Source organism: Sphingobium sp. (assembly GCF_032153725.1).
Taxonomy (GTDB): domain Bacteria; phylum Pseudomonadota; class Alphaproteobacteria; order Sphingomonadales; family Sphingomonadaceae; genus Sphingobium.
Window position 1 is genome coordinate 1 of the sequence record NZ_JALDYQ010000018.1, and the last position, 57,671, is coordinate 57,671.

A 57,671-nucleotide genomic window follows, 5' to 3' on the forward strand; every position below is an offset into this window, starting at 1 on the left:
CTCGGCGGTATCGAACATTGCCCTGTTATCGGCTTCGCTGGCGATGTCGGCTTTCACCGCGATCGCCTGGCCGCCCCGGATCGCGATCAGTTCGACAGTGCGTTCGGCCGCTGTCGGATCAATGTCGGCAACGATGACATGGGCCCCTTCCATGGCCAGACGCTAGCTCGCCGCCCGGCCGATTCCCGATCCGCCGCCCGTCACCAGAACGGCCTTTCCGTCAAATGGAACGCGACTCATTGCGCAGCCGCCTTCCACGCCGCATGCAGCGATGACGCTTTCATCGCCCTCTCCTCTTCCTTGATTTCGATACCGCGATCATCAAGGGGGAGGCGGATAATGCATCATCCATTTGGATTACGGACCGGACAAATCCAGTCGATCCGATCTCCATCGGGCAGGGTCACGCATCAAGCCAGAAAGGGATCATGGAATGATCCCAAATCTCAGTTCGCGTCCCGCCCGCTCGCGGGCCGGGAAGAGAGGGCGTCAGCCTTCCCCAAGACGCGGTCGCCGTCATGCGGCGAAACAGATGCAGGGCGAAATAACCTCGAGAGGAGAGTGAAATGACGGACAGCCGATCCGCTACAGCACGGGGATCGATGGCACGGGCGCGGCCGGCTACGCCGCCGATGTGCGCATAAACGGAGAGCGGATCACCGAAATCGGCGCGCCACTGCCGTTGTCGCTATAGCCGAAGCGTGTCCAGCCCTTCGCCCATCGATCTCTCCCTATTTTCGACCTGGGCTAATCGCCCGAAAGGACATCATCCCCGGACAGCAGGATCGCGTCGGCGCGTGCCAATGCCACCAAGGGAAGCCCCGCACCGGACGCCCTTTCGACCGCCAGCCGTGTCGGCGCGGAAATCGTCACCAGCAGGGGACAGTCCGCCAATACGGCCTTTTCCACCAATTCATAAGAGCAACGCGAAGACAAGAGCGCAAAACCCCCATCCCATTCCAGCCCCTGTCGCCGCATCGCGCCGATCAGCTTGTCGAAGGCATTATGCCGCCCGACATCCTCCCGCGCCAGGCGGATCGTCCCGTCCGCTCCCGCCAACGCCGCCACATGCGCCGCGCCGGTGCGTGCATTGAGCGGCTGATGGCGCCCCAACCCGCCCAGTGCGCGAAAGATCGCCCCCTTATCGGCGCGCGACAGGTTCGTGACAACCGGAAGGGGGCGGATAGCCTGTTCCAGATTCTCCACGCCGCAAATCCCGCAGGAGGATTCCGAAGCCCGATGCCGCACCCGGCTCAACAAGGCCTCCGTCCGTTCCGCCGGCAGGGTCGCCCTGGCAATGACCCCCTGCTCCGTCGCATGCACGTCGACGTCAAAGGGCGCATCCTCCGGTCCGATCAGGCGCTCCGCCAGCGCGAAGCCCAGCACGAGTTCCGCCACGTCCGCTGGCGTCGCCATCAATACTGCATAACCGATGCCGTTATACTCGATCGCGATCGGCACTTCTTCGGCCAGCTCGCGCGTCACCGCCGTCACGCGCCCTTCCGGCGTCAGCTGCGTGAAGACATGTTCGCCTTCCGGTACATCGCTCAAGGGGTGACAATCCGCTTGATGGCGGCAGCGGCGATGGGAGAGAGTGCCTCTGGCCGTGCCGCCGCCAGCGCGCCGATGCGTTTCTTCATCGCCGGGTCCCAGAAATCGCGGATATGCTCCGCCGTCAGCGCCACGGCCTCATCCTCGCCCAGCGCCGCGACATTGCGGGCGATCTGGTTCGCCATGTAGATCAGGCGGTCCTGGGTCGACATGACCTCATTTTCATCACTCATGTACCCGATCCTATTCGGCAGCTTCCAAAGGCGCAATCCGCCTGCTGTGCTGCGCTTGCGTCGCATAGTCCCGCTGCCAGTCGCTCGGTCCGTTGGAGGGCATGACCTGCACCGCCGTCACCTTATATTCGGGGCAGTTGGTGGCCCAGTCCGAATAGTCCGTGGTGATGACATTGGCCTGCGTATCGGGGTGGTGGAAGGTGGTGTAGACCACGCCGGGCGCGACCCGCTCCGTGATCAGCGCGCGCAGGCTTGTTTCACCGGCCCGGCTCTTGAGCGACACCCAGTCGCCGTCATTGATCCCCCGGTTTTCCGCGTCGGCCGGATGGATTTCCAGCCGATCCTCGGCATGCCAGGCCTCATTCGCTGTCCGCCGCGTCTGCGCGCCGACATTATATTGGCTGAGGATGCGCCCGGTCGTCAGTAACAGCGGGAAGCGCGGCCCCGTCTTCTCGTCGGTCGGCACATAGTCGGTGACGACGAACTTGCCCTTGCCCCGCACGAAGCCGCCGATGTGCATGGTGGGCGTCCCGTCCGGCGCGGCGTCATTGGCGGGCCATTGCAACGATCCTTCCGCCTCCAGCCGGTCATAATGCACGCCCGCGAAGGTCGGGGTCAGCGCGGCGATCTCATCCATGATCTCGGATGGATGACCATAGGACCAACCCAGCCCCATGGCCTGCGCGACCAGCTGGACAATCTCCCAATCGGCATAGCCGTTGAGCGGCGCCATCACCTTGCGCACACGCTGGATGCGCCGCTCGGCATTGGTGAAGGTCCCGTCCTTCTCCAGGAAGGTCGATCCCGGCAGGAAGACATGGGCGTAATTGGCGGTTTCGTTGAGGAACAGGTCCTGCACGACGACGCATTCCATCGCGGCAAGGCCCGCCGCGACATGATGGGTATTTGGATCGGACTGGAGGATATCCTCACCCTGGATGAAGATGCCCTTGAACGTACCGTCCGTCGCGGCGTCGAGCATGTTGGGGATGCGCAGGCCCGGCTCCGCATCCAGCGTCACGCCCCATGCCTGTTCGAACTGACTGCGCACCGCATCGTCCGACACATGGCGATAGCCCGAAAATTCATGGGGGAAGCTGCCCATGTCACAGGCGCCCTGCACATTATTCTGCCCGCGCAACGGGTTCACGCCGACGCCCTCGCGTCCGATATTGCCGGTCGCCATGGCGAGATTGGCGATCGCCATGACGGTCGAGCTGCCCTGGCTATGCTCGGTCACGCCCAGGCCATAATAAATCGCGCCGTTACCACCGGTCGCATAGAGCCGCGCCGCCGCACGCACTTCCTCCGCCTTCACGCCGGTCAGCGGCTCGACGGCTTCGGGCGAACGCTGTGGTTCGGAAACGAACGCTGCCCAGTCCTCAAATTCTTGCCCATCACAGCGGTCGCGAATGAAGGCCTCATCATAGAGCTTCTCCATCACGATCACATGCGCCAGCGCCGTCAGCATAGCCACATTGGTGCCGGGCCGCAGCGGCAGATGATGCGTTGCCTCGACATGAGGCGACTTCACCAGATCGATCCGGCGCGGATCGATCACGATCAGCTTCGCGCCCTGCCGCAACCGCTTCTTCATCCGGCTGGCAAAGACCGGATGTCCGTCGGTCGGATTGGCGCCGATCACCAGGATCACATCGGCCTGCATCACGCTGTCGAAATCCTGTGTCCCCGCGGAGGTGCCGAAGGTCGTCTTCAACCCATAACCGGTTGGTGAATGGCAAACCCGCGCGCAGGTATCGACATTATTATTGCCGAAGCCCTGCCGGATCAGTTTCTGGACGAGGAACGTCTCCTCATTGGTGCAACGGCTGGATGTGATCCCGCCAATGCTCCGCGTCCCATATTTCGCCTGAATCCGCCGGAACTCGCTGGCGGTGTGGGTAATCGCCTCCTCCCACGACACTTCGCGCCACGGATCTTCCACCGAAGCACGGATCATCGGGTTCAATATGCGGTCGCGATGCTGGGCATAGCCCCAGGCGAAGCGGCCCTTGACGCAGCTATGCCCGCGATTGGCCTTGCCGTCCTTCCACGGCACCATGCGCACCAGTTCCTCGCCCCGCATTTCCGCGCGGAAAGTACAGCCAACCCCGCAATAGGCGCAGGTGGTGATGATCGACCGGTCCGGGGTGCCGATCTCCACCACCTTCTTCTCGGTCAGCGTCGCGGTCGGACAGGCCTGCACGCAGGCACCGCAGGACACGCATTCGGACGACAGGAAATCCTGACCCTGCGATGGCGAAACCCTGGAGTCGAACCCCCGCCCCTCGATGGTCAGCGCGAACGTCCCCTGCACCTCATCGCAAGCGCGCACACAACGCGAACAGACGATGCACTTGCTGGGATCGAAGTCGAAATAGGGGTTCGACTGGTCCTTCGCCTGCCCCATATTGGTCGCGCCGTCATAGCCATAGCGCACCTCGCGCAAGCCCACAGCGCCCGCCTGCTCCTGCAATTCGCAATCGCCATTGGCCGGGCAGGTCAGGCAGTCCAGTGGATGGTCGGAGATATACAGCTCCATCACCCCGCGCCGCAGCTGTTTCAATCGCTCGCTCTGCGTCCGCACCACCATGCCCTCGGCAATCGGCGTGGTGCAGGAGGCGGGATAGCCGCCCCGCCCCTCCACCTCGACCAGACAGAGACGGCAGGAACCGAAACTCTCGACATTATCGGTCGCGCACAGCTTCGGGATCGAACAGCCGGTCAGCGACGCCGCCCGCATGATCGACGTGCCCTCCGGCATCGTCACCGTCTCGCCATCGATGCTGAGGGTCACGCTCTTGCCGGTGACGATAGCCGGCGGCGTCCCATGATCGCTTTCGCGCGTGTAAGTCATTCCGCAGCTTCCTTCACCGACGCGGCTGCGCCGAAATCCTCGGGAAAATGATCGAGCGCGCTCAACACCGGATAAGGCGTGAAGCCGCCCAGCGCGCAGAGCGATCCATATTTCATCGTGTCGCACAGATCGCGCAGCAGCTCCGTCTGAGCCTTCAGCCCGTTGTCTATCCGCTCGGGTGACCGCGAATACAGCGCTTTGCCCAGATGACCGCCGACAGCCGCTTCCACCGCCACCGGATCGGCATCCCGAGCCGCGATGATCCGATCCATCACCTCGACGCCCCGTGTCGACCCGATCCGGCAAGGCGTGCATTTCCCGCAGCTCTCTACGGAACAGAACTCCATTGCGAAGCGCGCCATATGCGCCATGTCGACGCTATCGTCGAACACGGTGATCCCGGCATGGCCGATCAACCCGCCCGCCTGCGCGAAGGCCTCATAGTCAAAGGGCAGGTCGAACATGGAGGGCGGGAAATAGGCCCCCAAAGGCCCACCAACCTGCACCGCCCGCACCGGTCGTCCGCTGGCCGTGCCACCGCCAATGTCATTCACCAGCTCGCCCAGCGTAATGCCGAAACCGATCTCATACAGCCCGCCATGCTTCACATTGCCCGCCAGCTGTACCGGCATGGTCCCGCGCGACCGCCCGAAACCGACCGCGGCATAAGCCTCCGCCCCTTCCGCCAATATGAAGGGAACGGCCGCCAGACTCAGCACATTGTTGATCACGGTCGGCTGTCCGAACAAGCCGTAGAGCGCCGGCAAAGGCGGTTTCGCCCGCACCTGCCCCCGCTTCCCTTCGATGCTGTCGAGCAGCGCCGTTTCCTCGCCGCAGACATAGGCGCCCGCGCCGACCCGCACCTCCAGCGTGAAGGGAGCGATCCGCTCGACCGAAAGCGCGATCGCCTCCTGCATGGCTGCGATGGCGAAGGGATATTCGCTGCGAATATAGACATAGCCATGGCTCGCCCCCACGGCATGACCGGCGATCGCCATCCCCTCGATCAAACAGAAGGGATCGCCCTCCATCAGCATCCGGTCGGCGAAGGTTCCGCTGTCGCCCTCATCTGCATTGCAGACGATGAACTTCGCTTCGGATGAGGCATCCAGCACCGTCTGCCACTTGATCCCGGTTGGAAAGCCCGCCCCGCCACGTCCGCGCAGGCCTGAAACCTTGACCGCATCCACCACCGCCTGCGGCGCCATGGCCCGCGCCGCATCCAGCCCGCGCCAGCCGCCATGCGTGGCATAATCCTCCAGACTGAGCGGATCGATCTCCCCGCAGCGCGCAAAGGTGAAGCGCTGCTGCCCCGCAAAGAAGGGTAGCGCCGTCACATCCCCCAGCCGCGCCGCATGGCTCCCATCCAACACCGCCGCGACATCGCCCGGCCCTATCGGCCCGAAACCGATCCGCGCGCCGTCACGCTCCACCTCGACCAGAGGCTCGATCGAAAACAGCCCCCGGCTCCCGGTCCGCACCACTTCGCACCCCGTCAGCTCGAAAGCCCGCGCCACCTCATCGGCGCCCAGAGCAACTGAAGCCATGTCGCGGCTGACATGAACCCGGGTCATGCCGAAACCTCCTGCGCGATCCGCTCCAGCGCGGCGGCATCGATCCGCGCCACGGGCCGCCCATCGACCAGCGCATTCGGTCCCACGGCACACAGTCCCAGGCAGTAAACCGGCTCCAGCGTTATCTGCCCGTCGCGTCGGGTTTCCCCCATGGCAACGCCCAGCCGTGCCGCCGCGGCCGTTTCGATCGCAGCGCCGCCGCGTGCCTGACAGCTTTCCGCCCGGCACAGCTTCACCACATGCCGTCCTGCCTGCACCCGTCGGAAATCATGGTAGAAGGTCACGACCCCATGCACGTCGGCACGGCTCAAATTCAACGCCTTGGCGATTTCCGGAATCGCAGCGTCATCGACAGAGCCTATCTCCTCCTGGAGCATGTGCAAAAGGGGCAGCAGCCGATCCCGTGACCGGCCATGCGCGCTCGTCCAATCCTCGATCAACCGTGCCGTATCGCTGACGGCGTCACCCTTTTGCATCTGCTTCATTCTTCCGAGGCTCTGTTCCGCGTCATGCTGCGCTTCGCAAAGGCCTTCGTCAAATCGAAGCCCCGCATGTTTAATAGAAACTCTCTATCAAGATTGTGCGCAGCCTCCGGGCTGGCCAGGACGCGAGCCTGCCGATCAAGCTTTGGGGTCGACGATTATGAATGCAAATCGATCTCGTAATTCACTCGGCCCACCCCGCCAGGGAAATTGAAGTGATAAGATCAGCAAAAATATTCTATATTTGATTTTTCTTCAATATTTTGCTCATTATCTGAAATTTTCTTATATTTATTGATAATTATCTCACATTGTTTTCTTGAAATGTAATATTCATTATATTCATCAAAAAATATAGGGTTCGATTTTGATTTATTAGGCGTTAACCATGGCCTGAAGGAAGGCAAGGCATCATTGCGAGATGAATCCCTCAGATCTGTCCATTTTTTCCTGACAATCCCATGCTCCAATGAAGAGCCGGGAGTATCAAATTTTGTCATTATCAATCCGATACAAATGGAATGACGGCAGACTGAAATTCAGATCATCCTGTTATTTACCTAAACCCAAGGTCGGACATGACCTCGATTACTTCAGAGAAATTCTTTACTCCGAACTTCTTCTTGATGTGAGCACGGTGCATCTCGACAGTTCGTATGAAGGGCGTCCGCCACATCACGATTGGTGGATCGGGCAGAAAGCGCCCGCAAGATGTCCAATTCCCTTTTCGTGAGGCTGTCCAGATGAATTTTGGCTCTCTCCCTTTGCCGCTGGATTTCCACGCTTCGCTCCATCAGCGGCCGGGCGTTGGCCAGCATGTCGAAAAGCTGCCCATCGGAAAAGGGCTTCTCCAGAAAATCCAACGCGCCTCGTTTGATGACATGCACCGCCGTTGAAATGTCGCCTGATGCCGTCATCACGATCAGGGGCACGTCCAATCGCCGGGCGAGGAGTTCTTCCTGAACGGCCATGCCGCCAATACCCGCAAGACGCAGTTCCAGCAGGGCAATACCTGGCGTCAGAAAATCGAGCGCTTCGATGAAATCGCTTCCGGAAGCAAAGGGGGTTGGCTCAAATCCATGTTCGCGCAGAAGCCGCACCAGATATTGGCGCGTTTTGCGGTCATCGTCGACGATATAAACCGGACATCCAGAATTCATGACCAACTGCCCAAGCCGCCACCTTTCTTCGCCCAACGCCCCGGGCGCTCAATGGTTTCGCACCCGATCTTTTTCTTCCCGCCAATGTCATACCATCGTGATGCGGCGAGGCTCGAAAAAGACCCCTATCATTCCGCCGCTTGACCATTGTACCCGACCCATCCGTACATCTACACCGCGGGTCTTCACAAGCAGGCGGGTGCCTTCGCTCATGCCGCCCGCCACCTCGATCATCATCCCTTCGAGCGACATGTTGCGGATCGTGCCGATGATCACGGGTGTCGATGTGACCAACGTCGCGGAGAAGTTCACGTCCAATCGCTGGCTGCGCGGTTCATATCCACGGGACCTGATGGTCGCGTCGGGCTCTGCGCCGGGGACCCAGGGCAATGATTCCTCCAGAAGAAGGCCGCATCTGGAACCATTGACCCATCGGACCTCGGCCGTGCGGAAGCTGGTTTCATCGAAACTCACATGAACCTGCTGATGCAACCCCAGCGACAGGGCGCAGCGACCGCTCAGTCCAGTGTGCGAAACATTCTCGACGGACAGGGTCGCCTCTTCAACGGCTGCATAGAGAAGCGCGGACTTGAATACGGTTTGCCGCGGATGACGGCGCTTGTTCACGATCCCGCCATCGGTGTCCGGGCGCTCGTTTACTTGGTCGGTCATACAAATTTTCCCGTGGATACATGAATCCCATAAAAGCCGTTTCTTACCCAGAGGTTATCCATGAATATAGTAGCACTACGGTATCCGGATGAATGACGATGTTAACCCTGATTCCGTTAAATTGCTGGTAACCGAACCTCCCCCGAGGTCGGTTGTGATCGTGGCGAGGCGCAGTACAGTCCCCACTCATGCGCCTCGCCTTTACTTTATTCCTGGCAACCGGCATCATGCCCCTATGCTTGCGCGATGGGCTTATATCAGCACGAACCGTCTGAAGGCCGCCGATATAGAGGAGCGTATCCAGCAAATCGTCAATGTGTCGGTTCCCCGCAATCGTGCGCTGAACGTTACGGGCGCCCTGTTGTTTACCGGTCGCCGTTTCGCGCAATATCTGGAAGGCGAACCGTCGGCGATCGATGAACTCAGGGCGAGCATCCTGCGGGACCCGCGGCACGAAGATGTCAGGACGATCGCATCGGGCGCATATTCCCACCGCTTCTTCGTCACCTGGTCACTTGCCTATACCGGACCATCCCAATTCGTCGCGGAAATCGTGGATCGGTCTTTGAACGACACCCTGGAAAAGGGTGACGTAAGCATCCACGCGCTTGTGCAGATATTGTCGGAATTTTCGATCGGCGGTCGCGGCTGATGGCCCGATCCAGACTTTTCCATAAAATTGGCATTTTATCAATGACATGTGGAACAAATCCTCCTTTGGGTAGCTGACATGCAGCGGAGCGGCAACGGCTGCTCCGCCTGACAGGCCGGCGACCCTGATCTGTTGTCGGTAAAGGAGGTCACACACGGCGGCAGAGCAGCCGCTCAATAACAGGGGTCGGACCATGCATATTTTTCGTCTGCGCTCGCTTGCGAGCGCCCTGTTGCTTTGCGCGCTCATATTCGGCCTGAGTGAGTGGGGCTTTTCCTCCACGGCTGAGATCGAGCGCAACATCGTCCCGTCGACGACAGCGGCAAAGGGCGGGGGGGAAAGTCCCACCATCGCGACGACCGGCTTTTTCAACAGCGTGGCGAACCCATCTTCCGGCAGCTCATACGCCAGGCCACTGCCAGACCTGTGGACCACTCCTGGCAGCAGCAATCCCGCCACCTTCCTCCCCGCCAATGGAGGCGCCGGCAGTTCAGCCAATCGTTCATCGACGGAAGCAGGCACGCTGACGCAGATGGCGACTACAGCCTCCGCGCTTGCCTATGCCGCCTCACCGCCGACCACATTTGCGAGTTTCGACTTCGCGGGCGGCACGCGATATCCCGAACAGGCCACCGCATCGATTGGACCAGCCTTTTATCGTCCCGGTTCGACGATCGCCTATGTTCCGATATCGCTCGACCGGCCCACGCCCAACACCCTGATCGCGCGGGTCACGACAGAAGATGGTCCCGGTCTTGTCAGAGGGGTTGCGGGCATAAACTATCAGAGCATCTACAAGTCGGTTGTCTTCCGTCCGGGCGATCCGCTCACGAAAACGGTTTCCGTACCGATCATTCTGGGCATTCCGCAGGCCGACTTCATCGTTCGTTTTGTCGAGGCGCCATGGGGCGGCAAAATGGGAACGGATCGCGCGATGGTGCAGTGCGACTTTCTTCAGCCCCCCACGACGGAACAGATCGAAGGGCGCGAGCCACGGACGTTCGAACCTTCCGGCAGGCTCCAGTGGAATATGAGCCGGGACACGATGAAATGGTCCGATGCAGGCCATGACAAAGCCTGGTCCACCAAACTCCCCAATGGCCGCTCACAACCGGGCAATCAGGAAACCGGCATTTATCTCGACGGCTGGGTTTATCGCGACCAGGGCATAGAAGCGCCGCTGCGCTACACTGACGAAGGACTCGTCATGCACACGCAGAAGCTGAAGGAGCCCATCTATTGGGACGGCGTCGGCTATGATTACGGATCGGTCGTGCTGAGCGGACATAACACCAGGCCTTTGCAAATCGGCTATGGTCAATATGAGTTCACTGCCAGAATGCCGAACCGCCGGGGCTCCTGGCCGGCTTTCTGGCTGATCTCGACGTCCGGCTGGCCACCCGAGATCGACATTTATGAGGGGTTCGGTTTCGAAAGCTGGTGGGATTTCGACCGCTATACCGCCAATACGCTGCACGGCGGCGCCAATATCACCCGCACCTTTCAGCAAGGCATCTTCATGAATACCGACGAAATCTATGGCATTGGCGGCTTCACCTCAGGATTTCACCGCTTTGCGATCGACATACAGCCAGACTATATCACCTGGTTCATCGATGGGAAGGAAACCTATCAGGCCGTCAATCCCTTCGCCGGCTTCCGCTGGTATCCGATCATGGACGTGGCGGTTAAAACCACCGGCGAATATGCCGATGGCTCGGGTGACATGATCGTGAAGGACATCAAGGTTTACTCCAACTGAGAACTGAGATCGGCATTTCAAAATGCCGTGCCCAGAATAAGGCGGAATCGAGCGCCCCGCTCCGACGGAAGCAGCTGAAGCTCGCCGCGGTAAGCAGCGAGCAGCGAACGGGCTATGGCCAGGCCAAGGCCGGTGCCACCCTGTTCCCGCCTGCTGGTGAAGAAGAGATCGAAGATGCGGTCCCTGTCCCCCTGCGGAATGCCCGGCCCATTATCGAGAAGATCGACCCATAGGACGCCATCGTGCGTCGTGACGACGATGTCGAGCCGTGACGCCCGCGCCTGCCGCGCATTTTCGGCGATCGTGGTCAGCACGGCCTCCAGCGCTCCGGCATCCATTGCCAGCGGGGGGAGTGCTTCAGGCACATGCAGGTCGACGACGAAGCCCTCACCCGACAAAGCGTCCGCCAGCGATGCCAACACCGGCCCGGCTTCGGCGCGCGCGTCGCTTCCACCCACCATCACGTCAGCCCGGGCCAGTTCCATCAGCCGTCGCACCAGCCGGGACAGTCGCTCGGCATCCGCCGCCATATTGTCCAGGAACCGCGCCCGGTCGGCGGGCGCCATGTCGGCGCCATGGTCCTGCAACAGCTCGATCGCGCCGGAAATCCCGGCCAGCGGCGTCTTGAACTCATGGCTGACCGAGGAGGCGAAATCGCGCAGATAGCGGGAACGCTTCTGGATGCTGTCGGCCATCTGTTCGAAATCCTGGTAGAGCGCCCGGATCTCCACCACCTGGAGGGAGGGAAAGCGCGGCGCGATCAGGCGCCCCGACGCCAGTTCCCGCGTCGCGCGGCTCAGCCCCTCGATCGGCCGGACGATGGCGCGGGACAGCACGGCCGACAGGAGCACCAGTAACAGGAAGATCGCCACCACGCCCAGCGCGATCTTGCCCCTGTCCTCATAAAGGCCCAGGAATAGCGCGCGGGGCGAGCGCGACACCAGCAGCACGCCGACCACTTTCCCGTCGACGCGGATCGGCCGTGCATGATGCAGCCGGATACTCGCCGCCCGGCTCAGCCATTCGAACGAATAGTGGACAACATAGCCCTGATTTTCCCGCAGAACGGTCACCGCCCGGCCACGCAGCGCCGCCTTGATCTCCGGCAAGGCGGCCAGGCTTCGCCCCGCTTCCCGGCCATTCAGCGTGATGCCATGCCGGTCGAGCATCAGGATGGAGGACAAGGTGGTCAGCCTGGTTTCGGCAAAGGCAGGCATCATTTGCCGGGCGATGGCGATCGCGGCGTCATCGGGCCGGTCGCGCGTCAACGCGGCGGGCGGACGTGGCGGCAGGATCGGGGAGGAGCGCAGGTCCACCTCCGTCATCCGGTCATGATAGCGAACCGCGCCAGTCGGCCCGACCAGCGCCACGAAAGGCCCCTTCCAGATCACCGCCGTGCTTGCGGCCAGCGCCGCCCCCTGCGCGACCAGTTCCGCCTCGGTCCGCCGCACCAGCGCATTTTCATAGACGCGCAGGAAGATCGCGCCGAACCCCGGCAGCGCCGCCACGAACAGCAGCGTCCCGAACAGGATCGTACGCAGCCGCAGGACCGGCCAATACCGGGCTATCCGCGCCTTCAGAACCGGGATCATGCGGGTAAAATTCACGGGAGCAAAATTTTCATGGGGTCTGGGCCATGCCGCTGCACGCGCCTAGCCGATAACCGATCCCGGCCCGCGTTTCGATGATGTCGATGCCGCCCGCCTCGGCGAATTTGCGGCGGAGGTTGCGGATATGGCTGTCCACCGTACGATCGGTCAACGCAAATCCCGGCCCCCGGAAGCGGTCGATGATCTGATCCCGCGAAAAGATGCGGGATGGCATGGCGAGCAGCGTCCGCAATATCGTGAACTCCGTCACCGTCAGGCCGATCTCCTGCGTCCCCCAATGCGCCGACCAGCTTTCGGTGTCGAGGCTGAGCAGGCCATGGCGCATCATGCCGACATTCTCCACTATGGGCGGCCGGGCGGCAGTGCGGCGCAGGATGGCCATCGATCGCGCCACCACCTCGCGCGGGGAAAAGGGCTTCACCACATAATCGTCGCCGCCCAGTTCAATGCCCAGCACCCGATCGATCTCATCATCGCGGGAGGACAGGAAGAAGATCGGCACATCATTATGGGCGCGCAGCCTGCGGCAAACTTCCAGCCCATCCATGCGCGGCATGTTGATGTCCAGGATGACGAGGTCGGGCGCATGACGCTCGACCTGCGCCAATGCCTGTTCGCCGTCGGCCGCCTCGATCGTGTCCAGTCCTGCCTTGCCGAAGGCAAAGACAAGCAACTGGCGGATATGGGGATCATCGTCCACGATCAGGATGGTGCTGGGCATGGGGCATAGGATCATTTTCCGATCTCCCCTGTCAACGCGCGGACAGCCTTGGGATCGACGGATTTTATCGGTGGCGGCGCCGCGGACACTGGCGGCGGCGGTCGCAAGGCGCCATCGCACCCCCTTGCGCCGGACGCCAGCGCCACGGGCTTGCGTCCCGCCAGATCAAGTCGCTTCTGTCCCAACAAGGTCCAGCCATGTTGCTGATCCTGTTGCAGCGCGCGGTGAAGCCGCGACCTGACTGCCCGTACCCGCTCGCGAAATTCCGGGCGAAGGTCAGCGCGCCGTTCCAGATCGATCAGCGGCAGCAGGGCCGAATCCCCCAATGCATTCAGATAGCAAAGGTCGAGCGCCACCCCCTGTCCGCCAACCTCGCGCGCATGGCGCACATTCCACTGCGCGGCGACCGCGCCCAGATCGACGAAACAGGCAATCGTCAGCACCAGCCCCGTCGCCGCCAGATTGACGTTGATCAGCCAGGCCGCGCTTCGCTCGCGCAACAACCGCCAGCAGATCGCCGCCAGCCCGAAAGCCACCAGCAGCATCCAGACCAGAGCCGCGATCCGCAGGCGGGTGAGCGAATAGGCCTGGATATAATCGACCGTCCGCAGCATGGACGAGGCGACAAGGAAGATATTCTGCCCGATCCACAGCATCACCAGTCTGCGGATGGTCCCCGTCCGCGCCGTCAGCGATCCGGGTCGCAAGGTCACCAGTACGAACAGCGCCGCCAGTAATGCCGTGGCGATCAGCGGATAGGCCCCGCGATGGGCATAATCCGCCATCGACATGCCCTTCGGCATCGGCACCAGTCCCCACAGCCAGGCAATGTCCATCAGATTTTGCAGAACGAAGATCAGATTGAAGACCAACAGCGACAGCGTAACCGAAGCGACCGACACGCCGGGAAGGCGAAGCTCGCCTCGCCCGTCGAAAGTCGGCAGCAGGCGACGTGCCGGGCACGGCCGCAGCAGGCTCCACGCCATGAGGAACAGCAGGCTCCAGAGGAACGCGCGTCCGATCAGTTCCGGCGACAATAACGGCGGCAGCAGCGATGAGAGGAAAAGTTCGAACAGCGGATTGGCGGCCGAAAACAAGGCCAGGATCACCGCGCTCCCGATCAGGGGCAGCGCCAGCACCGCCACCGCCGCATTCAGGCTCCAGCGTCCGGACCGCCCGGCCGCGCGAACCTTCAGGAAGCGTCGCAGGTCAATCAAGGGACCAAATGGCGACCATATGCTTTGCCAGGCCAGTCGCTGGAACCATCGCCAGCCATCATCGAAACGCGCGGTCGCGGGCATCAGCGCCGCCATGCTCACGGCTATCCAGAACAGCCCCCAGGCAAGCAGGCTCGCATCATGGATCAGCGCCAGCGCGAACAGCCCCGCCGCCACCAGTGCCGCCCAGGCCCGCCGGTCGTGACGCACCGCCGGGCGCCCGGCGAGCAGCGCGGCCAGCAAACCCAGCGCGAACAACCCTATGAAGCCGCCATAAAGATGCCGTTGATAGAAAAACCAATCGCCCATGCCGACGACGAATGAAGCAGGCGCCAGCTTCCATCGGAACCGGCCCGCCAAGGGGAAGGAATGCATCGGTCTGTCTCCCTGAATGAGGGGGCAGGATGCCTCCGTCCCAAGCAGGAAAGCGACTATTGCCGATCAATTGTCCGCGCGGATGCCGTGCAGAAACCGTGCAGGCTGGATGACGGCACGGCACTCGCCAAAGCCGATCGGCACATAGCCGTCCGCTCGCGCGACCGCCTTCAGCGCCAGTTCGTCGCCATCTTCCAGAAATGCCCTTTCCTCGCCCGTCGGCAAGCTGATCCGGCGCTTGCCCCCTTCGGTCAACTCCATCAAACTGCCATAGCCGTCGCGCTTGGGCGCCGATAGCGTGCCCGTTCCCAGCAGATCGCCCGGATTGAGGTTGCAGCCATTGGACGCATGGTGGGCGACGATCTGCTGCGCGGTCCAGTACATGGACGAAGCCGGCCCGCGTGACAGCCGCAGCGGCTCCAATCCCTCGGCGCGCATCCGTGCGCTCGACAGATGGACCTCCAGGTCGATCGCCAGCGCCCCCTTCGCCTGATCCCCTTCGTCCCACAAATAGGGCAAGGGCCGTGGATCGCCCTCCGGACGCCCGGGCTGAGCGATGCGGAACGGCGCCATCGCCTCGGCGGTCACTATCCAGGGGGAAATGGTCGTCTGGAAATTCTTGGCGAGAAACGGGCCCAGCGGCACATATTCCCACGCCTGAAAGTCCCGTGCCGACCAGTCGTTGAGCAAACAGAAGCCCGCAATATGCTCCGCAGCCCTGCCGATCGGCACGGGCTCGCCCAGGGCGTTGCCCGCGCCGATCCAGATTCCCAGCTCCAGTTCATAATCCAGCCGCTGGCTCGGCCCGACCTCCGGCATATCCGCATCGGGGGCCTTGCGCTGACCCTGGGGTCGCAAGACCGGCACGCCGGAAGGCCGGATCGACGAAGCCCGCCCATGATAGCCGATCGGCACATATTTATAATTGGGCAGCAACGGGTTATCAGGCCGGAACAGCTTACCGATATTGGTGGCATGATGAATGCCGACGTAGAAATCGGTATAATCGCCGATCGCAGCCGGCAGGTGCGGCACGCAATCCGCCGCCCGATGCAGCAAGGGTTCGACCGCGCCTCGCCACCTCGCATCGCTGAACAGTTCGCTCAGCCGGCGTCGCAGTGCCACCCGGTCTGCCGAAGGCAGCGCCATCAGGGGGTTCAACACCGTTCCGTCCAGCACGGCGGCTGCAGGAGCAGGCAGCAATCCCGCCTCCGCCGCGGCCCTGAGGTCGAAGATCATGGTCCCGATCGCCACGCCCGCGCGGGGCGCCCCGCCCTGCGGCGAGAAAATCCCGTAAGGCAGGTTCTGCACCGGAAAGTCTGAATGACCATCGGCGCGTTCGACCCAGCTCGACCGCGCCGGATCATGGGTTTCGTCAATCTGCGGAAAGTTCATGCCCCATCCCCTTGCGGTAATTGCGCCTTCGTGAAATCCGACCAGCAATCGTCGTAATCCAGCTGGCAAAGCGGCGTTTCCATCGCGAACCGGGTCGGATGAAAGGCGAAACGGCTCTCGAACATAAAGGCCATGGTGTCCGAAATCCGATGAGGCTTCAACTCGGCCGCCACCGCGCCCTCGTAACTGGCCCTGTCCGGCCCATGCCCCGCCATGCAGTTGTGCAACGACGCCCCGCCCGGCGCGAAACCACCCGCCTTGGCATCATAGGCCCCGTGAACAAGGCCCATGAACTCGCTCATCACATTGCGGTGGAACCAGGGGGGGCGGAACGTATCCTCCGCCACCATCCAGCGAGGCGGAAAGATCACGAAGTCGCAATTGGCCGTCCCTGCCCGTTCGCTGGGAGAGGTCAGCACGGTGAAGATCGACGGATCGGGATGATCGTAACTGACCGTGTTGATCGTGTTGAACCGTCGCAGATCGTAGCGACAGGGCGCCAGATTGCCATGCCATGCCACCACGTCGAAGGGCGAATGGTCCTGATGCGTCACCCACAGGCATCCAGCGAATTTCTGGATGATCTCATGGGCCGAATCGTCATCCTCGAACCAGGCCACAGGCGTTTCGAAATCGCGCGCATTGGCGAGCCCGTTGGAACCGATCGGTCCCAGATCGGGCAGACGGAACAAGGCGCCATAATTTTCGCAGACATAGCCCCGCGCCGTTCCGTCTGGCAGTTCCACCTTGAAACGCACGCCGCGCGGGATCAGCGCGATCTGCTCCGGCCCGACCGCCATCACGCCCATTTCCGTGACGATCCGCAAGGCGCCCTGCTGCGGCACGATCAGCATTTCGCCATCGGCATTATAAAAAGCCCGCCTTTCCATCGATCGGTTCGCGGCATAGAGATGGACGGCCAGCCCCTCCCCCGCCGCCGGATCGCCCGCCCCGCAATAGCTGGTCAGCCCATCCACGAAATCCGCCGGCCGTTCGGGGATCGGCAGCGGGTCCCAGCGCAGCCGGTTGGGCGTCGGCGGCACTTCGTCAAAGGGGCCGCTGCGCAATCCCGTCTCGCGCTCATAGGGGCGATAGGCCGGATGATTGGCTGCCGGTCGCAATCGGTACAGCCAGCTCCGCCGGTTCTCTCCGCGCGGCGCGGTGAAGGCCGTTCCGGAAAGCTGCTCGGCATAGAGGCCGAAAGGCACATGCTGCGGTGAGTTGCGCCCTGCCGGCAGCGCGCCCGCCACCGCCTCCGTCGCGAAATGATTGCCGAATCCCGCCATGAAGGCGGCGCTTTGCCGTTCGGCTTCTTTCATCTTGCGCGACTCCAAAAGGTATCAATTGTTACTAATTAGCAGCTTGCGCATGAAGTATCAAATGTTACCATAAACCATGGCCAAAAAGATGCTCCGCCTCGACGATTTCCTCCCCTATCGTCTGTCCTTCACCACCGCGCTTCTTAGCGAGGGCATCGCCCAAAATTATGAAGCGTCATTCGGCATCACCATCCCGGAATGGCGCATCATCGCCTGGATCGCGGAAAAGGGCAGCATCACCCAGCAGCAGATCTGCGCCCAGACCCGCATGGACAAGATGACGGTCAGCCGCGCTGCCATCGCCCTGACGGACCGGGCGTTGCTGCATCGCCTGCCCAATCCGGAGGACGGCCGATCCCATCTGCTGGCGCTTACGGCGGAGGGGCAGCAGCTCCACGCTGCCATTGCGCCTCGCGCTCTGGAACTGGAAAGGCGCATCTTCTCCCATTTCAGCGAAGCGGAGATCGATGCCTTCCGATCCATGCTTCGGCGCATCGATGCGATCGTGCTCAGCGAAGAAGGGAGCGGCCGGGATTAGGGTGGAAAGCGGTCAGTCCCCGAGCCGCCCGGAAATATCCCGCGCCACCGCCAGCACCGCCTGAGCCAGCGGCCCCAGCGGTGCGCGATCCGAAACGATCACGCCTATCCGGCTTCCCTCATCGGCATCAGGCAGGGCAAAGGTCCGCACCCAATCCAGCCCATCCAGCAGCATTGCATGACTATCCGGCACGATCGAACAAAGCCGGCCCTGCCGCACCAGCGCGAACAGCGCGACATAGCTGTCCGCCGTCACCACCGGCCGCAATGCCAGCCCGCGTTCCCCCAGTCGCGCGTCCAATATCCGCCGGTTCTGCATCCCCTGATGCAGCAGGCACAACGGCAACCCCGCCACATCCTCCCATTCCAGCGCCCGCTTTTCATCCAGCACGCCCTGTGCCGCCACCAGCATGTAGCGTTCGACATAAAGCGGCACGGCCAGCGCATGGGATGGTGGCTCGAAATCCAGATAGGTTAGGCCCGCATCCAGCTCGAACGCCGCCAGCTCCCGTTCGATCTGACGCGACGTCAGCGCCCGCACGGAGATGATGAGGCCCGGATGCCGCTCCAGCAGAGCCTTCGCCAGAAATCCGATGGCCGGCATGGCGGCCGGGATGGCTCCCAGCCGCAATTCGCCCTGCAACGGCCCCTTGGCCACTGCCGCCGCCTGCATCAGATTGTCCGCCGCCGCGACCAGTTGCCGTGCCCAGGGCAGGATCGCCCTCCCCTCCTCCGTCAATCCGGCATAGCGTCGGTTGCGCAGGATCAGCCGCTTGCCCAGTTGCGTTTCCAACGCGGAAATCCCCGCTGACAGCGTCGGCTGCGACACATGGCAAGCCGCCGCCGCCCGCGCGAAATGCCCCTCCCTTTCCAGGGCGATGAAATATTGAAGAAGGCGGGTCTGCATGGCCCGTGCCTGATAGGACAAACCGGCCCGGCATGAAACCGGCTATGGACGTCAGGGCATCGGCTCACTATATACCGCTCGGTATGGAAACGCGGACGCATACGGCAAGGGGCCGCCCGCGGGAGTTCGATCCCGAAAAAGCGCTGAGCGCCGCGCTGACCGTTTTCTGGCGGCGTGGCTATGAAGGCGCCTCCATGGCCGAATTGACCGAGGCCATGGGGATCACCAAGCCAAGCCTTTATGCCTGTTTCGGCAACAAGGAATCACTGTTCCGCAAGGCGCTGGACCTCTATGAGCGCGAAAAGCTCTGCTACATCAAGACCGCGCTGGAGGCGCCCACGGCCAAAGGCGTCGCCGAACGGCTGCTGCGCGGATCGTTGGCGATTCAGACCGGCACGACCGATCCTCATGGCTGCCTGGGCGTCATCAGCACGGTTGCCTGCACCACTCAGGCGGAATCGATCCGCGATGATGTGATCGCCCGGCGAGCCTCTTCCGATGCGGCGCTGGCCGAGCGCTTCGATCGCGCCCGCGCCGAGGGCGATTTCCCCAAAACGATCGATCCGCAGTCGCTTGTCACCTATCTCTCCGCCATCACGCAGGGCATGGCCGTACAGGCCAGCGCCGGAACCCCACGCGAGAAGCTGGAGCAACTGGTGGAAACGACGCTCGCCGTCTGGCCCGGAAAGTGACGGAAATTCCGTGCAGAAGGAGCGATTCACCTGCGATGGAGTGTCATTCTGCCTAGGGTTATGATATCGGAAGAAGAGTCGGTATCGTGCTTCTTCACAAGGCCGTAAAGCGGAAATCCCTGAACCGGGCCGCGCCCTCGCCAGCCGAATAGAGGCCCGGCTTCAGGCAAAGAAACCCGCCCCGGACATTATGATGATAGCCGGACACTTCCATGCCCCGGTCGAACCGTCGCCAACTCTTCCCACCATCACCCGAAATATGGAAGGAGACGATGTGGCGATTGTTGGTCACCCGCATGCGTAGCCGTCGTCCATGCGGATTGGCCGGCCGTCCCCGCTCGATGCCATATTGATGGGTGACGAAATGCTGCTCATCGAAGCCCAACCCGCAATACAGCTTTTCGTCATAAAAGAGCAGCAGTCCCGCGACCCCGCCCGGCGCGATCTCGATATCGCATTCGAACTGATAGGCCTGATCGCCCGCCGTCAGCAGCAAGGGCGCGGAATCGCTCGGCGCCTTGCCCGACGCCTTGAGCAGCAGACTGCCATCCTCGACCTGAATCCGCGACGGCTCATCAGGGTGGGGCTTGAAGAAATTCCATTTGCGGCCCAGCGCCAGCGGCCGGTCGAACCGGTCGGACAGCGCCTGCCCATGCGGCAGCGCCTTGCCGCCGCGCGGCTTGCGGATCGGCCGTGACAGATCGCCGCCGGTCACGTGGAACCAGCCGTCGCCGGTCCATTCGATCGGATCGAGCAAGGTCTGCCGACCCAATGTCCAATAGCCATTTTCATAGCCATGATAGACCGACCACCAACTGCCATCGGGCGCCTCGACCAGAGAGGCGTGGCCGCGCGACCACCATTTCTCCGCTATGTCGGTGGTCCGCACGATCGGATTATGCGGGCAATTCTCCCAAGGGCCGTGAATCGATTTGGATCGGGCGGCGATGACCATATGGCCAGTCGGCGGACCCGCGGTGCCGCCGACTGCCGTGATCATGTAGAACCAGCCGCCATGACGAAAAATCTTGGGGCCTTCAGGGGAAAACCCCTCCACATCCCAATCATCGGGATAATGCCAGGGGTCGTAGACATGCTCGACCTCCCCCACGGTGGACAGGCCGTCATCCGCCAGCCGGATGCGGTCGCCGCCCGACAGGAAGAGCCAGCGCGACCCATCTTCTCCCACCGCATGGCAGGGATCGATATGATCGGGCAGCCCCAGCGGAATGGGATCGCTCCACGGCCCATCAATATGGTCGGCCCAGATGACATGGGTGCCATTGGGGTCCGCCTTGACCGGAATGTACAGGAAATAGCGGCCCTCATGCTTTTCCAGGCTCACCGCCCAGACCGAACCGATATTCTTCCGCAACGCCGCCTCGCGCGGCTGCCAGTTCACCAGATCGCGGCTGTGCCAGATGGTGAGGCCGGGATAGGCGTCGAAGCTGGAAAAGGTCATGTAATAATCCTCACCATCCTTCAGGATGGCGGGATCGGCGCGGTCGCCGGACAGGACGGGATTGAGGAAAGTTCCGTCGCCCAGATCAGCGGTGCGCTGATGGTCGAAACCGCGCTTCCAGTCCTTCGCGTCGCGCAACGTTCCGGCTGCCATCGCGGCATCGGGCAGCGCCACCCATGCCGTGCCGGCCAATGCCGCGCCAAAAGCCTCACGCCGGTTCAAATCCATGCGTTCTGTTCCCTTGTCGATTGGAAAATGTCGTATCAGGCGCGTTCGATCGACACACGCGCCAGACGCGGGGACAGCAGGTGCACCGCCAGCAAGGCCAGGAAGTAGGCCAGGCCCGCCACGATGAAGAGCGGGGCGTAGCTGCCGATGCTGTCCAGGATATAGCCCGCATATTTCGCCATCAGCATGCCGCCGACGGCGCCGGCGGTTCCCCCGATGCCGACCACCGATCCCACGGCCGCACGCGGGAACATGTCCGACGGCAGCGTGTAGAGATTGGCGGAAAAGGCCTGATGCGCGGCGGTTGCAATGCCGATCACCAGCACCGCCACCCACAGATTGTCGATCGACTGGGCAAAGCAGACCGGCAGCACGGCAAAGGCGCAGATCAACATGGTGATCTTGCGCGCCGCGTTCACGCTCATGCCCCCGTTCATGAGGCGTCCCGACATCCAGCCGCCCACGACGCTGCCGACATCGGACAGCAGGTAGATCGCCACCAGCGGCGGCCCGAAGCTCAACAGATCCAGTCCATAGCGTTCGCCCAGATAGCCGGGCAGCCAGAATAGGAAGAACCACCAGATCGGATCGATGCAGAATTTGCCGACCGCATAGGCCCAGCATTCCCTGACGGCGATCAGCCTGCGCCATCCAATGGGCACTATGGGATCGGCGGGGTCCTGCTGGATATAGGCAAGTTCGCTTGCGGAGACGCGTTCATGCTCTGACGGAGAACGATAGATGATCAGCCAGGCGGCGAGCCACAGGACACCGAAGATTCCCGTGACGATGAACGCCATGCGCCAGCCATAGGTGATGGTAAGCCATGGCACGAGCAGCGGCGTCACGATGGCACCCACATTGGCGCCCGCATTGAACAGGCCGATCGCGAAGGCGCGTTCCTTTTGCGGAAACCACTCAGTGACTGCCTTGATGCCCGCCGGAAAGTTGCCGGACTCCCCGATGCCCAGGCCGAAACGGGCCAGCGCGAACTGCATGACGCCATGCACGCCGCCATGGGCGACGTGGGCCACTGTCCAGATCGTCACCGCTACCGCATAGCCCAGCCGCGCGCCGATGGCGTCGACGATCCGGCCAAAGCTCAGATAACCTACCGCATAAGCAGCCTGGAACCAGAAGACGATATTGGCATAGTCCGTTTCCGACCAGTTCATGTCTTTCGCCAGCGTGGGTTTCAGTACGCCGATCATCTGACGGTCGACATAGTTGATGGCCGTCGCCGCAAACAAGAGTGCCACGATGACCCAGCGATATCGCCCGGCCATTCGTCCCGTCACCTCTCCAGCCTCGTTCATTGCATCTTCTCCGGCGGATTATTATTGCGGCTGTTGCGGTTCTATGCGGCATCGGACCGACCCCAGGGCACCGAAATCGGCAACGACATGCTGCCCCACGCTTACTTTATGGACACCGGTTACCGCTCCAGTGGATATCCAAGCGCCAGATTGCAGCAGAATATTTCTTGCCGCAAGATTTTCCAGAAGGAAACGAACAGAACCTATTGGACCGTCGGGGAAACTGGCAGCCCGGCCGGCCCCCGCGATCGCACCATCGACTGCAAGCGACACCTGTTGATCGGCAAATGCCAGTGAACGCCAATCCGCGATCTCCGCCCCGATCAACAGTCCATTATTGTTCCCGAAGTCGGAAATGGTGACTGCCGGACCCAGATCATTGATGGCGCCCAGTGGAGAACTGGCGATTTCCAGTCCGATATGAACCGCGCCAATGTGTTCGGCCGCTTCCTCCAAGGAATAACGCGACTTTGCCGGGTCCGGGGTTTTCCCGATCCGTACGAGAAATTCCGCCTCCGCCGCGCCGAAGCCTTGCGGGAAGATCAAACCTTCCGCCTGATCGTCCACGATCTTGATGGTGGGCGCGAAAATAGGACCTGCCAGCCGGTCGACGCCGTATCGATCAGACAGGGGTGGCTGAATCCGGCCCACCTTCCAGCCCCCAACCGCTGCGTCGACCAGATGCATCGCGGCGTCCTGAATCGCATAGGCTTCATCCAGCGTCTGCGGAATGGGTCCAGGATAGTCCGGCAGAGCCACTGCCAGTCGCCTGGCGTTCACGAAGGCATGCGCAATGGCGGCGGGGGACGATACGGTCACAACGATCCTCTCGATTGATCCTGCCTGGATGCACTCAAGAGTAACCGGTGTCAATAGCGCCATCGGTGCACTTTCATGCATCCATATCGCGTCTGGCACCCTCGGCATTCTGCGCTATATAGTGCGCATGGCTAAAGGACATCAGGACGAGGGCGCTTCCGCGAAGCTCACGATCAATGACATCGCGCGGATGGCTGGTGTTTCGAAGAAGACGGTCAGCCGCGTCATAAACCGCTCCCCCCTGCTCAATCAGGAGACGCGGGACAAGGTCGAAAAGATCATCGCGGACACGGGCTATGTCCCCAATCCACAGGCGCGCGCCCTTGCCCTGGGCCGGAATTTCCTGATCGGCCTGGTGTTCGACAATCCCAATGCCCAGATGGTGCTCAGCATGCAGAAGGGCATATTGGAAGCCTTGCATGGCACGGAATTCGAACTGGTCGTGCGGCCGGTCGATCGCGGCTCCGGTTCCGTCATGGAGGATATTTTGAGCTTCGTGACGCGCCAGCGGCTGTTCGGCGTCATCGTTCTTCCACCGCTTTCCGAAAATGACATGCTGCCGCAATTGCTGGATGAGGCGGGATGCCGTTATGTCCGGATGGGGTCTGCCCTGCTTGACGATGCGGAACATATGGTCGCCTCGAACGACCGGGATGCCGCTGCCGAGGCGGTTCGCCATCTGATCGGGCAGGGCCATCATCGCATCGGCCTCATCGCGGGGCCCCATGGCTTCCGGTCGGCCAAGGAAAGGCGCGAGGGTTTCGAAATGGCCCTGGCCGAAGCGGGGATCAGCCTTCCCCGCAGCTTCGTCGCGGACGGGCAATATACGTTCGAATCGGGCATTGCCGCCTCGGAAAATCTCTTCGCCCTCTCCCCGCCTCCGACCGCGATCTTCGCCTGCAATGACGAAATGGCGGCAGGCGTTCTCTATGCGGCGCGGTTGCGGGGCATGGATGTGCCCGAACAGCTTTCGATCATCGGTTTCGATGATACGCCGCTTACCACGCGCGTATGGCCGCCATTGACGACCGTGCGCTGGCCCATCGCGGCCATGGGGCGCGCTGCCGCGCTCAAGCTGATTGGCACGGCCATTGGCGAGGAGTCGGAAGTCAGCGAGCCGTACCTCTTCAATTCCATCCTGATCCGCCGTGGTTCGGTCGCGCCTCCATCGTCCTGATCCCGATTACCCTTGACACCGGTGTCCAGATATGGTGCCCCCAGCAAAAGCCCCTGCATGGAGATTCCCTGTGTTCGAGAAGACCTATCACGCGACGCATCCGGAGATGATGGAGTGCGTGGACAATGAGTCCTTGAGGGACCGCTATCTGGTTGGCGGCATGTTCGTGGAGGGGCAGGTCGTCCTCAACTATTCGCATAATGAGCGCTTCGTGATCGGCGGCGCGGTCCCCGCCGGCGGCAGCCTCAAGCTGCCCGACCAGACCGAACCGGCCTCGGCGGCGGGCCACCCTTTCCTCGAACGCCGCGAAGCGGGCGTGGTGAATATCGGCGGCCCCGGCGCGATCAGCGTCGACGGTGTGCGTCATGAGATCGGCAACAAGGAATGCCTCTACATCCCCATGGGATCGAAGGAGGTCCTCTTCGAAGGCGCCGCAGCGCGTTTTTACATCGCCTCGCTCCCCGCGCACAAATCCTGCCCGATCAGGAAGGTCACGCTGGCCGAAGCGAACCCGCTGGAACGTGGCGACCTCGCCAACTCCAACCACCGCACCATCTACCAGCTCGTCATCCCCGGCGTGTGCGAAAGCGCCCAGCTCCTGATGGGCCTCACCGTCCTCGAAACCGGCAGCGTGTGGAACACCATGCCCCCGCATCTCCACGACCGCCGCAGCGAAATCTATCTCTATTTCGACTTGGCCGGCGGCGACCGCGTCTTCCACTATATGGGCGAGCCGGACGCCATGCGTCATATCGTCATCGAGAATGAGGAAGCGGTCATCTCCCCGCCCTGGTCGGTGCACATGGGCTCGGGCACGAAAAGCTATGCCTTCATCTGGGCGATGGGCGGCGAGAATCTCGACTATACCGACATGAACGTGCTGGACATCTGCCAGCTGAAGTAAATTCGTCATCCCCGCGCAGGAGAGAATGATGACCAACCCCTTCGATCTGACCGGCAAGGTTGCCATCGTCACCGGCGCCAATACCGGCATCGGTCAGGCCATTGCGCTGTCGCTGGCCACAGCTGGCGCCGACGTCGCGGCCGTGGGTCGCACCCCCGCGCGGGAAACCGTCGAAAAAGTCCGCGCGCTGGGCCGTAAGGCGGAGATCATCTCCGCCGACCTCTCCACCATCGAACCGGTCCAGCGCGTCGTCGACGAGACGCAGGAGAAGCTCGGCGCCTTGGACATCCTGGTCAACAATGCCGGGATCATCCGCCGCGCCGACAGCGTCGACTTCACCGAGGAAGACTGGGACGCTGTGATCGACACGAACCTCAAAGTCCTCTTCTTCCTCTGCCAGGCGGCAGGGCGGCACATGCTTGCCCAAGGTTCAGGCAAGATCATCAACATCGCCTCGCTACTGTCCTTCCAGGGCGGCATCCGCGTACCTAGCTACACCGCGTCGAAGAGCGGCGCGGCCGGGCTCACCAAGCTGCTCGCCAATGAATGGGCGGCCCGCGGCGTCAATGTGAACGCCATCGCGCCGGGCTATATCGCGACCAACAACACCGCCGCGCTTCAGGCCGACGAAACCCGCAACCGCCAGATTCAGGAGCGCATCCCCGCAGGACGCTGGGGCGACCCCGGCGACATTGGCGGAGCCGCCGTGTTCCTCGCTTCCAGCGCAGCCGACTATATCCATGGCCACACCCTTGCCGTCGATGGCGGCTGGCTCGCGCGCTGACCGGTTAGCGCCAGAAGGAGCAATCAACTCTCCCAGTCCGAAAAAGGAGAAGCCATGCCCGACATCGACAGGCGAACCGCGCTCACCGGAGCAAGCCTGCTCGCGACGGGGCTGGCGATGCCGGCTTTCGCAGCGCCACGATCCACTATTGTCCGAACCCGCAACGGTCGGGTGGCGGGAACGCGCGAAGCCGGGCTGCACGTCTTTCGCGGCCTGCGCTATGGTCAGGATACCGCGCGCTATCGTTTTCAGGCGCCGCTGCCGCCGGAAAGCTGGCCGGACATAGCCGACGCGAGCCGGTTCGCCGCCTCCTGCCCGCAACAATCCCGGCAGGAGCATGTGAGCGAGGATTGCCTGTTCCTCAACATCTGGACGCCCTCGCCCGATCCACGCGCCAAGCGTCCGGTCATGCTCTATATCCACGGCGGCGCCTATTCCAACGGCAGCGTCGTTGATCCGCTGAACGATGGCCGCCATCTTGCCGCGGCGGGGGACGTGGTGGTCGTCACGGTCAATCACAGGCTCAATGCGCTGGGTTATCTGTATCTGGCGCGCCTTGATCCGCGTTTCGCGGATAGCGGCAATGCCGGACAGCTCGACCTGATCCTCGCGCTGCGCTGGGTGCGGGACAATATCGCGGCCTTTGGCGGCGATCCCGAATGCATATTGCTGTTCGGCCAGTCCGGCGGCGGGGCGAAGATCGCCACGCTGATGGCGATGCCCGAAGCCCGGGGACTGTTTCATCGCGCCATCACCATGAGCGGGCAACAGGTTCTGGCCTCAGGTCCCGCCAATGCATCGCGTCGCACGGCAGCCTATCTGCGGCATCTGGGCGTCAGCGGGAACGATTTGTCACCTTTGCCCGGCATGCCGGTAGAACGGTTGATGGAGGCGTTGGCCACCGAAGATCCGATCCTGAGCGGCGGACTTTACATGGGACCGGTGCTGGACATGAAGTGGCTGGAGCGTCACCCCTTCTGGCCTGATGCGGCGCCGCAATCCAACGGCATCCCCATGATGCTGGGCAATACCCGGGACGAGACGCGCGCCTTCATCGATCCCAATGGCGCAAGGCTCAAGGGGCTGAACTGGAGCAATATCGCCCAGCGACTGGAGCCGGAACTGCGCATGGACATATTGCCGGAATGGGTCGTGGCTCAATATCGGGCGCAGTTTCCCGACTGGAGCGCCGAGCGGGTCTTCTATGCGGCCAGCACCGCCGGACGAAGCTGGCCCGGACAGGTGATCGAAGCGGAAGCCCGCGTGAGGGCAGACGCGAAAACCTGGGTCTATCAGGTGGATTTCCAGTCCCCCACCCAGCCGCGGCGTGGCGCGCCGCACACCATGGACATAGCCTTGGCCTTCGGCACGCTGGATGCCCCCGGTTCCTTCACCGGCACCGGCATGGACGCGCAGACGGCGTCACGGGCGGTGATGCAGCGCTTCCTTGCCTTTGCGCGGCGGGGAAACCCCAATGGCACGGGAATGTCGGACTGGCCGGTTTATGACCTTGAAAGCCGGCCGACGATGATCTTCGACGTGCAAAGCCAGGTTGAAAACGATCCACGCAAATGGGAACGCGAACTTTTCGCTCGCGTCCCCTATGTCCAGCCCGGCAGTTGACTCTGGTTATTCCTTGTTTTCCGTGCAGATGATTTCATCTGGCTCGAAATCACTCTAATCCTTCACTACCGGATAGCTGATGATCAGCGCCAGCGGTTCCTTGCCCAGTTGCCGGATGCCGACCTGCGCGCCGGTGTAGAGATAGGCGGTCATGCCGGGGCCGACGCGCTTCCTGATGCCGTCGGATTCCACCTCCCCCTCGCCGGAGAGGACATGATAGACCTCGTCATGGGCGATGGGATGAATGCCGATGGCCGATCCGACATGCAGGATGCGCTTGCGGAATTCCATGGTGCGCGGCTGGGGCACGGCGTCGCTGATGCGATAGGCCGTGCTCATGCCGATCCTGCCATGAGGAGTCGGCTCCTCCCGCATGACATCGCGTTCGTCGATCACGGCCATGGGCGGCGCGGCCGCGGCCAGCATGAGAGCAATGAACGGGCTCATTTCGGGCTTTCTCCCTGGCGCATCATCTTGTCGCGGTCGGACAGATGTTCCGTGATTTCGTCCTTCTGCCCCGGATAGCGGCCGGATTTCGGTTCCATCGTATCGAGGTTCCAGTCCGCATCGACAAAGGGCGCGCGGGTCGGCTTCATGGTCGGATAGCCGCCCACCTGCTTTTCATCATCGATGATCTCGCCCCGCCCCTCCGCCACGAAGAAGAGCACGCGCAGGTCATCGGCGTCCCGGTCCCATGGACGGGCGCCGGCGTGCCAGAGGACATGCGTTTCCACGTCTCTCGCCGGTAGCACGTCCAGACCGTTCCACGCGACCGGCGGCGCCTTGGTTTCGATCAGCTTCGCGCGGGTTTCGCCATAGCGGCCGAACATCGGCAGCGGCTGACCGAATTTGTCGACGGCGAGATTGTCCTTCCCATGATATTCCAGATCGCCGTCACCACCCAGCGTCAGGAAGGGCAGCCCCTGCGCCGTGGAGACGCCACCCCGAAGAACATTGCCGATCGCGGTCAGCTTGCCGGTCTGATAGGGATGCTCCCCCCATTCCAGCGCCATCAGATTATAATGCACGGCCCGTTCGCCGGGGTCATAGATGATGTTGTTGACCACCTCGGCATGGACGCCGCCCTTGAGCAGCGGGTTGCGCTCCTTGTTATGGGCGTAGATATTGCGATAGATCAGAATGCCGGTCGCATTGTCGTGGATTAGCGTTCCTTTGCTATGCTCGCCCTTGGGATGACTGGCATTGGCCAGCCCCTCCGCCGCCAGGTTATAGCTGTAGGTGATGTCGTGCGAAGTATGCGAGCGCCATTCCTCCGGAGTCCTGCCCTCGAAGCGAGGACCGGAAGCGGACATGTTTTCGTCGATCGCCCAGCTGAACGTGCAATGGTCGATGATGACGTTGCTGGCCGCGACGGTGGACAGGGCGTCCGCTTCCCAACCGCTCATCAACAGCTGGCCGTCGACGCCGGTGCGAACGCGGATGTGGCGCATCACGACATCATGGGTGGCGATGTCGATGCCGGCACGGATCAGCGTGATGCCGGGCGATGGGGCGGTCTGGCCGGCTATGGTCAGATAAGGTTCGCGGATGGTGATCGTCTGGCGGCCCATGTCGATGACGCCGCCGACTTCGAAGACGATGATGCGGGGCCCCTTCGCTTCCAGCGCGGCCCTGAAGCTGCCGGGGCCGTCAGGGGCGAGCGTGGTGACGCGAATGATGCGGCCACCCCGCCCTCCGGGGGTTTCCGAAGCCCAACCTACCGCGCCGGGAAAGGCGGGCCTGGCGATGGCCGGAACCGCTGCAAGCGACAGGCAGCCAAGGGCGACGACTTGAACGATGGAGCGAAATGGAAACATTCGTGGCCTCTCCTTTTCCACTTCTTGACATTGGATTGCCGTGGCTGCAAGAAGCAAATGACACCGGTGTCCAAAAGAGACAAGGCGACATAAGGCCGCTCAGAATCGGGCAGGCCGGTGCAGAGGAAGGGATGTCGTTATGAACAATTCTAGCCTGGCTGCTTTCGCGCCTTGCACCCGCTGGTTTTCAGCCGTTTCCTTGGCAGCACTTGCTGTTGCCGGGGCGCAGGCGGCTGTGGCGCAAGACAATGTCCCCGCAGCCACCCAGGCCAACGCGCAGGCGGCCGGCGAGTCGGGTGCTGCCGACATCATTGTTACCGGTTTCCGTCAATCGCTGGGCGCCGCGATCAACCTGAAGCGGGAGTCAGTGAGTTCGGTCGACGCGATCGTCGCTGAAGATATCGCCAAATTCCCCGACCAGAATCTGGCCGAATCCCTACAGCGAATTCCGGGCATCTCCATTCAGCGCGACGGCGGCGAAGGCCGGGCGATCACCGTCCGCGGCCTTGGCGCGCAATTTACCCGCGTGCGCGTGAACGGTCTGGAAACCGTGGCCACGTCGACGGATGGCGCCAGCGCCAATCGGGATCGCGCCTTCGACTTCAACGTGTTCGCGTCGGAACTGTTCAGCTCGCTCGTCGTGCACAAGACGGCGGAGGCTTCGCTGGACGAAGGATCGCTGGGCGCGGTCGTGGACCTCAACACAGGCAATCCGCTGGCCGGCAAATATGGCCTGACGCTGGTGGGATCGGCGACGGCCACCTATAACGACCTGTCGAAAAACTGGGGTCCGCGCCTGGCGGGCATCGCATCGTGGAAATCGCCCGATGGTCGTTGGGGAGTCGCGGTGTCGGGCGCTTATTCGACGCAGGACAATCTGGAACTGGGCAATAATACGGTGCGTTGGGCGCAGGCGCGCTTCGATTCCGTCAATGGCACGCGCTGCTTCACCCAGCCCAATAGCGGCGGCACTTATGTGGCGGGATCGCTCTGCAATCAGGCTGCCCTCTCCTTCCACCCGCGCATCCCGCGCTATGGCGAGGTGCGGCATGACCGCGAGCGGCTGGGCATCACCGGATCGATCCAGTTCGCGCCGACCGATGCGACCAAGATTTCGATCGACGGCCTCTATTCGCGGTTCAAGGAAACCCGCGAGGAAAAATGGGGCGAAGTGCTGTTACGCTCCAATGAACGTTCGATCGATGTCGTCAATCCCGTCTACGACAGCAACAGCAACATGATCTCCGCCACGCTGAATGATGCGTGGGTCCGCACCGAACATTATCTACGCAAGTCCAGCACCAAATTCTACCAATTGGGCGCGACCTGGGATCAGGATCTGTCCGACAGCTTCCGCTTCACCCTGCTGGGCGGGCTTTCCAAATCCAATGCCGACATTCCGGTGGAAACGACCATCGTGTTCGATGACCGCGACGCGCAGGGTTATAGTTACGACTATACGAACATGCGTCATCCCAAGCTGGCTTTCGGCACCAGCGTCACCGATCCGGCCAATTTCCAGCTTGCGGAAATCCGCGACCGGCCGTCCAATGTCACCAACCGCTTCAAGACCGCGCAACTGCGCACCGAATGGGACGTGGCAGAGGATTTCACGGTGAAGGCAGGCGGCGTATGGCGCCGTTTCGACTACAAGGCCGTCGCATTCCAGCGTGACACGGCTGTCTGCGGCAATGGCGGCAGGGATCTGGTGCTGGGCACCCTCAACTGCTCGGCCAGCAGCGTTTTCGGTCCATCGGCGGTCTATGGCTTCCCCGTCGCCGCGAACATGGCGGAGCTGTTCACGCTGGGCAAAGCGGGCCAGCCTTCGGGCACGACCACCCAATGGCTGGTCCCCGATCTGGATGCCGCCGCCGCCTACACCAATCTCTATTCCCGCCCGCTGTTGCTGGACGTCAGCAATAACCGGTCGGTGCGGGAGGAAGTCGGCGGCGGCTATGTGCAGTTCGATGCCAAGGGCACGCTGCTCGGCCTTGACTATGCTCTGAACGCGGGCATCCGCTATGCCCATACGGCGCAGACCTCCACCGGCATCAACGGCACGGTCCCGGTCACCTTCAGGCGGGGCTATGAAGACTGGCTGCCGTCGGTGAACCTGGCCCTGTTCCCGACGCAGAACATCATCGTCCGCGCTGCCGTGGCCGATGTCATGACCCGGCCGTCGCTGGGCAATCTGACGCCGGGCGGGTCGGCGGACGGTTTCCAGTATCGCATCACCTTCGGCAATCCCAATCTCGATCCCTATCGGGCGACCGCCTATGATCTGGGCGTCGAATGGTATTTCGCGCCCCAGTCGGTCTTTTCCGTCGCCTTGTTCAAGAAGGACGTGCAGAGCTTCCCGGTATCGACCACCATTTCCAATGCGACCTTCACCCAGACCGGCCTGCCCGCGTCGGTGCTCGTCAGCAGTTCGCCCGCGGCGTTGAACCCGGCGCAGCAATCGATGCCGATCTGGACGATCTCCACGACGGTGAACGGCACCGGCGCCTCACTGAAGGGAGCTGAAATCGCGCTGCAAATGCCGTTCAGCTTCCTGCCCGGCATCCTCAGGAATTTCGGCATGATCGTCAACGCGACCTTCATCAAGTCGAATGCGACCTATCAGGTGTCGGGACCCGCCGTGGTGCCGGGCGGCGGCCTGGTCAACGGCCCACGCGACAGCACCCTGTTCGGCGTGTCGAAGCGGGCCTTCAACGGCACGCTCTACTATGAGGATGAGAAGTTCAGTGCTCGCGTGTCGGCCAGCTATCGCGGCCCCTATGTCGATCAGAACAGCGGCACGGGCAATGTGTTCGAAGGCTATAATTCGACCGTCAATGTCGATGCCTCCGTCCGTTACAAGCTGGCAAAATGGGTCGAGCTGTCGCTGGAAGGGATCAACCTGACCGACGAATATCGCGATCGCTACACCGACGTCGATGCCAACCGGAATTATGAGTATAATCATTTTGGCCGCACCATTCAGATCGGTGCCCGATTCAAGATGTAACCTTTCTCTCGGCTCTTTCAGAAGGCGAGAGCTGGCTGGCCGTCGACTGCACGCGACGGCCGGCCTTGTTCCCTGGAGGCAGGATGCAGGAAATCGACCGGCGGATGGTGATGATGGGCGCCCTGGGCGGCATGGCGCTGACCCAGCCAACATGGGCGCAGACGTCACCGCCGGGCGCAGGCACCGGTGATCCTGACGAAGCAATCGATCTTTGGCCGGGCAACGCCCCCGGAGTGCCGGTGAAACCCCCGGTCGAAACGGTGACGGAGCGCAGCAGCAATCCCGCCCTGCGTGATCGGGCGGTCACGGGCATCGTCCGACCACGGCTGGCCCTGTTCCGCCCAGCCCGGCCCAATGGCGCGGCGATGCTGGTAATGCCGGGCGGCGGCTATCAGCGGGTGGTGATCGATAAGGAAGGTTATGAGATCGCACCGCTGCTGGCGGCTCGGGGAATCACGGTTTTCGTGCTTTTCTATCGCCTGCCGGGCGAAGGCTGGGCGGACCGAAGCAACGTACCGCTGGCCGATGCGCAAAGGGCGATGCGGCTGATCCGGGCAAGGGCGAAGGACCATGGCATCGATCCGGCACGGGTCGGCGCCATGGGGTTTTCAGCCGGAGGGCATTTGTGCGCCGATCTGGCGACGCGCTTCGATCAACGGGTCTATGCGCCGGTTGACGGCGCCGATACCTTGTCGGCGCGGCCGGTATTGGCGGCGCCGATCTATCCGGTGATTTCCATGACGCCGCCGGTCGCCCATGCGGGATCGCGGGAGATGTTGCTGGGGCGCGCGCCGAATATGGCGTTGGAACGGCTCCATGGCCCGCACCATAATGTAAGCACCGCCACCCCGCCCTGCTTTCTGGTCCATGCCGAGGACGATCCGACCGTGCCAGTGGAGAACAGCCTGCTTTTCCGGCAAGCGCTCAAGGAGAAGGGCGTGCCGGTCGAGACGCATCTTTTTGCCGAAGGCGGCCATGGTTTCGGCTTGCGCGGTGCCGTGGGGAAACCGGCGGCGGCCTGGCCGGGATTGTTCCTGGCCTGGGCGAAGGCGCGAGGATTCATCACCACCGGCTGAAGGACGCAAATGTTCCTATTTCCGCATTTTGCGAACCAAGGGCTGTTTCAGCCGACTTCAGAATGCTCTAGCAGCATGCCATGGGGTTCAAGGATAGCGAGCAGCGGGGACGCGCCGCGACCATTCACGACGTGGCGGCGGTGGCGGGCGTATCGGCCCGCACCGTGTCGCGGGTCATCAACCAGTCGCCCAAGGTCGGCGCAGAGACTCGACGCGCGATAGAGGCTGTGATCGACCAATTGGGTTTCAGCCCCAACAGCCGGGCGCGGGGCCTGTCGGCGGGGCGCTCCTATCTGATCGGCGTGGTGCAGGACGATCCCAACGCCCATGTCATCGGCATAATCCAGCGCGGCATCGTAGAGGCAGCGCGGGAACCGGGTTATGAACTGATCGTGCATCCGGCGGATATGGGGGACGGCGACCTGCTGGCGAACATCCGCGATTTCGTGGCGAAGTCGCGGGTCGACGGGCTGATCCTGCTCCCGCCCATTTCGGAGCGAGCCGATGTGGCTTCCACGCTGGGAGAGATGGGCCTGCCTTGCGTCGGCATGGCGGCGGTGCCGGTCGCGGGCTATGGCTGGTCGCTGGTCAGCGACGAACGCGGCGCGGCGGCAAAGATGGGCGTGCATCTGGCCGAACTGGGGCATCGGCGGATCGCGATCGTGACCGGCCCCCGTGATTTTCAGTCCTCGCGGGAACGGGAGGCCGGGTTTCGCGAGGCTCTGGCTGCGCGGGGGATCGGGCTGCCGGACGACCATGTGGCAGAGGGGGATTATGGCTTCGCGTCCGGCATGGCCGCGGCGGAGCGGTTGCTGGAACTGGAAGAGCCGCCGACCGCCATATTCGCCTGCAACGACATCATGGCGGCAGGCGTGATGAAGGCAGCGCAGATGCGCGGAGTGTCGGTGCCGGGGATGCTGTCGGTGGCGGGGTTCGACGACAGCGATGTCGCGGTGATGCTGACGCCTGATCTGACGACCATCCGGCGGCCACTGTTGGACAATGCGCGACGGGCCACGGTTGAACTGATACGGCAGATCGAGGGAAATGGAGTGGCGGGCGGCCGGGAGGCCGGTCCGCTGACGTTGGTTGTGCGGGGGTCGACCGGAATAGCGGCGGGTTAGATGCCCAGCATTTGCGTCGAACGCCAGACGAATTGCCTTGTGCCATCGGTGGCACAAATGCTATTCCGCCGCCATGGAGAGTTCTGACCCCATCCAGGCCCAGGCCGTCGACACTATGCCTGCCGCCATAAGGATCGATCCGAAGGATCAGATCGCCATCGCTCTGCGCGCACTGGAAGCCGGCGAAGCGATCGCGGTGGCGGGGCGATCCCTGTGCATGGCGCAAGCGGTTGAACGCGGGCACAAGATTGCCCTGACCGACATTGCAAAGGGGGATCAGGTCCGGCGCTATGGCTGGCCGATCGGCACGGCGACCCAGGCCATTGCGGCAGGCATGCATGTGCATGGCCACAATCTCCGCACCAATCTGAAGGCGGAGGAGCCCTACAGCTATTCCGGCGGGCAGGCCGCCTGCGAGCCGCGGGAAAGCCGGTGGACGTTCGAGGGCTATCGGCGCGCGGATGGATCGGTGGGAACGCGAAACCAGATCTGGGTGATCCCCACCGTCGGCTGCGTCGCGCGAACGGCGGATCGGATCGCGGCGAAGGCGGCGCGGCGGCATGGCGGCCAGATCGACGACGTGCTGGCCTTTCCGCATCCGCTGGGCTGTTCCCAGCTTGGCGACGATCTGGACAGGACCGCGCGGATACTGGCTTCGCTGGCCTGTAACCCCAATGCGGGCGGAGTGCTGCTGATTGGGCTGGGCTGCGAGGAAAATCAGCTCGACGCGCTGCTGGAGCGCCTTCCGCCCGAGCGGCGCGAACGGATAGCCAGCGTCGGGGCGCAGATGAGCGACGATGAATATGAAGCGGCGGCGAAGGCGATCGAGGCGCTGGTGGAAATCGCCGCGCAGGACCGGCGGGAGACGGTCGGCATCGGCGCATTGCGGCTGGGCCTGAAATGCGGAGGTTCGGACGGCTTCAGCGGACTGACCGCCAATCCCTTGATCGGGCGGGCGGCGGATGTCGTGACGAAGGCCGGGGGACAGGCGATCCTGACTGAAATCCCGGAAATGTTCGGCGCGGAGCGCATATTGATGGCGCGGTCCGCCGACGAGTTGGTGTTCGATGCGCTGGTGGCGATGATCAATCGGTTCAAACGCTATTTCATCGATCACGGCGAACCGATTTCGGAAAATCCCAGCCCCGGCAATATCGCGGGGGGCATCACCACGCTGGAGGAGAAGTCGCTGGGCGCGGTGCAGAAGGGCGGCCATGCAACCGTCACCGACGTGCTGGCCTATGGCGATCGGTTGCGGCGTCCGGGGCTGACGCTGCTGGAAGCGCCGGGCAATGATGCGGTGTCGACTACGGCTCTGGCAGCGGCGGGGGCGACGCTGACGCTGTTTTCGACCGGGCGGGGCACGCCGCTGGGCAGCCCTGTGCCGACGATGAAGCTCGCGACCAATCATGATCTGGCGCGGCGCAAGCCGGGTTGGATCGACTTCGATGCAGGGCTGGTGCTGGATGAGGGGTTGGATGCGGCCACCGATGCGTTGATGGAGCGGATTTGCGCCATCGCTTCGGGGCATCCCGCCCGCAATGAGGTCAATGGCGAGCGGGATATCGCGATCTGGAAGCGCGGGGTGACGCTGTAGCCCCGGTCTTGAGCGCCTGATCACGCCGGGCTACAAGTTCCGGATATTCGCGCCGACGCGCAGCCATGGCGTGGTTGCTCAAGGCCGCGAACGGGCGGGATATTGAGCCATGAACGGAGCTGAAACCCTCGTTTCCACGCTGGTCGGACAGGGCGTGGACATCTGCTTCGCCAATCCTGGCACGTCTGAAATGCATTTTCTGGCGGCGCTGGATAATCCGAAGATGCGATCGGTGCTGTGCCTGTTCGAAGGCGTGGCGACGGGCGCGGCGGACGGCTGGTATCGGATGAAGGACAGTCCGGCCTCCACCCTGCTCCATCTGGGTCCGGGCCTGGCCAATGGGCTGGCGAATATCCACAATGCCCGGCGCGCATCGTCCGGCATGGTCAATATCGTCGGCGAGCATTCGGGATCGCACCTCAGATATGATCCGCCGCTGATGTCGGATATCGAGGGGCTGGCCCGGCCGCTCAGTCATTGGGTGCGGCGGGTGGATGCGGCCGGTTCCATCGCCTGGGATGCGGCGGCGGCGGTCGCCAGCGCGTCGGGGCATCCCGGCAGGATCGCGACGCTCATCCTGCCGGGCGATGCCTCCTGGCAGGATGCCGGGGAGCCGTTGACGCTGCCGCGACGCAAGGTGGCGCGCAAGGCGGCTTCGCAGGCGCGGGTCGACCATGTGGCGCAAGTGCTGCGCCGTGGCGAGCCGACGCTCATCATCCTGGCCAACAAGGCGGCGCGCGGGCGGGCACTGGAGCTTGCCGGAACGGTCGCGGCGGCGACCGGCGCGCGGCTCGGCTCGCAATTCTTCACCGCGCGGATGGAACGGGGCGCTGGCCGGGTGCCGATCGAGCGCATCCCCTATGCCGTGGCGCTGGCCACGAAATTCCTGGAGGAGTTCAGGCATATCATCACGGTGGAAACCGGCGAACCGGTGGCATTCTTCAGCTATCCCGACAAGCCGAGCCTGATGAAGAAGGAGGGCACGCTGGTCCATCCGCTGGTCGAAACGGATGAGGACAGCGCGCTGACGCTGGAGATGCTGATCGATGCGCTGGGCGCAAGGGGCACCCTGCCGCCGATCCAGCAGCGGGTGGAAACGCCGGTCCCGACCGGGGCGCTCAATCCGACGAGCATCGCCCACGCGCTGGCGGCGGCCATGCCGGAACAGGGCATATTGGTCGATGAATCGCTGACCACGGGCCGCGAATCCATGGGGCTGACCATGGGCGCCCTGCCCCATGACCTCATCAACAATATGGGCGGGTCGATCGGTTACGCCACGCCGGTCGCCACGGGCGCGGCGATGGCCTGCCCGGACCGGCGGGTCTTCTGCATGGTGGGCGATGGCAGCGCGATGTACACGATCCAGTCGCTCTGGACGCAGGCGCGTGAAGGGCTGAACATCACCACGATCATCTTCGCGAACAACAGCTATGCGATCCTGAAGGCCGAATATGCCAATATGGGCGCGGGAACCCCAAGCGAACGGGCGTTGTCGATGATCGACATCGATCGCCCCCGGATCGACTGGCGGGCGATGGCGAAAAGCATGGGCGTACCCTCCCTCTCGGTCGGGACGGCGGAGGACTTCACACGCGCCATGATCGCTTCGGTCAAGGAACCGGGGCCGCAACTGATCGAGGTCAGGCTTTGAAACCGAAGGGCCTATCCATCGGGCGGAGCGGACGATATGCAACGGTCCGCCGGCCCAAAGAAAGAGCCGGATCAGAATGCTCCCGAAAGCCCCTTCATGCCGACATCCCCCGATCTCGCCATTCGCTTGCGCCGCGCCGATTTCAACCGTGCCCTGGCAGAGGCGGACCTGAATGCCATTGGTCCCCTTCTCGCGCCCGGCGCCATTCTCGTCACCGGGTCCGACAGCGCCATCATTTCCGGCCGCAAGGCACAGATTCAGGCGTGGAAGCGCGAATTCGCGGCGCCGGAGCGGACTATCTACACCCGCATGCCCGACGCCATCATCGTCTCGACGGTCGAACCCATCGCCATGGAGCATGGGCATTGGCATGGCATGACCGTCGCCTCGGGCGAACAGCTGGCGTCAGGCACCTATAGCGCCAAATGGCGCCTGATCGGCACGGATTGGTCGATCGAAGCGGAAATCTACCTGACCCTTGCCTGACGCGGCGCTTGAACAGCCGACCGTCAGCGCCCAACTAGACAGGATGCCCTCGCCCATCGAGGCCCGGAAAAGCTGCGAGTGACCATGACCACTGCCAATCCCCTTCTTGCCGACAATGATTTGCCTGATTTCGCGGCCATTCGGGCCACTGACGTCGTCCCGGCCACGGAGGAGGCGATCGCATCCCACCGCGCCGCCATCGAGCGGATCACCGCCAGTGGAAAGGATGATTTCGACGCGGTGATCCTGGCCGCGGAACGCGCCGATTTCCTGCTCTCGCGCGTCTGGTCGCCGGTGGGGCATCTCGCATCGGTGGCCGACACGCCCGAATTGCGGGAGGCGCATGCCACGGCGCAGGCGCTGATGACCGCCTATCTCATGGAAGCCGGGCAGAACCGCGCCCATCATGATGCCGTCGCCGCAGTTGCCGCCCGCGCCGATTTCGACACCCTGCCCCCCGCCTCCAGACGCGCCGTCGATCTGGCGCTGCGCGGTTTCCGCCTGGCCGGCGTCGCGCTGGAGGGTGAGGCGCGGCAACGCTTCCTCGACATCGGCGTGCGCCTGAGCGACCTGGGCACCAAATTCGGCAATGCCGTGCTCGACGCGACGGAGGCCTGGAGCGAGCATGTCACCGATGAAGCCGCGCTGGCCGGCATTCCGGAAAGCGACAGGTCGATCCTGGCCGCCTACGCGCAGGAAAAAGGCCTGACCGGCTGGCTGATCACGCTGCGCCAGCCGAGCGTGCTGGCGGTCCTGCTCCACGCAAAAGACCGCGACCTGCGCGAACGCGTCTACCGCGCCCATAACACCCGTGCTTCCGATCAGGCGGCCGACAGGAGCCACGACAATAGCGGGCGGATCGACGAGATCATGGCGCTGCGGCACGAAGCGTCGCAGATACTGGGCTTTGCCGATTCCGCGGCTCATTCGCTGGAAACGAAGATGGCTGCCGATGCCGATGAAGCGCTGGCCTTCCTTGCCGACCTCGCCGGACGCGCGCGCCCGGTGGGGGAGCGCGAACTGGCCGAGGCGCGCGCCTTCGCCGCCGGACATCTGGGGCTGGACGATGTGCGGCCATGGGACCTTTCCTATGTCGCGGAAGCGATGCGCCGCACGCTCCATGGCGTCGATCAGGAAGCGTTGAAGGCCTATTTCCCGCTGCCGCGCGTCCTTGCAGGCACACAGGCGCTGATCGAGCGGCTGTTCGGCATTCGCCTCGTCGCGCGGGAGGGGGTTTCGACCTGGCATCCCGACATATTGTTTTACGACGTGCTGGACGCGGACGGCGCCGTCGTGGCGGGCGTCTATCTCGACCTGTTCGCCCGCGCGGGCAAGCGGGGCGGGGCATGGATGGATGTCTGCCGTTCACGCTTCCGCGACGCCGATCGCTTCCACTTGCCCATCGCCTATCTGACCACCAATTTCGCGCCGCCGGCGGGCGGGCGCGCCTCTCTGGTGACGCATGGCGACGTGGTGACGCTGTTTCATGAATTCGGCCATGTGCTGCACCACCTGCTGACCGAAGTGGACCTGCCGTCGATCGGCGGCATCAGCGGCGTGGAATGGGATGCGGTGGAATTGCCCAGCCAGTTCATGGAAAATTTCGCCTGGGACCGGGATACGCTGATCGGCCTGTCCGGTCATGTCGACAGCGACAAGCCCCTGCCCGACGCCATGTTCGACCGGCTGCTGGCCGCGCGCCAGTTCCAGGCCGGTCTTGCCACCCTGCGTCAGATCGAATTCGCAACCTTCGACCTGCTGCTGCATCGCGACTATGATCCGGCCAAAGGCGCGCGGGTCAATGCCATGCTGGATCAGGTCCGCGCGGCGGTGGCCGTCGTCCATCCCCCGGCCTGGAACCGCTTTGCCCATGCCTTCAGCCATATTTTCGCGGGCGGCTATGCGGCGGGCTATTATTCCTATCTCTGGGCCGAACTGCTGTCCGCCGACGCTTTCGAGATTTTCGCTCATGGCGCCATTCCGGGCGGCGGCGCGACCGCCTTCCGCCGGGAAATCCTGGCAGCGGGTGCCAGCCGCCCCGCTGCCGAGAGTTTCCAGGCCTTTGCCGGCCGCGCGCCGCAGGTCGACGCCTTGCTGAGGATGCGGGGCCTGGAGTGATTTCGAGCCAGATTTCAGCGAAGCCAATCTGGCGGCTCGGAAATCACGGACAGCAAAGAGTAGCCTGAGAGCGGATCAGAAATGGGCGGTATAACCGCCGTCAACCGACAGGACCTGTCCAGTGACATAGGATGCGGCGTCCGACGCAAGGAAGAGAACGGGGCCGACAATCTCCTCCGGACGGCCCCAGCGGCCCAATGACGTGCGCCGTGCCAGATGCTCGGCAATGGCGGGATCGGCGACCATGCCCTGGTTGGCGGCCGTGGCGAAGTAACCGGGCGCGACCGCGTTCACGGTGATGCCGCGACCACCCAGTTCCGCCGCCAGGGCGCGGGTCAATGCGTCGAGTCCCCCTTTTGCCATGGTATAGGCGGCATCGCCCGACCGGGCGATCTGGCCAGCGATCGACGTGATGTTGATGATCCGGCCCCCCGCCTTCATGCCGGGCGCTATCGTCCGGGCGAGGTCGAAGGGCGCGATGAGATTGACCTCCAGCATCCGCCGCACTGCCGCCCTGTCGAGATCATCGATCGGCCTGCGGTCGCGATGGCCCGCATTATTGACCAATATGTCGATCCCGCCACGATCGCGCAGCGCCCCGGCGACCGCCTGCTCATCCTCCAGATCGAAAAGCAGCGGTTCCGACGTCCCGCCAGCGGCCGCGATCTCCGCCGACAGGGCCGCCAGCGATCCGACGCTGCGGGCGTGAAGCAGGACGTGGGCGCCGCCGGCGGACAGGCCCCGCGCGATTTCGCGTCCCAGGCCCCCTCCGGCTCCGGTCACGAGGGCAGTCTTTCCCAGCAGCATGGTCCTTCTCCACCATCCGATCAGGCACGATATGCCCGCCGCCACAAAGGCGGGCATATAGCTTCGCCAAGCCGCGCGGGGAAGGCCACCGGCCAGCGTCGCGCTCGCCACACCCAGTTGATGCCCGGCGGCGGAAACCGCTGAAGCGGCCCGGCCGGATCAAAGCCCCGCTACGACCGTTATATCCCCTCGATCAGGAAGGGATATCATGCCGTCGATCCATTGGCCGGGACAACTCATCATCGTGCGCCACGGGCAAAGCGCCGGGAATATCGCGCGGGACGTGGCGACTTTGGCGGATGTCGACAGGATCGCTCTTTCCGAACGGGACGCCGATGTGCCGCTCAGCGATCTCGGCCGTCGGCAGGCCAGCGCGCTGGGACATTGGTTCGCCAGCGGGAAGGAGGACGGGCGGCCTGAGATATTGCTGTCCTCTCCCTATCGACGCGCCTGCCAGACGGCCGAGCTTTTCCGCGCGGCCGGCGGCTGCCAGCCCGACGAGCCGATCTGCTTCGACGAGAGGCTGCGGGAAAAGGAATTCGGCATATTGGATGGTCTGACCGTCACCGGCATCAGCCATGTGGAACCCAAACAGGCCGAATTCCGGCGCATATTGGGCAAATTCTACCACCGCCCGCCGGGCGGCGAGAGTTGGTGCGACGTCATCCTGCGGCTGCGTTCGGTGATGGATACGATTGCGCTCCACTATGCTGGAAGGCGGGTCATGATCTTCACGCATCAGGTCGTGGTGCTGTGCCTGCGCTATATCATAGAGGGCATGAACGAGGCCGACATACTTGCCATCGACCGCGCCGGCGATGTCGCCAATTGCGCGATCTCCGATTATCTTTTCGATCCGGCGGCGGGACGCGACGGCGCGCTCGTGCTGGCACGCTACAATGTCACAGCGCCGATGGAAGAGTAATCCACGCCGGTGACCAAGGCTCCTGACGCCATAGCCGGAGCGCGCGGATGAGCGACATCATCCTGGAGCGATTTCCAAGCGATCGGCATCGATCGCTGGTCAGGAAATCGCGGAAAGCAAAAAAATCAGAGCGGCGATCCGATGCAATCAGATCGGAAACCGCTCTGGATGCCGCATGGCTTCGCGCCCATCCCCTTCCGCCCGTCGATGATGCGTCGGACAAGGATCGGCGCGGCCGCGTGCTGGTCGCGGGCGGCGCGGAGTTCGTGCCGGGCGCGCTGCGCCTCACCGGCGAGGCGGCCTTGCGGGCCGGCGCGGGCCGGCTACAGATGGCGACGGTGCGGTCGGCCGCCATGTCGCTGGGCGTACTGGTGCCCGAAGCCGCGATGATCGCCCTGCCCGCGCAGGAAGACGGCGAAATCGCCGCCAGCGCCGCCGCCCTGCTGATCGAGCGTGCGCGGCGCTGCGACATGTTGATCATGGGGCCGGGCATGAGCGTCAGCGCAGGGACGGACGAACTGGTGGCGACTGTGCTCGACGCTCTGGAAGCGCCGCTGACCGTCCTGCTGGATGCCGCCGCATTGACCTCCGCCCGTGCGTTGCAGCCGATCATCGCGCGGCATGAAGGCCGGGTGATCCTCACTCCGCATCATGGCGAAATGGCGATACTGGCCGATATGCCGCCGGAGGCCGTCGCGGCCGACCCACAGGGCGTTGCCCGCGCCATGGCGACTGAGTTCCAGGCCGTGGTTCTGCTGAAAGGCAGACGAAGCATCATCTGCGATCCGGCGGGGCAATGCCTGCTTTACGAAGGAAGCTGCGCCGGGCTGGCCACGGGCGGGTCGGGCGATGTGTTGGCCGGGGTCGTCGGCGGGCTGGCCGCGCGCGGCGCCGCGCCACGCGATGCGGCGGCATGGGCCACGTGGGTCCACGGCCAGGCGGGCCAGCGGCTTCAGGACGAGGTCGGCGGCGTCGGCTTTCTGGCGCGCGATTTATTGCCGCTCATCCCCCGGATATTGAACGGGATTTCACCCACCGGTCAGGATCAGGACCATCGCGGCTGAACCAGTGCGTCCTCGCGCTTTTCCGGACGAATATAGATGGACGTGAGTTCGGGGATCGCCCGTTTCATCGCGATTTCCATTTCTTCGATCAGGCTTTCGGCCCGGCCCATGAGCAATTCGTCGGCAAAATCGGCGCTGATCGCCACGAACACCGCATCGGGCGCGGTGTGGATGGTGCGGATATGATTGACGGCGGTGATTTCCGGCCGCTGATCGAGCAGCCTCCAGACGGTTTCGATGATCGCCCTGTCGGCGCTCTCGCCGATCAGCAGTCCCTTGGCCTCCCGCGCCAGCAGCACCGCCACCGCGCCGAGCACCAGCCCGATGGCGATGGAGGCGATGCCGTCCAGTCGCGCATCGCCGAAATGATGACTGGCCCACACCCCGATCGCCGCCACGATCAGCCCCACCAGGGCCGCGCTATCCTCGAACAGCACGATGAAACCCGCCGGGTCCTTTGAACGGCGGATCGATTTCCACCAGCTGCTGGAGCCTCGCTCGCGGCCGAATGCGCGCACGGCGATCGTCCACGACATGCCCTCCAGCAGGAAGGCGACGCCAAGAACGATATAGTTCACGGCAGGATCGCGCAGCGGTTGCGGTTGTTCGACATGGAGCCAGCCTTCATAAACCGACACCCCCGCTCCCACGGCGAAGATCAGGATCGCGACGACGAAGGCCCAAAAATACAGCTCCCGCCCATAGCCGAAGGGGTGCGCCGCATCGGCGGGCCGTTTCGCCTTTGCCTGACCGTAGAGCAGCAACAGCTGATTGCCGCTGTCGACCAGCGAATGCACTCCCTCCGTCAACATGGAGGATGAACCGGTAAGCGCCGAGGCGGCGAATTTGGCGACCGCGATCCCGACATTGGCCAGCAACGCGCCATAGAGGACGATATTTTCCCGGAAATGCGCCGCGCGGCCGGTTTGCGTCATTCGGATCATCTCCTTTCGCCATGGAGTGAACTCCCCGGCGGGAGATGAGTTCTTCGGGAAAAGGAGTTTCATCATGACCGACGCCCAGCAGATGATTCACGAAGATGCGCTTCCCGGCCATGAAAGCCAGCTGGAGCCAAAGCCTGAATGGGAACCGCGCTATCCGGGGTCGGGCCGGCTTGCGGGCAAGGTCGCGATCGTCACCGGCGCGGACAGCGGCATCGGCCGGGCGGTGGCGGCCCTTTATGCGCGGGAGGGGGCGGACGTCGCCATTCTCTACCTCTGCGAAGATGACGATGCGAACGAGACCGCCCGGATCGTCCGGGCCGAAGGACAAAGGGCGCTCACCATTGCGGGTGATCTGGGCGACAGGGTCTTTTGCGGTCACGCCGTGGCCCGGATCGTCAAGGAACTGGGGCGGATCGACATTCTCGTCAACAATGCGGGGGAACAGCATCCCGACAGCGACATCACCGACATCAGCGAGGAACAGCTGCGCCGCACCTTTCAGACCAATATCTTCAGCATGTTCTTCCTGACGCAGGCGGCGCGGCCCCATCTCGGGCGGGGCGCGGCGATCATCAACTGCACGTCCGTCACCATGTATCAGGGGTCGAAGGACCTGCTGGACTATTCCAGTACCAAGGGCGCGATCACGGCCTTCACCCGATCGCTATCCGAAAATCTCGTGGGAGAGGGGATCAGGGTGAACGCCGTCGCGCCGGGTCCGATCTGGACGCCGCTCAACCCCTGCGGCGGCGCGAGCACGGAGAAGCTGGAGCATTTCGGCGAAAATACGCCCATGGGCAGGCCGGGCCAGCCCAATGAGGTCGCCCCGTCCTTCCTGTTCCTGGCGTGCGACGATGCCAGCTATATGTCGGGACAGGTGCTGCATCCCAATGGCGGGACGATCGTTAATGGGTAGTGGCTTCAGCGGATAACAACGCCGCGCCTCACGCGATCAGCGAATCGGAACGGTCATCGCCTCGTCCCCCGCGCGCAGGCCAGGACGCCGCGCGCCGCCCCAGGGTTATGATGGCATTGTTCTCGTTCCACGAATGGATCAGCGCGGGAATATTCTCCGAAGGCACCGGCCTGCTGAAATAGAAGCCCTGCGCGTAATCGCAGCCCAGTTGCTTCAGCCTGACGGACTGTTCTTCCTCCTCGACCCCCTCGGCCACGACCTTCATGTTCAGCGCGCGGCCCAGGGTGATCAACGCGGACACGATGGCGCTGTCGCTTTCGCGCGCGGTTACGCCGCTAACGAAGGAACGATCGATCTTGAGCGTGCTGACCGGCAAGGACCGCAAATGGGACAGGGATGCAAAACCAGTCCCGAAATCGTCCAGCGCCAGGGGGATATTGCACATGTGCAGTTCGTCGATCGACCGGCGAATGGTATCGGATGCGGCCCCCAGGAAGACCCCTTCCGTGATCTCGATCTCGATCGAATCCGGCGCGATCGAAAATCTGTCCATCGTCTCGATCAGGCGCCCGGCGAAACGTTCGCGCCGCAATTCGGCCGAGGACACGTTGATCGCCACATGGCCCACCTTCAGGCCCCGCGCGCGCCAGGCCGCCATGTCGGCGAAGACCTGACCGGTCATGGTCTGGCCGATCATGTCGGCGACGTCATGATCGTCGAACGCGGCATATATTTCGGCGGGCGACCGGATCGTGCCGCACCCGTCGCGCCATCGCAGCAGGGCCTCGAAGCCGACGAGTTCCCCGGTCTGAAGGCAGACCTTGGGCTGATAATAGCTGATGATCGTACCATCCCGCACGGCGGTCCGGGCCCTGTTGATCATGGCCACCCGCTCCTGCATGTCCTCCAGCAGCGATTGCTCGAACATCTGCATGCGCCCGCGCCCCAGCGACTTGGCGCGATAAAGCGCCAGGTCCGCGTGCCGGAGCAATTCCGTCGCGACGCGCCCATCGTCCGGAAAAGTGGCGACGCCGATGCTGACCCGGCATTCGAGCGACCGGCCCGCGGCAAAGAAGGTTTCGCGGATGGTAAGGACGCGGTTGGCAAGGTCGGCAAGCTGCTGCCGGCTTTCGACATCCTTGATCAATATGGCGAATTCGTCCCCGCCCAGACGAGCCACCACGGCGCGTCCGTCAAATATCTCCTTCAGGCGAGAGGCAAAACTCTTCAGCAACTCGTCGCCGGCATGATGGCCCATCAGGTCGTTGACGTCCTTGAAATTGTCCACGTCCAGCAGGAACACGCCCACCTTCTTGAACCCGGTCAACGCATCGGCCAGCGCCTTGTCCAGACAGGCGTTGAACATGGCCCGGTTGGGCAATTCCGTCAGCGAATCATGCTCGGCATTCCAGCGTATCTGCTCCTCGATCAGCACGCTTTCATGGATATCCTCGGTATAGCCATACCAGCGGATGATCTGGCCATGATCATCGCGCCGTGGATAGGCCTGCGCCCGCATCCACCGATATTGGTCGTTGACCAGCAACCGCACGCGCACGTCAAAGGATTCGCCGGTGGCATGGGAATGGGCGATACGCTTGGTCACCGGTCCCACATCATCCGGATGGGTGGCGGCAAGCCAACCGGCTCCCTCTGCCTCGTCCCGCTCCAGCCCGGAATTTTCCAGCCAGCGATCGGTGAAGTCGATGATCCGGCCTTCCGCATCGGCGATCCAGGGCAGCTGCGGATTATATTCCACGATCAGGCGCAGATTTTCCACGCTGCGTTTGAGCAGTTCGATTTCGACATGCTCCGTCGTGACGTCGACCGCCACCACGTCGACGGTCGGTCGGCCCATGGCATCGCGCCGCGTTCGCGTGATGGCGCGGACGGTCTTCATTTCGCCGCCACTGTCTTCCAGCGTCAACACCGCCTCGGTCTCGTCCATGCGAAGGGCGGCGCGAATGAGCTGGAAAATGGGCCTGCGAAGGGGTGCCCGGACACCCCGCAGCCAGCAAAACAAGGATTGCGAAGCCTTCAGCCCGAAACGACGCGCGGCATTGGCATCGGGGTGGAACAGCCCCTCCCCGTCGACCGCGCACCGCGAAACCCCCGCCGACGCCAGAACCTGCTGGTCGCCATCCATCCGGTCCCGCCTGCCTTCCAATTCATCAGGTGACCGCGATGAAATCAGGTCCGCCATTCCACTCCTGCTGTCCCCGCGCCGGGCGCGACACAAAAGATTCACCATTTGCTGGCTAAGATTTGATTAATGCCCCGCCCCCCGGCAGGCCATCCAGCCTGCTTAAAATGTCGACGACAGGCTGACTCCATAGGTGCGGGGCGGTCCATAAGCGGCGGTTCTGAACACGCCCAATCCCGACCGGTCATCGGCATAGGTCTTGTAGATTTCGTCGGTCAGGTTCTGGACCCAGGCGGCGATGTCCCATCGGCCGTGCCGCAGGCCGAGGCGAAGATTGACCAGCGTGCGCGGACCGGATTTGAAGGCGTCGTTATTGGTCGGCTCGAAATAGATGGTCGAGCGGTGATCCACGTCCGCCCGGGCGAAGATCGTCCCGAAGGTCACCGGAACCTCATAGTTGACGGCGCCATAGCCTGAGAAATGGGGCGCCAGCACCAGATCGTTGCCCGCGCAATCCGTGCTGCCGCCGCCGACCGAGGCGGGCACGCCGCAATTGTCGAACGTCTTGTAATGGGCATCGAGAATGGCCGCATTCCCCTCCAGCCGCAGCCGGGAGGACAGTTGCAGCGACATTTCGCCCTCCACGCCCTCGATCTGCGCGCGACCGGCATTGGTCAGCGCCAGCCCGCTGCCCAGCACCTGCGACACCTGCAAACGGTCATAATCTGTATGGAAGGCAGCGATATTCAGCCGCAGCCGCTTGTCCAGCGTCAACGTCTTGAAGCCGATCTCATAGCTGGTCGCCTTTTCCGGGCTGGCGGTCAGGCCGCCGAGCGAGGATGCAATATCAACATTATAGGCCGCACTTTTGAAGCCACGTGAGAATCGTGCATAGACATTGGCGCCCGGCACGATCTCATAGGACAGGCTTGCGCTTGGCGACAGGTCATCATCCGTGGACTGCCCATCGAAGGTCAGGTTCGGGAAGCCCAGAAAGGGGAAGATGCCGGTCACGTCATTCTGCACGAAATGGGCGTGCTTCTTCTCCCGCGTGTAGCGCATGCCCCCCGACAGCGACAGGCGATCCGTCAATTGATAATCGAGTCGCCCGAACAGGGCCCCGCTTTCCGTCGTGACGCTGCCCCTGGTGGTCAGCACGGGCTCTCCCGGCACGCCAAGATCCGCGCCCAGCCCCAATCCCCGGTCGGTGCGCACCTTCTGGTCGAAATACCAGGCGCCCAGCAGATAGCGGAGCCTGCCGGTCCCGCCGGCCAGACGCAGTTCCTGGCTGAAGAAATGCGAATGGTCGCTGAAATCATCGGCGGAAACGAAGTCGACCTGTTCCTGATCGTCATCCAGCGACGCCTTGTAGGACGAATCCCGATAGGCGGTGATGGAGGTGAGCGACACGGCGTCCGATGTCCATTCGCTCGTCAGCGAAACCCCCTGGCTGTCGCGATGAAGACGATCGGGCCGGTTGTTGTTGATATGCAGCGGCTCCCGCGAGGGAAAATCGGCCGGATAGCCCGCCAGCGCGTCCGCCTGAAAAAAGGCCGGGATGCCGCGATCACGCAAGCCGTCCCAACGCGCAATGAAGGACAATTGGTCGGTCGGTGCGAACTTGGCCGACAGGCGCCATGTCAAAAGGTCGGTCGATCCCGCATCCTTGCCGCCGGACAGATGCTTGTAGAAACCGTCCTGCCGGGCATAGGCGATCGCCCCGCGCACCGAAAACTGATCGTTGAGGCGCGTGCCCAGCACTGCTTCGCCCCGGCGATAGTCGTAATTGCCCACATCCAGCCGGACAGAAGCGCCCGGATCGGCATCGGGCTGCTTCGTCTGGACGTTGATCACGCCGGCAATGGTGTTCTTGCCATATTCGGTCCCCTGCGGGCCGCGCGCGATTTCCACCCGGTCGATGTCCAGCAGATGCTGCACGAAATTTTCCGGCCGCCCTACATAGACGCCATCCACATAGATGCCGATGCCAGTTTCCAGCCCGATATTGCGAACCAGCGTGGAAATTCCGCGAATCGAGATCTGCCCCTGCAACTGCCCCGCAATGCCCCCACTGATGCCGACATTGGGCGCCAGACGGGTCAGGTCGGTGATGGTCTGCAAGCCGGCCGCCGTGATCGTGTCGGCGGAAATGCTGGTCACCGACAGGGGTGCCTTGAGCAGCGATTCCGGAACTTTCCGCGCCGTGACCGTGATGTCGGCTTCGTCCCGAACCTGCCCTAGCGCAGCCCCGGACGGCGCAAACCCAATCACCGCCGACGCCAGAAGCGCCCACTTCCAGCGTCTGTCATACCCCATGCTCATCATGAAACCGCACCCGTTATCTTTTGTCCAACCCGTCTCCTCTTAGGCGAACTTGGTAAACCGCTGGTTAAACGCACGGAGCTTCCCTCTCCGGATCGGAGGAGCTTGAGGAAGCTGGTCAAAAACGTGTCAGTTCAACCTCTATCTCACGCAATCCATTGACGAAATTAGCATGAACGCGGCGGACATCGCCCACCACATTCACCTGCAACCGCCGCTTCATCAACTCTTCGAGCAGGATGCGCAGCTGCAATTCCGCCAGCCGGGCGCCTACGCAGCGATGGATGCCATGGCCGAAGGACAGATGGCGCCGCGCATTGGCGCGCGACAGGTCGAGCCGGGCGGCATCGGGGAAGACGGCTTCGTCCCGATTGGCGGAAATATACCAGAGCGCCAGCTTGTCGCCCGCCGCGATCCTCTGCCCCGCCAACTCGCAATCGACCGTCGCCGTGCGCCGCATATGGGCGATCGGCGTGTGCCAGCGGATGATCTCCTGGACGGCATTGGGCAGCAACGTCTCGTCCGCGATCAGCTTCGCCCGCTCCTCGGGAAAGCGGTCCAGCCCCAATATCGCGGCCGACATGCTGGTGCGGGTGGTGTCGTTGCCGCCGACGATCAACAGGGCGAGATTGCCGATGAACTCCATCGGTCCCATTTCCGACATGCTGTCGCTGCGGATCATCATGCCCAGCAGGTCGGTCCCTTCCGGATTGGCGCGCCGCTGTTCCCAGAGCAGGTGGAAATAGGTCGCCATTTCCGTCAGCACCTCGCGCCGGACCTGGAACAGCTCCGGAATCCGCGCGGCCTCCATATGCCCTGCCCAGTCGGACCAGAAGGTCAGCAAATGCCGGTCTTCCCATGGAAAGCCCAGGATCGTCGCCAACATGCTGGTCGCAAGTTCGATCGACACCTTCTCCACCCAGTCGAAGCGGCTGTTCAGGGGCAGGCTGTCCAGCACCGCTCCGGTGTGCGCGCGCAGCTTGACCGCCAGTTCCGCGATATGGCCGGGCGTGAAGGCCGGCGCCACGGTCTTGCGCTGGGCGCCATGTTCGGGCTCGTCCATGGCGATGAACATGGGCAGCTGAAACTCCTCCCCCGGCGCGGGATCGGCAATGGTGATGCCGCCATATTTCCAGGAGGAGGAGAAAAGGTCGGGCCGCCCCTCTACCTCGGCGACCAGCGCATGTGTGCAGACGTTCCAATAATCGCCATAGGCCGTGCCCTCCACCCGGTTGAGCGGCGCGGTTTCCCGCATCTGGCGGAACAGCGGTTCCCATGTGGCCCCGGAATAGAGTTCGGGACGGCTCGTGTCGCCGGGCATGCCCTGCGCGCCCTCATCATGGCCGCGCGATGCCAGCCATTCGTCGACCGCCCGGTCGGCGGAAGGTTCGGTTCGGTAGGTCGGCAGCATGCAGTCCTCATCATCGATTTCCGGCCGGGATTCGTCCCCCGGCGCCCAGGGCCGACCTTTTGCCTTTCCCGCGCGATGTCAAGCGCTTGCTTAACCCCCTTTTAACATCTGCGCGGCATGACGGCAGCAACCTGTCGCGTGAGGAACCATGAGCGAATATATCCCAAGCACCCGGCTTCGCGCCGGAAGCCTGACCACCGCGGCCGATTTCATCGCGCGCGTCGACACCACCCTCACCATCGACCAGCTTGTCACGCGTTTCAGCCAGGCCCTTGGGCTCCAGGCCGCCAGCCATGGCTGTTACGAGATCCGCGGCGAAAACCGGCATTTCCTGTTCGGCGAAACCGGCTGGTGCGGGCCGATCGCCCGGCAGGAAGACCTGCCGCAGCTCTGCTTTTCCATCATGGGATGGGATGAAAGGCAATATGAGGTCGAAATCCGGCTGCTCAGCATGCTGGACAGCCCCGAAGAGCGCGCGAATCTGCACGCCATGGCCACGCTTTATCTGTGCCGGGGCATCGCCCTGCTCGATGCGCAGGACGATATCACCGCCTCCGGTCTGACCAGGACCGAGCTTTTCTGCCTCGATCAGCGGCAGGCGGGCTGCTGCGACCTCGATATTGCGGAGGCGCTGGACCGATCCGTTCAGGCGGTGAAGGTTCATATTCAGCGCGCCCAGCACAAACAGCACGGCTAAGCCCCCCTAGCCGACAGGATTTTTTGCCGGGCCGATGGCGCTCGCCCTGCAACTTTCCGATGACCTCAGCTGGATAATATGTTAGTGGCCGAGCCGTTGCATGCGGGGGACGAACGGATTTGATTCATCTGATTTCGAAGAACAATTGCGCACTTTACCCGGACGAGATCAGAGATTTGCACCAAGCGCGCGCGGAGGTGTTCGTCAACCAGCTCGGCTGGGATCTCAGGGTCAGGGACGGGTTGGAACATGACGAATATGATGATGAGCGCGCAAGCAACATCATCGGCTTTTCGACCGAAAACCGGGTCGTCATGGGGCTGCGTTTCCGCCCCACGGACGACTGTTCCATGCTGCTCGACCATTTCTCGCACGTTCTGCCCGCCGGCATCCGCCCGATCGACGACGGCCGCACCTGGGAACTGAGCCGAGGCTTCTGCATTGAGCGGGGCATGCGCCGACACAATCTGCGCCGGAAGGCCGCATGCATGATCGCGCCGCTGGAACTGGCCCATGAGGCTGGCATCGACCGCTGCGTCGGCTTCACCGATGTCCGCATGCTCAGCTTTTGTTATGGCGTCGGCTGGAAACTGACGCTGCTCGGCTCCGCGATGGACTATGGCCAGGGGGAAGCGGTCGCCTATGAGGTGGATGTGTCGAAGGCGGCGCTGACGGAGATGCGGCAGATGTGGGGCCTGCCCAAGCCGTCGCACATCACCATCGCGGACCTGCTGCCGGGGGAGAAAAGCGTGCATTGCGCCGCAGCCCGGCTGGCGCTCGAAAATCCGGAACTGCAAAAGATCGCCGCCCAGCCGGAGATCGGTTCCGTCACGCATCCGCCCGCCACCACGGGGGCGGATGTTTATTATGGCAGATTCGGGACAACCCGACAGGCTGCAGGGGGGCAATGATGAATTCCGACATTATTCGACAGGCATCGGCACAGGAGATCGAAGCCTGGATCGTGGCGCGTATCGGGGAAATGGTGAACGTGGCGCCAGCCGCCATCTCCTCCGACGCGCCGTTCGACAGTTTCGGCATCGATTCCGCCAAGGCGATTTCCCTGATGGTCGAGTTGGAAAACTGGTTGAACCTGCCGGACGAACTGCCGCTGGAACTGCTGTTCGAAGCTGAAGCGATCCGCGACGCCGCCACCGGCATCGCCGCAGCGGTCAGGCAACAGGCACAGGACGCCGCAGCGCAATGATGCAGGACGAACAGATCGAATATGGCGGCTCGGCTGCCGCCATCCGCCACCATTATGACGTCGGCAACGACTTCTACTCGGCCTGGCTGGACCCGACCATGACCTATTCCAGCGCCATGTGGGACGGCCTGCCCAAGGACGCCCCGCTGGAAGAGGCGCAGCAGCGCAAGCTGGCCTACCATGCGGAGTCGGTCGGCGCGGCCAGCGGCATGCGGATATTGGATATCGGCTGCGGTTGGGGCGGCATGATGCGCAGCCTGCGGCGCAACCATGGCGTGGCCGAATGCGTCGGGCTGACGCTCAGCGAAGAACAACTCGCCTATATCCGGCAGTTGAACGATCCGGGCATCGGCGCGGTCCTCTCCAACTGGCATGATTATCGCCCCGACCGGCCGTTCGACGCGATCATCTCCGTCGGCGCGTTCGAGCATTTCGCCCATCCGCAGCAGCATGTGGACGAACGTCGCGAAGTGTACCGCCAGTTCTTCCAGGCCTGCCGCGACTGGACGGCGGGCAAGGGGCGTTTGTCGCTCCAGACCATCGCTTATGGCAGGATGACGCCGCAGGATGCCAATCCGTTCATCTCCAACGAAATTTTCCCGGCGGCGGAACTGCCGACGCTGGAGGATATCGTGGTCGCATCGAAGGGGCTGTTCCGTATCGAAAGGCTGCGCGACGACGGGCTGGACTATGCGCGCACCTGCGAAATGTGGAGCAACAAGCTGCGCGGCGCGGTGAGGAACGGGGTGGTCGATCCGGAAATCCATCCGGTCGAGAAATATTCCCGCTATCTGCGCATGTCGGCGGCAGGATTCCGCATGCGGAAAATCGGTTTGTTGAGAATAGCCTTCGCCGCCGAATAAGAAAAAACGTCATCGGGTTCGCAAAAGATGAAGATAGACTTTAGTCGATCGATAATCGACATTGTCCTGGACCATGAAAACAGCGTTCCGGATCGGCCCGCTCTGGTTCTGGACATGGGGGAAGGCCCGCAGGGCAGCCTGAGCTATGCCGAACTGGCGGCGAAGGTGCGGCAACTGGCCGGCGCGCTTGCCGCGCGCGGGCTGGCCCATCGGCGGATCGCGCTGCTCTTTTCGGCGGGCACCGATTTCGCGCTCGCGCTGCTGGCGTGTCTTGCGGCAGGCAGCGTCGTCATTCCGGTCGCACCGGTCGGGCGGCGGCGGGCACGGCTTCAGAATATTCTGGGCATGCTCGGCGATGTCCGCCCAGATTGCATCCTGCTGGACGAAAGCATGGCGGGGCAGTTCGGGCTGGAACTGGCCGCCGCGCTTTCCGGGTCCACCCGCTATCTGGAATTCGCCACCCTCTTGCAGGAGGCGCATCCCTTCACGCCGCAAAGGCTGGAGCCGGATCAACTGGCGGTGCTCCAGTTCACCTCCGGCACGACGTCGAATCCCAAGGGGGTGATGATCACCCATGGCAACATCATCGCCAATGAAGCGATGATCCGGGCCGCGTTCGGCCATGGCCGGGATTCCCACTTCGTGGGCTGGGTGCCGCATTATCACGACCAGGGGCTGTTCGGGAACATATTGCAGCCGCTGTTCCTCGGTTCGACATGCGTGATCACCTCGCCCGCAGCATTCATCAACAGGCCCATGTCATGGCTCCAGCTGATCTCCCGCTACCGCGCGCATACCAGCGGTGGTCCCAATTTCGGCTATGACCTGTGCGTCGACTATGCCACGCGCCGGGGCATGCCGGAGCTGGACCTGTCGAGCTGGCGAGTGGCCTTCAACGGCGCCGAGCGGGTAAGGCCGAGCACGCTGGACCGCTTTGCCAAATGCTTTGCCGATGCGGGCTTCGACAGGCGGGCCTTCCTGCCCTGCTATGGGCTGGCGGAATCGACCCTCGTGACGATTGCCGTGCCGCCCCAAAGCGAACCGATCGTCAGGACCTATGACAGCCGCGCCCTCGCCTCCGGGCGGGCGGAGGAAAGCGCCGAAGGGCTGGACCTCGCCTGCTGCGGTCCGGCCATGGCCGGCGCCGAGGCCCGGATCGTCGATCCCGAAACGGGCGAGCCGCTGCCCGATGGCGCGGTGGGCGAAATCTGGCTGCGCGGCCCGCATATCGCGGTCGGCTATATCGACAATGACGTCGCGACCGAGGCGACCTTTGGCGGGCGGCTGGATGAAGGCGGGTCATTTTTGCGGACAGGCGACCTCGCCTTTTCCACGCCTGAGGGCTTTTACATCGTCAGCCGCCTCAAGGACACGATCATCGTGCGCGGCCGCAATTATGCGCCCAGCGATATCGAGCATATCTGGTCGGAGATTTCCGCAACGGTCGGTCAGGCCAGCGCCGCCGCCGTGGAGATCGAGATCGGCGATACGCAGCACATCGTCCTGATCGCGGAAGTGAAACGGGACGAAGCCCGATCCCTGTCCGATGAGACGCTACAGGGCATAGCGGGCAAATTGCGTACCCTGGCCATGGAACGGCTGGAACTCGGCATCACCGATCTGGTGATGGTGCCTGCAAGCGCCATCCCCCGGACCACCAGCGGCAAGGTGCAGCGGAAACAGGCCGGCAGGATGCTGATCGACGGAGAACTGACCGTGCTCGGCATGGCAGGCCCGTTGGCGCAAGCCCTTCCGGGCTACGATCAAAGGGCCTCCGCCACAGGCTGAGCGCAAGGGCCGCATTCACCCTGACGACCCGTGCGGGAGGCGGTTGCGCCTCCCGACCGACTTCAGGCTGCAATCAGATTGACGGCATTGGGCTTGGCTGGCGGCAAACCGCTCGCCTTCGCCTGGGCCAGCAGCTCTTCTTTCCGCGCGAGCAGCCGATCGCGCAGCTCGACAAGGTCGACATCGGTCTTGCGGCATTGGGCGAACATGCCGTCGGACGGCCTCTCCTCCTCCCGCACATGATGCCTGATTTCCTCCGACAACACCGTGACCTTCGCGTCATAGAAATTATCGTCGGGCGATCCCGCCTCGATGTCGTTGACCAGCACCTTGGCGCCGTCATGCTCGACATAGGCTTCGTCGAGCGTGTCGTCCTCGATCTTGCCGCGGAATGCGGGATAGAAGATTTCCTCCTCGATCATGGTGTGGATCTTGAGTTCGGTGCAGATTTCATGCGCCAGACTCTGCTTGCGGCTGGCGGACGTTGTTTTCTCGAACTGCTCGAAAAGATCCTCGACCTTGCGGTGATCGGCTTTGAGCAGCGCGATCGCATCGCTGAACCGGTTCGTGGCCATCATGCTCTCCTCAGCTTCCAACTGGCGGAAAAGCGCTGGAACCGCGCGCCAGTTCCCCGCGAACGATTCGCAACGCGATGAACGGTGAGGAAAGTTGATGTGGATCAGGATAGACGTCAGGGCACCCGCTTCGTGGCGAACCAGATGACGTGCCGCGGCCCCTTGCCATTGCTCCGGGCGCGCACGACGACCTCGTCGACAGTCAGGCCGGCGCGGGAAAGACGGCGGGCAAAGGCAGGATCGGGGCCCGCAGACCATATCGCCAAAACGCCGCCGGGCCTGAGCGCGGTGATGGCCGCCGCGATGCCCTGCCCCGAATAGAGGCGATCATTCGCCTGACGCACCAGCCCATCGGGCCCATTGTCCACGTCAAGAAGGATCGCGTCATAGGTTGCCCGCCCGGCGGCGATCACATCCGCGACATCGGCCTGCGCAAGGCGCACGCGTGGATCATCCAGACAACCGGCCGCCAGCGCGGCCATCGGTCCGCGCGCCCATTCGATGATCTCGGGCACCAGCTCCGCCACGGTGATCTGCCCCGTGCCGTCGAGCGCGGCCAGCGCCGCGCGCAGGGTAAAGCCCATGCCATAGCCACCGATCAGCAGATGCGGACGTGCCCGGCCGCGCAACCGTTCGCAGGTGAGATTGGCCAGCGCCTCTTCCGATCCGCTCATCCGGCTGCTCATCAACTCGTTGCGGTCGAGCACGATCATGAAGTCCCCGCCGCGACGGTAGAGGGTCAGCTCCTCCCCGCCGGGCACCCTGGCCGAACCAATGAATTCACGAGCTTGCATGCAACCTTCTCTTATCGAACATCCGTCCGCCGTCGGCAGGGGGTTTACGGCACCGACGCACGGCGTCAAAGGGGAAAGATGCGCTATTTCCTCGACACTGAATTCAACGGCTTTGAAGGCGAACTCATCAGCCTCGCGCTCGTCCCCGAATATGGCGACCAGGACTTCTACGTCTCGTTCCCATTGCCCGCCGACATACATCCCTGGGTGGCGCAAAACGTGATCCCCAATCTCCGCTTCGTGCCGCCGGGCGTCGACCATCAGTTGAATCGCCTGGATGCGGCGCGACATCTGGAGGCCTATCTGG

At 63.1% G+C, this 57,671-nt stretch carries 50 protein-coding genes (1 of these 50 running past the window's edge); 24 read left to right on the forward strand and 26 right to left on the reverse strand.

Annotation, left to right across the window (positions count from 1 at the left end; all coding sequences use genetic code 11):
• Positions 1–747: 747 nt before the first annotated feature.
• From fdhD to RUH75_RS08165, 8 genes are all read right to left on the reverse strand, one after another.
• Positions 748–1,551 carry a formate dehydrogenase accessory sulfurtransferase FdhD gene (fdhD, locus tag RUH75_RS08130; RefSeq protein WP_313804205.1) on the reverse strand — a complete coding sequence of 268 codons (804 nt, stop codon included), beginning with the start codon at positions 1,549–1,551 and terminating at the stop codon, positions 748–750.
• Positions 1,548–1,784: a formate dehydrogenase subunit delta gene (locus tag RUH75_RS08135; RefSeq protein WP_313804208.1), complete on the reverse strand. Its 237-nt coding sequence runs from the start codon at positions 1,782–1,784 to the stop codon at positions 1,548–1,550. Before RUH75_RS08135 ends, fdhD begins: the two co-directional genes overlap by 4 nt.
• 10 nt (positions 1,785–1,794) lie before the next feature.
• Positions 1,795–4,641, reverse strand: a complete 2,847-nt coding sequence (gene fdhF, locus RUH75_RS08140; protein WP_313804211.1) for a formate dehydrogenase subunit alpha — start codon at positions 4,639–4,641, stop codon at positions 1,795–1,797.
• On the reverse strand, positions 4,638–6,215 hold the full coding sequence (locus RUH75_RS08145) for an NADH-ubiquinone oxidoreductase-F iron-sulfur binding region domain-containing protein (RefSeq protein ID WP_313804213.1): 1,578 nt from the start codon (positions 6,213–6,215) through the stop codon (positions 4,638–4,640). Before RUH75_RS08145 ends, fdhF begins: the two co-directional genes overlap by 4 nt.
• Positions 6,212–6,700 (reverse strand): formate dehydrogenase subunit gamma, encoded by a 489-nt coding sequence (locus tag RUH75_RS08150; protein WP_409592336.1) that lies wholly within the window; start codon positions 6,698–6,700, stop codon positions 6,212–6,214. The genes RUH75_RS08145 and RUH75_RS08150 overlap by 4 nt, the downstream gene beginning before the upstream one ends.
• 221 nt (positions 6,701–6,921) lie before the next feature.
• Entirely contained in the window at positions 6,922–7,197 is a 276-nt protein-coding gene (locus RUH75_RS08155) for a hypothetical protein (protein WP_313804217.1), read from the reverse strand.
• 93 nt (positions 7,198–7,290) lie between these two features.
• Positions 7,291–7,857, reverse strand: a complete 567-nt coding sequence (locus tag RUH75_RS08160; protein ID WP_313804219.1) for a response regulator — start codon at positions 7,855–7,857, stop codon at positions 7,291–7,293.
• An 87-nt stretch (positions 7,858–7,944) separates the two neighbouring features.
• Complete coding sequence (locus RUH75_RS08165; protein ID WP_313804222.1) at positions 7,945–8,484, reverse strand: PilZ domain-containing protein; 540 nt, start codon at positions 8,482–8,484, stop codon at positions 7,945–7,947.
• Between the two features lie 280 nt (positions 8,485–8,764).
• On the opposite strand from RUH75_RS08165, the gene RUH75_RS08170 reads away from it, so the two are divergent.
• Together RUH75_RS08170 and RUH75_RS08175 are read left to right on the forward strand one after the other, a co-directional pair.
• Complete coding sequence (locus RUH75_RS08170) at positions 8,765–9,181, forward strand: BLUF domain-containing protein (protein ID WP_313804224.1); 417 nt, start codon at positions 8,765–8,767, stop codon at positions 9,179–9,181.
• Between the two features lie 532 nt (positions 9,182–9,713).
• Complete coding sequence (locus tag RUH75_RS08175) at positions 9,714–10,943, forward strand: family 16 glycosylhydrolase (RefSeq protein ID WP_409592339.1); 1,230 nt, start codon at positions 9,714–9,716, stop codon at positions 10,941–10,943.
• Positions 10,944–10,960: 17 nt separating this feature from the next.
• Here RUH75_RS08175 and RUH75_RS08180 read toward each other — a convergent pair whose 3' ends face one another.
• The 5 genes from RUH75_RS08180 to hmgA all read right to left on the reverse strand — a co-directional run bounded on the left by RUH75_RS08180 (position 10,961) and on the right by hmgA (position 17,547).
• Positions 10,961–12,550, reverse strand: a complete 1,590-nt coding sequence (locus RUH75_RS08180) for a HAMP domain-containing sensor histidine kinase (RefSeq protein WP_313804230.1) — start codon at positions 12,548–12,550, stop codon at positions 10,961–10,963.
• A 13-nt stretch (positions 12,551–12,563) separates the two neighbouring features.
• Entirely contained in the window at positions 12,564–13,274 is a 711-nt protein-coding gene (locus RUH75_RS08185; RefSeq protein WP_313804233.1) for a response regulator transcription factor, read from the reverse strand.
• Between the two features lie 11 nt (positions 13,275–13,285).
• Complete coding sequence (locus RUH75_RS08190) at positions 13,286–14,866, reverse strand: DUF4173 domain-containing protein (RefSeq protein ID WP_313804236.1); 1,581 nt, start codon at positions 14,864–14,866, stop codon at positions 13,286–13,288.
• Between the two features lie 66 nt (positions 14,867–14,932).
• Positions 14,933–16,261 (reverse strand): fumarylacetoacetase, encoded by a 1,329-nt coding sequence (fahA, locus tag RUH75_RS08195; RefSeq protein WP_313804239.1) that lies wholly within the window; start codon positions 16,259–16,261, stop codon positions 14,933–14,935.
• Positions 16,258–17,547, reverse strand: a complete 1,290-nt coding sequence (gene hmgA, locus RUH75_RS08200) for a homogentisate 1,2-dioxygenase (RefSeq protein ID WP_313804359.1) — start codon at positions 17,545–17,547, stop codon at positions 16,258–16,260. Before hmgA ends, fahA begins: the two co-directional genes overlap by 4 nt.
• Before the next feature lie 109 nt (positions 17,548–17,656).
• On the opposite strand from hmgA, the gene RUH75_RS08205 reads away from it, so the two are divergent.
• Positions 17,657–18,118 carry a MarR family winged helix-turn-helix transcriptional regulator gene (locus RUH75_RS08205; RefSeq protein WP_313804242.1) on the forward strand — a complete coding sequence of 154 codons (462 nt, stop codon included), beginning with the start codon at positions 17,657–17,659 and terminating at the stop codon, positions 18,116–18,118.
• 12 nt (positions 18,119–18,130) lie between these two features.
• Here RUH75_RS08205 and RUH75_RS08210 read toward each other — a convergent pair whose 3' ends face one another.
• Positions 18,131–19,024: a LysR family transcriptional regulator gene (locus tag RUH75_RS08210; protein ID WP_313804245.1), complete on the reverse strand. Its 894-nt coding sequence runs from the start codon at positions 19,022–19,024 to the stop codon at positions 18,131–18,133.
• An 83-nt stretch (positions 19,025–19,107) separates the two neighbouring features.
• Here RUH75_RS08210 and RUH75_RS08215 point away from each other — a divergent pair, with 83 nt between their 5' ends.
• A complete protein-coding gene (locus RUH75_RS08215) occupies positions 19,108–19,716 on the forward strand; it encodes a TetR/AcrR family transcriptional regulator (RefSeq protein WP_313804362.1) in 609 nt (202 codons plus the stop codon).
• Between the two features lie 94 nt (positions 19,717–19,810).
• Here the strand turns inward: RUH75_RS08215 and RUH75_RS08220 are convergent, their stop codons facing one another.
• From RUH75_RS08220 to RUH75_RS08230, 3 genes are read right to left on the reverse strand one after another with little or no spacing between them, the layout of a single operon-like run.
• The gene (locus tag RUH75_RS08220; protein ID WP_313804248.1) at positions 19,811–21,406 is read right to left on the reverse strand and encodes a family 43 glycosylhydrolase; all 1,596 of its coding nucleotides are present in this window, start codon (positions 21,404–21,406) and stop codon (positions 19,811–19,813) included.
• Between the two features lie 35 nt (positions 21,407–21,441).
• Positions 21,442–22,722: an MFS transporter gene (locus RUH75_RS08225; RefSeq protein ID WP_313804251.1), complete on the reverse strand. Its 1,281-nt coding sequence runs from the start codon at positions 22,720–22,722 to the stop codon at positions 21,442–21,444.
• Positions 22,723–22,743: 21 nt separating this feature from the next.
• Entirely contained in the window at positions 22,744–23,541 is a 798-nt protein-coding gene (locus RUH75_RS08230; protein WP_313804254.1) for a fumarylacetoacetate hydrolase family protein, read from the reverse strand.
• A 127-nt stretch (positions 23,542–23,668) separates the two neighbouring features.
• On the opposite strand from RUH75_RS08230, the gene RUH75_RS08235 reads away from it, so the two are divergent.
• From RUH75_RS08235 to RUH75_RS08250, 4 genes are all read left to right on the forward strand, one after another.
• Positions 23,669–24,718 (forward strand): LacI family DNA-binding transcriptional regulator, encoded by a 1,050-nt coding sequence (locus RUH75_RS08235; RefSeq protein ID WP_313804257.1) that lies wholly within the window; start codon positions 23,669–23,671, stop codon positions 24,716–24,718.
• A gap of 70 nt (positions 24,719–24,788) precedes the next feature.
• Positions 24,789–25,622 carry a 5-dehydro-4-deoxy-D-glucuronate isomerase gene (gene kduI / locus RUH75_RS08240; RefSeq protein WP_313804260.1) on the forward strand — a complete coding sequence of 278 codons (834 nt, stop codon included), beginning with the start codon at positions 24,789–24,791 and terminating at the stop codon, positions 25,620–25,622.
• A gap of 28 nt (positions 25,623–25,650) precedes the next feature.
• Entirely contained in the window at positions 25,651–26,406 is a 756-nt protein-coding gene (gene kduD, locus RUH75_RS08245; RefSeq protein ID WP_313804262.1) for a 2-dehydro-3-deoxy-D-gluconate 5-dehydrogenase KduD, read from the forward strand.
• A 54-nt stretch (positions 26,407–26,460) separates the two neighbouring features.
• Positions 26,461–28,029 (forward strand): carboxylesterase/lipase family protein, encoded by a 1,569-nt coding sequence (locus RUH75_RS08250; protein ID WP_313804265.1) that lies wholly within the window; start codon positions 26,461–26,463, stop codon positions 28,027–28,029.
• 54 nt (positions 28,030–28,083) lie between these two features.
• Here the strand turns inward: RUH75_RS08250 and RUH75_RS08255 are convergent, their stop codons facing one another.
• Entirely contained in the window at positions 28,084–28,476 is a 393-nt protein-coding gene (locus tag RUH75_RS08255) for a cupin domain-containing protein (protein WP_313804268.1), read from the reverse strand.
• Positions 28,473–29,846, reverse strand: coding sequence for a pectate lyase (locus RUH75_RS08260; protein ID WP_313804271.1), 1,374 nt, complete (start codon positions 29,844–29,846; stop codon positions 28,473–28,475). Before RUH75_RS08260 ends, RUH75_RS08255 begins: the two co-directional genes overlap by 4 nt.
• 139 nt (positions 29,847–29,985) lie before the next feature.
• Here RUH75_RS08260 and RUH75_RS08265 point away from each other — a divergent pair, with 139 nt between their 5' ends.
• From RUH75_RS08265 to RUH75_RS08295, 7 genes are all read left to right on the forward strand, one after another.
• Entirely contained in the window at positions 29,986–32,853 is a 2,868-nt protein-coding gene (locus RUH75_RS08265; RefSeq protein WP_313804273.1) for a TonB-dependent receptor, read from the forward strand.
• Positions 32,854–32,936: 83 nt separating this feature from the next.
• Positions 32,937–33,929: an alpha/beta hydrolase gene (locus tag RUH75_RS08270; RefSeq protein WP_409592337.1), complete on the forward strand. Its 993-nt coding sequence runs from the start codon at positions 32,937–32,939 to the stop codon at positions 33,927–33,929.
• A gap of 80 nt (positions 33,930–34,009) precedes the next feature.
• Positions 34,010–35,053, forward strand: a complete 1,044-nt coding sequence (locus RUH75_RS08275; protein ID WP_313804276.1) for a LacI family DNA-binding transcriptional regulator — start codon at positions 34,010–34,012, stop codon at positions 35,051–35,053.
• A gap of 73 nt (positions 35,054–35,126) precedes the next feature.
• Complete coding sequence (locus RUH75_RS08280) at positions 35,127–36,650, forward strand: altronate dehydratase family protein (protein ID WP_313804279.1); 1,524 nt, start codon at positions 35,127–35,129, stop codon at positions 36,648–36,650.
• A 109-nt stretch (positions 36,651–36,759) separates the two neighbouring features.
• Positions 36,760–38,304 carry an acetolactate synthase large subunit gene (locus RUH75_RS08285; protein ID WP_313804282.1) on the forward strand — a complete coding sequence of 515 codons (1,545 nt, stop codon included), beginning with the start codon at positions 36,760–36,762 and terminating at the stop codon, positions 38,302–38,304.
• A 96-nt stretch (positions 38,305–38,400) separates the two neighbouring features.
• Positions 38,401–38,790 carry a nuclear transport factor 2 family protein gene (locus RUH75_RS08290; RefSeq protein WP_313804368.1) on the forward strand — a complete coding sequence of 130 codons (390 nt, stop codon included), beginning with the start codon at positions 38,401–38,403 and terminating at the stop codon, positions 38,788–38,790.
• A gap of 84 nt (positions 38,791–38,874) precedes the next feature.
• Positions 38,875–40,908: a M3 family metallopeptidase gene (locus RUH75_RS08295; protein WP_313804371.1), complete on the forward strand. Its 2,034-nt coding sequence runs from the start codon at positions 38,875–38,877 to the stop codon at positions 40,906–40,908.
• 75 nt (positions 40,909–40,983) lie between these two features.
• On the opposite strand, the gene RUH75_RS08300 is transcribed toward RUH75_RS08295, so the two are convergent.
• Positions 40,984–41,715 carry an SDR family oxidoreductase gene (locus RUH75_RS08300; protein WP_313804285.1) on the reverse strand — a complete coding sequence of 244 codons (732 nt, stop codon included), beginning with the start codon at positions 41,713–41,715 and terminating at the stop codon, positions 40,984–40,986.
• 208 nt (positions 41,716–41,923) lie between these two features.
• On the opposite strand from RUH75_RS08300, the gene RUH75_RS08305 reads away from it, so the two are divergent.
• Positions 41,924–42,640, forward strand: a complete 717-nt coding sequence (locus RUH75_RS08305) for a histidine phosphatase family protein (RefSeq protein ID WP_313804288.1) — start codon at positions 41,924–41,926, stop codon at positions 42,638–42,640.
• Between the two features lie 47 nt (positions 42,641–42,687).
• Positions 42,688–43,704: an NAD(P)H-hydrate dehydratase gene (locus RUH75_RS08310; protein WP_313804291.1), complete on the forward strand. Its 1,017-nt coding sequence runs from the start codon at positions 42,688–42,690 to the stop codon at positions 43,702–43,704.
• Here the strand turns inward: RUH75_RS08310 and RUH75_RS08315 are convergent.
• On the reverse strand, positions 43,686–44,639 hold the full coding sequence (locus tag RUH75_RS08315) for a cation diffusion facilitator family transporter (RefSeq protein ID WP_409592338.1): 954 nt from the start codon (positions 44,637–44,639) through the stop codon (positions 43,686–43,688). The genes RUH75_RS08310 and RUH75_RS08315 overlap by 19 nt on opposite strands.
• Positions 44,640–44,712: 73 nt before the next feature.
• Between RUH75_RS08315 and RUH75_RS08320 the strand changes: the two genes are divergently transcribed.
• Positions 44,713–45,564, forward strand: coding sequence for an SDR family oxidoreductase (locus RUH75_RS08320; protein WP_313804297.1), 852 nt, complete (start codon positions 44,713–44,715; stop codon positions 45,562–45,564).
• A 28-nt stretch (positions 45,565–45,592) separates the two neighbouring features.
• Here the strand turns inward: RUH75_RS08320 and RUH75_RS08325 are convergent, their stop codons facing one another.
• From RUH75_RS08325 to RUH75_RS08335, 3 genes are all read right to left on the reverse strand, one after another.
• Entirely contained in the window at positions 45,593–47,767 is a 2,175-nt protein-coding gene (locus tag RUH75_RS08325; protein WP_313804300.1) for a putative bifunctional diguanylate cyclase/phosphodiesterase, read from the reverse strand.
• Positions 47,768–47,869: 102 nt separating this feature from the next.
• A complete protein-coding gene (locus tag RUH75_RS08330) occupies positions 47,870–50,032 on the reverse strand; it encodes a TonB-dependent receptor (protein WP_313804303.1) in 2,163 nt (720 codons plus the stop codon).
• A gap of 115 nt (positions 50,033–50,147) precedes the next feature.
• Positions 50,148–51,440: a cytochrome P450 gene (locus RUH75_RS08335; RefSeq protein WP_313804306.1), complete on the reverse strand. Its 1,293-nt coding sequence runs from the start codon at positions 51,438–51,440 to the stop codon at positions 50,148–50,150.
• Positions 51,441–51,588: 148 nt separating this feature from the next.
• On the opposite strand from RUH75_RS08335, the gene RUH75_RS08340 reads away from it, so the two are divergent.
• The 5 genes from RUH75_RS08340 (at position 51,589) to RUH75_RS08360 (ending at position 55,995) form a co-directional block, all read left to right on the forward strand.
• Positions 51,589–52,137, forward strand: coding sequence for a hypothetical protein (locus tag RUH75_RS08340; RefSeq protein WP_313804309.1), 549 nt, complete (start codon positions 51,589–51,591; stop codon positions 52,135–52,137).
• 119 nt (positions 52,138–52,256) lie between these two features.
• A complete protein-coding gene (locus RUH75_RS08345; protein WP_313804312.1) occupies positions 52,257–53,048 on the forward strand; it encodes an acyl-homoserine-lactone synthase in 792 nt (263 codons plus the stop codon).
• Complete coding sequence (locus tag RUH75_RS08350) at positions 53,048–53,344, forward strand: acyl carrier protein (protein ID WP_313804315.1); 297 nt, start codon at positions 53,048–53,050, stop codon at positions 53,342–53,344. The genes RUH75_RS08345 and RUH75_RS08350 overlap by 1 nt, the downstream gene beginning before the upstream one ends.
• The gene (locus RUH75_RS08355; protein ID WP_313804318.1) at positions 53,341–54,207 is read left to right on the forward strand and encodes a cyclopropane-fatty-acyl-phospholipid synthase family protein; all 867 of its coding nucleotides are present in this window, start codon (positions 53,341–53,343) and stop codon (positions 54,205–54,207) included. The genes RUH75_RS08350 and RUH75_RS08355 overlap by 4 nt, the downstream gene beginning before the upstream one ends.
• 27 nt (positions 54,208–54,234) lie before the next feature.
• Entirely contained in the window at positions 54,235–55,995 is a 1,761-nt protein-coding gene (locus tag RUH75_RS08360; protein WP_313804321.1) for a fatty acyl-AMP ligase, read from the forward strand.
• Positions 55,996–56,057: 62 nt separating this feature from the next.
• Here the strand turns inward: RUH75_RS08360 and RUH75_RS08365 are convergent, their stop codons facing one another.
• On the reverse strand, positions 56,058–56,570 hold the full coding sequence (locus RUH75_RS08365) for a hemerythrin domain-containing protein (protein WP_313804324.1): 513 nt from the start codon (positions 56,568–56,570) through the stop codon (positions 56,058–56,060).
• Between the two features lie 116 nt (positions 56,571–56,686).
• Positions 56,687–57,364 (reverse strand): spermidine synthase, encoded by a 678-nt coding sequence (locus RUH75_RS08370; protein WP_313804327.1) that lies wholly within the window; start codon positions 57,362–57,364, stop codon positions 56,687–56,689.
• Between the two features lie 78 nt (positions 57,365–57,442).
• Between RUH75_RS08370 and RUH75_RS08375 the strand changes: the two genes are divergently transcribed.
• Positions 57,443–57,671, forward strand: partial view of a 3'-5' exoribonuclease gene (locus tag RUH75_RS08375; protein ID WP_313804330.1) — the 5' portion only. 224 nt of this gene lie beyond the right edge of the window; 229 of the gene's 453 nt are visible here — the first part of the coding sequence; it begins with the start codon at positions 57,443–57,445; its stop codon lies off the right edge, out of view.

Excerpts from the sequence above, each read along its gene's own strand:
- RUH75_RS08210 (WP_313804245.1), bottom strand. The coding sequence starts at position 19,024 with ATGCAGACCCGCCTTCTTCAATATTTCATCGCCCTGGAAAGGGAGGGG.
- RUH75_RS08285 (WP_313804282.1), top strand. The coding sequence starts at position 36,760 with ATGAACGGAGCTGAAACCCTCGTTTCCACGCTGGTCGGACAGGGCGTG.
- RUH75_RS08160 (WP_313804219.1), bottom strand. The coding sequence starts at position 7,857 with ATGAATTCTGGATGTCCGGTTTATATCGTCGACGATGACCGCAAAACG.
- fdhF (WP_313804211.1), bottom strand. The coding sequence starts at position 4,641 with ATGACTTACACGCGCGAAAGCGATCATGGGACGCCGCCGGCTATCGTC.
- hmgA (WP_313804359.1), bottom strand. The coding sequence starts at position 17,547 with ATGGCGGGATTCGGCAATCATTTCGCGACGGAGGCGGTGGCGGGCGCG.
- RUH75_RS08310 (WP_313804291.1), top strand. The coding sequence starts at position 42,688 with ATGAGCGACATCATCCTGGAGCGATTTCCAAGCGATCGGCATCGATCG.
- RUH75_RS08335 (WP_313804306.1), bottom strand. The coding sequence starts at position 51,440 with ATGCTGCCGACCTACCGAACCGAACCTTCCGCCGACCGGGCGGTCGAC.
- RUH75_RS08190 (WP_313804236.1), bottom strand. The coding sequence starts at position 14,866 with ATGCATTCCTTCCCCTTGGCGGGCCGGTTCCGATGGAAGCTGGCGCCT.
- RUH75_RS08175 (WP_409592339.1), top strand. The coding sequence starts at position 9,714 with ATGGCGACTACAGCCTCCGCGCTTGCCTATGCCGCCTCACCGCCGACC.
- fahA (WP_313804239.1), bottom strand. The coding sequence starts at position 16,261 with ATGAACTTTCCGCAGATTGACGAAACCCATGATCCGGCGCGGTCGAGC.
- RUH75_RS08235 (WP_313804257.1), top strand. The coding sequence starts at position 23,669 with ATGGCTAAAGGACATCAGGACGAGGGCGCTTCCGCGAAGCTCACGATC.
- RUH75_RS08320 (WP_313804297.1), top strand. The coding sequence starts at position 44,713 with ATGACCGACGCCCAGCAGATGATTCACGAAGATGCGCTTCCCGGCCAT.
- RUH75_RS08255 (WP_313804268.1), bottom strand. The coding sequence starts at position 28,476 with ATGAGCCCGTTCATTGCTCTCATGCTGGCCGCGGCCGCGCCGCCCATG.
- RUH75_RS08290 (WP_313804368.1), top strand. The coding sequence starts at position 38,401 with ATGCCGACATCCCCCGATCTCGCCATTCGCTTGCGCCGCGCCGATTTC.
- RUH75_RS08370 (WP_313804327.1), bottom strand. The coding sequence starts at position 57,364 with ATGCAAGCTCGTGAATTCATTGGTTCGGCCAGGGTGCCCGGCGGGGAG.
- RUH75_RS08350 (WP_313804315.1), top strand. The coding sequence starts at position 53,048 with ATGAATTCCGACATTATTCGACAGGCATCGGCACAGGAGATCGAAGCC.
- RUH75_RS08135 (WP_313804208.1), bottom strand. The coding sequence starts at position 1,784 with ATGAGTGATGAAAATGAGGTCATGTCGACCCAGGACCGCCTGATCTAC.
- RUH75_RS08325 (WP_313804300.1), bottom strand. The coding sequence starts at position 47,767 with ATGGCGGACCTGATTTCATCGCGGTCACCTGATGAATTGGAAGGCAGG.
- RUH75_RS08295 (WP_313804371.1), top strand. The coding sequence starts at position 38,875 with ATGACCACTGCCAATCCCCTTCTTGCCGACAATGATTTGCCTGATTTC.
- RUH75_RS08300 (WP_313804285.1), bottom strand. The coding sequence starts at position 41,715 with ATGCTGCTGGGAAAGACTGCCCTCGTGACCGGAGCCGGAGGGGGCCTG.
- RUH75_RS08355 (WP_313804318.1), top strand. The coding sequence starts at position 53,341 with ATGATGCAGGACGAACAGATCGAATATGGCGGCTCGGCTGCCGCCATC.
- RUH75_RS08205 (WP_313804242.1), top strand. The coding sequence starts at position 17,657 with ATGGCCAAAAAGATGCTCCGCCTCGACGATTTCCTCCCCTATCGTCTG.
- RUH75_RS08275 (WP_313804276.1), top strand. The coding sequence starts at position 34,010 with ATGGGGTTCAAGGATAGCGAGCAGCGGGGACGCGCCGCGACCATTCAC.
- RUH75_RS08145 (WP_313804213.1), bottom strand. The coding sequence starts at position 6,215 with ATGACCCGGGTTCATGTCAGCCGCGACATGGCTTCAGTTGCTCTGGGC.
- RUH75_RS08280 (WP_313804279.1), top strand. The coding sequence starts at position 35,127 with ATGGAGAGTTCTGACCCCATCCAGGCCCAGGCCGTCGACACTATGCCT.
- RUH75_RS08215 (WP_313804362.1), top strand. The coding sequence starts at position 19,108 with ATGGAAACGCGGACGCATACGGCAAGGGGCCGCCCGCGGGAGTTCGAT.
- kduD (WP_313804262.1), top strand. The coding sequence starts at position 25,651 with ATGACCAACCCCTTCGATCTGACCGGCAAGGTTGCCATCGTCACCGGC.
- RUH75_RS08315 (WP_409592338.1), bottom strand. The coding sequence starts at position 44,639 with ATGACGCAAACCGGCCGCGCGGCGCATTTCCGGGAAAATATCGTCCTC.
- RUH75_RS08220 (WP_313804248.1), bottom strand. The coding sequence starts at position 21,406 with ATGGATTTGAACCGGCGTGAGGCTTTTGGCGCGGCATTGGCCGGCACG.
- RUH75_RS08185 (WP_313804233.1), bottom strand. The coding sequence starts at position 13,274 with ATGCCCAGCACCATCCTGATCGTGGACGATGATCCCCATATCCGCCAG.
- RUH75_RS08330 (WP_313804303.1), bottom strand. The coding sequence starts at position 50,032 with ATGATGAGCATGGGGTATGACAGACGCTGGAAGTGGGCGCTTCTGGCG.
- RUH75_RS08155 (WP_313804217.1), bottom strand. The coding sequence starts at position 7,197 with ATGACAAAATTTGATACTCCCGGCTCTTCATTGGAGCATGGGATTGTC.
- RUH75_RS08250 (WP_313804265.1), top strand. The coding sequence starts at position 26,461 with ATGCCCGACATCGACAGGCGAACCGCGCTCACCGGAGCAAGCCTGCTC.
- RUH75_RS08265 (WP_313804273.1), top strand. The coding sequence starts at position 29,986 with ATGAACAATTCTAGCCTGGCTGCTTTCGCGCCTTGCACCCGCTGGTTT.
- RUH75_RS08270 (WP_409592337.1), top strand. The coding sequence starts at position 32,937 with ATGCAGGAAATCGACCGGCGGATGGTGATGATGGGCGCCCTGGGCGGC.
- RUH75_RS08225 (WP_313804251.1), bottom strand. The coding sequence starts at position 22,722 with ATGAACGAGGCTGGAGAGGTGACGGGACGAATGGCCGGGCGATATCGC.
- RUH75_RS08340 (WP_313804309.1), top strand. The coding sequence starts at position 51,589 with ATGAGCGAATATATCCCAAGCACCCGGCTTCGCGCCGGAAGCCTGACC.
- RUH75_RS08150 (WP_409592336.1), bottom strand. The coding sequence starts at position 6,700 with ATGAAGCAGATGCAAAAGGGTGACGCCGTCAGCGATACGGCACGGTTG.
- RUH75_RS08260 (WP_313804271.1), bottom strand. The coding sequence starts at position 29,846 with ATGTTTCCATTTCGCTCCATCGTTCAAGTCGTCGCCCTTGGCTGCCTG.
- RUH75_RS08365 (WP_313804324.1), bottom strand. The coding sequence starts at position 56,570 with ATGGCCACGAACCGGTTCAGCGATGCGATCGCGCTGCTCAAAGCCGAT.
- RUH75_RS08170 (WP_313804224.1), top strand. The coding sequence starts at position 8,765 with ATGCTTGCGCGATGGGCTTATATCAGCACGAACCGTCTGAAGGCCGCC.
- RUH75_RS08305 (WP_313804288.1), top strand. The coding sequence starts at position 41,924 with ATGCCGTCGATCCATTGGCCGGGACAACTCATCATCGTGCGCCACGGG.
- RUH75_RS08360 (WP_313804321.1), top strand. The coding sequence starts at position 54,235 with ATGAAGATAGACTTTAGTCGATCGATAATCGACATTGTCCTGGACCAT.